The 57,671-nt window shown below is 48.7% G+C and carries 48 protein-coding genes (1 of these 48 only partly in view); 19 read left to right on the forward strand and 29 right to left on the reverse strand.

Annotated elements, in window-relative coordinates:
• The 3 genes from A1OO_RS15765 to A1OO_RS15775 form a co-directional block, all read right to left on the reverse strand.
• The coding region (locus tag A1OO_RS15765; RefSeq protein ID WP_017003607.1) for a S1 family peptidase at window positions 1-1,152 on the reverse strand (1,152 nt) is incomplete at its 3' end.
• 66 nt (window positions 1,153-1,218) lie between these two features.
• Window positions 1,219-1,833, reverse strand: coding sequence for a hypothetical protein (locus tag A1OO_RS15770; protein WP_017003608.1), 615 nt, complete (start codon window positions 1,831-1,833; stop codon window positions 1,219-1,221).
• Window positions 1,834-1,944: 111 nt separating this feature from the next.
• Window positions 1,945-2,637: an opacity family porin gene (locus A1OO_RS15775; RefSeq protein ID WP_017003609.1), complete on the reverse strand. Its 693-nt coding sequence runs from the start codon at window positions 2,635-2,637 to the stop codon at window positions 1,945-1,947.
• 506 nt (window positions 2,638-3,143) lie between these two features.
• Here A1OO_RS15775 and A1OO_RS15780 point away from each other — a divergent pair.
• From A1OO_RS15780 to pyrC, 3 genes are all read left to right on the forward strand, one after another.
• Window positions 3,144-4,175 (forward strand): winged helix-turn-helix domain-containing protein, encoded by a 1,032-nt coding sequence (locus A1OO_RS15780; RefSeq protein WP_017003610.1) that lies wholly within the window; start codon window positions 3,144-3,146, stop codon window positions 4,173-4,175.
• Window positions 4,176-4,177: 2 nt separating this feature from the next.
• Window positions 4,178-4,633 (forward strand): hypothetical protein, encoded by a 456-nt coding sequence (locus A1OO_RS15785; RefSeq protein ID WP_241819145.1) that lies wholly within the window; start codon window positions 4,178-4,180, stop codon window positions 4,631-4,633.
• 305 nt (window positions 4,634-4,938) lie between these two features.
• Window positions 4,939-5,964, forward strand: a complete 1,026-nt coding sequence (pyrC, locus tag A1OO_RS15790; protein ID WP_017003612.1) for a dihydroorotase — start codon at window positions 4,939-4,941, stop codon at window positions 5,962-5,964.
• Between the two features lie 110 nt (window positions 5,965-6,074).
• Here pyrC and A1OO_RS15795 read toward each other — a convergent pair whose 3' ends face one another.
• The 4 genes from A1OO_RS15795 to A1OO_RS15810 all read right to left on the reverse strand — a co-directional run bounded on the left by A1OO_RS15795 (window position 6,075) and on the right by A1OO_RS15810 (window position 10,007).
• A complete protein-coding gene (locus tag A1OO_RS15795; protein WP_017003613.1) occupies window positions 6,075-6,662 on the reverse strand; it encodes a carbohydrate binding domain-containing protein in 588 nt (195 codons plus the stop codon).
• Between the two features lie 281 nt (window positions 6,663-6,943).
• The gene (locus A1OO_RS15800) at window positions 6,944-8,086 is read right to left on the reverse strand and encodes a Shedu anti-phage system protein SduA domain-containing protein (RefSeq protein WP_017003614.1); all 1,143 of its coding nucleotides are present in this window, start codon (window positions 8,084-8,086) and stop codon (window positions 6,944-6,946) included.
• Window positions 8,087-8,237: 151 nt separating this feature from the next.
• Window positions 8,238-9,053 carry a hypothetical protein gene (locus A1OO_RS15805; protein ID WP_017003615.1) on the reverse strand — a complete coding sequence of 272 codons (816 nt, stop codon included), beginning with the start codon at window positions 9,051-9,053 and terminating at the stop codon, window positions 8,238-8,240.
• Between the two features lie 336 nt (window positions 9,054-9,389).
• Window positions 9,390-10,007, reverse strand: coding sequence for a histidine phosphatase family protein (locus tag A1OO_RS15810; RefSeq protein WP_017003616.1), 618 nt, complete (start codon window positions 10,005-10,007; stop codon window positions 9,390-9,392).
• A gap of 412 nt (window positions 10,008-10,419) precedes the next feature.
• Here A1OO_RS15810 and A1OO_RS15815 point away from each other — a divergent pair, with 412 nt between their 5' ends.
• The 12 genes from A1OO_RS15815 to rocF all read left to right on the forward strand — a co-directional run bounded on the left by A1OO_RS15815 (window position 10,420) and on the right by rocF (window position 23,469).
• The gene (locus A1OO_RS15815; protein WP_016961452.1) at window positions 10,420-11,214 is read left to right on the forward strand and encodes a DeoR/GlpR family DNA-binding transcription regulator; all 795 of its coding nucleotides are present in this window, start codon (window positions 10,420-10,422) and stop codon (window positions 11,212-11,214) included.
• The gene (locus A1OO_RS15820) at window positions 11,214-12,230 is read left to right on the forward strand and encodes an ABC transporter ATP-binding protein (protein ID WP_016961454.1); all 1,017 of its coding nucleotides are present in this window, start codon (window positions 11,214-11,216) and stop codon (window positions 12,228-12,230) included. Before A1OO_RS15815 ends, A1OO_RS15820 begins: the two co-directional genes overlap by 1 nt.
• 105 nt (window positions 12,231-12,335) lie before the next feature.
• Window positions 12,336-13,601 (forward strand): ABC transporter substrate-binding protein, encoded by a 1,266-nt coding sequence (locus tag A1OO_RS15825; RefSeq protein ID WP_016961456.1) that lies wholly within the window; start codon window positions 12,336-12,338, stop codon window positions 13,599-13,601.
• 216 nt (window positions 13,602-13,817) lie between these two features.
• On the forward strand, window positions 13,818-14,711 hold the full coding sequence (locus A1OO_RS15830; RefSeq protein ID WP_016961457.1) for a carbohydrate ABC transporter permease: 894 nt from the start codon (window positions 13,818-13,820) through the stop codon (window positions 14,709-14,711).
• Window positions 14,708-15,553 carry a carbohydrate ABC transporter permease gene (locus A1OO_RS15835; protein WP_017006222.1) on the forward strand — a complete coding sequence of 282 codons (846 nt, stop codon included), beginning with the start codon at window positions 14,708-14,710 and terminating at the stop codon, window positions 15,551-15,553. The genes A1OO_RS15830 and A1OO_RS15835 overlap by 4 nt, the downstream gene beginning before the upstream one ends.
• 26 nt (window positions 15,554-15,579) lie before the next feature.
• The gene (locus A1OO_RS15840; protein ID WP_017003617.1) at window positions 15,580-16,377 is read left to right on the forward strand and encodes a phosphodiesterase; all 798 of its coding nucleotides are present in this window, start codon (window positions 15,580-15,582) and stop codon (window positions 16,375-16,377) included.
• Between the two features lie 502 nt (window positions 16,378-16,879).
• Entirely contained in the window at window positions 16,880-17,584 is a 705-nt protein-coding gene (locus A1OO_RS15845) for a helix-turn-helix transcriptional regulator (protein WP_017003618.1), read from the forward strand.
• A gap of 125 nt (window positions 17,585-17,709) precedes the next feature.
• Entirely contained in the window at window positions 17,710-18,231 is a 522-nt protein-coding gene (locus A1OO_RS15850; RefSeq protein WP_017003619.1) for a hypothetical protein, read from the forward strand.
• A 53-nt stretch (window positions 18,232-18,284) separates the two neighbouring features.
• Window positions 18,285-18,983 (forward strand): fimbria/pilus periplasmic chaperone, encoded by a 699-nt coding sequence (locus A1OO_RS15855; protein ID WP_017003620.1) that lies wholly within the window; start codon window positions 18,285-18,287, stop codon window positions 18,981-18,983.
• Window positions 18,980-21,415 (forward strand): fimbria/pilus outer membrane usher protein, encoded by a 2,436-nt coding sequence (locus tag A1OO_RS15860; RefSeq protein WP_017003621.1) that lies wholly within the window; start codon window positions 18,980-18,982, stop codon window positions 21,413-21,415. The genes A1OO_RS15855 and A1OO_RS15860 overlap by 4 nt, the downstream gene beginning before the upstream one ends.
• On the forward strand, window positions 21,402-22,295 hold the full coding sequence (locus tag A1OO_RS15865) for a hypothetical protein (RefSeq protein WP_017003622.1): 894 nt from the start codon (window positions 21,402-21,404) through the stop codon (window positions 22,293-22,295). The genes A1OO_RS15860 and A1OO_RS15865 overlap by 14 nt, the downstream gene beginning before the upstream one ends.
• 244 nt (window positions 22,296-22,539) lie before the next feature.
• Window positions 22,540-23,469 carry an arginase gene (gene rocF / locus A1OO_RS15870; RefSeq protein ID WP_017003623.1) on the forward strand — a complete coding sequence of 310 codons (930 nt, stop codon included), beginning with the start codon at window positions 22,540-22,542 and terminating at the stop codon, window positions 23,467-23,469.
• A gap of 146 nt (window positions 23,470-23,615) precedes the next feature.
• Here the strand turns inward: rocF and A1OO_RS15875 are convergent, their stop codons facing one another.
• From A1OO_RS15875 to A1OO_RS15910, 8 genes are all read right to left on the reverse strand, one after another.
• Window positions 23,616-25,382, reverse strand: a complete 1,767-nt coding sequence (locus tag A1OO_RS15875; RefSeq protein WP_016961462.1) for a calcium-binding protein — start codon at window positions 25,380-25,382, stop codon at window positions 23,616-23,618.
• A gap of 1,087 nt (window positions 25,383-26,469) precedes the next feature.
• Window positions 26,470-27,213, reverse strand: coding sequence for an aspartate/glutamate racemase family protein (locus A1OO_RS15880; RefSeq protein ID WP_016961463.1), 744 nt, complete (start codon window positions 27,211-27,213; stop codon window positions 26,470-26,472).
• Between the two features lie 13 nt (window positions 27,214-27,226).
• Window positions 27,227-28,507: a TRAP transporter large permease gene (locus A1OO_RS15885; protein ID WP_016961465.1), complete on the reverse strand. Its 1,281-nt coding sequence runs from the start codon at window positions 28,505-28,507 to the stop codon at window positions 27,227-27,229.
• A 112-nt stretch (window positions 28,508-28,619) separates the two neighbouring features.
• Window positions 28,620-29,105 (reverse strand): TRAP transporter small permease, encoded by a 486-nt coding sequence (locus tag A1OO_RS15890; protein WP_026023898.1) that lies wholly within the window; start codon window positions 29,103-29,105, stop codon window positions 28,620-28,622.
• 136 nt (window positions 29,106-29,241) lie between these two features.
• Entirely contained in the window at window positions 29,242-30,228 is a 987-nt protein-coding gene (locus A1OO_RS15895; protein WP_017003625.1) for a TRAP transporter substrate-binding protein, read from the reverse strand.
• 109 nt (window positions 30,229-30,337) lie between these two features.
• Window positions 30,338-31,525 carry a DegT/DnrJ/EryC1/StrS family aminotransferase gene (locus A1OO_RS15900; RefSeq protein ID WP_017003626.1) on the reverse strand — a complete coding sequence of 396 codons (1,188 nt, stop codon included), beginning with the start codon at window positions 31,523-31,525 and terminating at the stop codon, window positions 30,338-30,340.
• 52 nt (window positions 31,526-31,577) lie between these two features.
• On the reverse strand, window positions 31,578-32,891 hold the full coding sequence (hisD, locus tag A1OO_RS15905; protein ID WP_016961469.1) for a histidinol dehydrogenase: 1,314 nt from the start codon (window positions 32,889-32,891) through the stop codon (window positions 31,578-31,580).
• Window positions 32,892-32,987: 96 nt separating this feature from the next.
• Window positions 32,988-33,998, reverse strand: a complete 1,011-nt coding sequence (locus tag A1OO_RS15910; protein ID WP_016961470.1) for a D-cysteine desulfhydrase — start codon at window positions 33,996-33,998, stop codon at window positions 32,988-32,990.
• Window positions 33,999-34,162: 164 nt separating this feature from the next.
• On the opposite strand from A1OO_RS15910, the gene A1OO_RS15915 reads away from it, so the two are divergent.
• Window positions 34,163-35,065: a LysR family transcriptional regulator gene (locus A1OO_RS15915; RefSeq protein ID WP_016961471.1), complete on the forward strand. Its 903-nt coding sequence runs from the start codon at window positions 34,163-34,165 to the stop codon at window positions 35,063-35,065.
• 35 nt (window positions 35,066-35,100) lie between these two features.
• Here A1OO_RS15915 and A1OO_RS15920 read toward each other — a convergent pair whose 3' ends face one another.
• Entirely contained in the window at window positions 35,101-35,544 is a 444-nt protein-coding gene (locus tag A1OO_RS15920; RefSeq protein WP_016961472.1) for an Lrp/AsnC family transcriptional regulator, read from the reverse strand.
• A 269-nt stretch (window positions 35,545-35,813) separates the two neighbouring features.
• Between A1OO_RS15920 and yjeH the strand changes: the two genes are divergently transcribed.
• Both yjeH and A1OO_RS15930 read left to right on the forward strand, forming a co-directional pair.
• A complete protein-coding gene (gene yjeH / locus A1OO_RS15925; RefSeq protein WP_017003627.1) occupies window positions 35,814-37,067 on the forward strand; it encodes an L-methionine/branched-chain amino acid transporter in 1,254 nt (417 codons plus the stop codon).
• Between the two features lie 111 nt (window positions 37,068-37,178).
• Window positions 37,179-38,069, forward strand: coding sequence for a homocysteine S-methyltransferase family protein (locus A1OO_RS15930; RefSeq protein WP_016961474.1), 891 nt, complete (start codon window positions 37,179-37,181; stop codon window positions 38,067-38,069).
• Window positions 38,070-38,131: 62 nt separating this feature from the next.
• On the opposite strand, the gene A1OO_RS15935 is transcribed toward A1OO_RS15930, so the two are convergent.
• The 4 genes from A1OO_RS15935 to dctP form a co-directional block, all read right to left on the reverse strand.
• A complete protein-coding gene (locus A1OO_RS15935; RefSeq protein ID WP_016961475.1) occupies window positions 38,132-38,920 on the reverse strand; it encodes an alpha/beta fold hydrolase in 789 nt (262 codons plus the stop codon).
• A gap of 7 nt (window positions 38,921-38,927) precedes the next feature.
• On the reverse strand, window positions 38,928-40,229 hold the full coding sequence (locus A1OO_RS15940) for a TRAP transporter large permease (RefSeq protein WP_017003628.1): 1,302 nt from the start codon (window positions 40,227-40,229) through the stop codon (window positions 38,928-38,930).
• Between the two features lie 100 nt (window positions 40,230-40,329).
• Window positions 40,330-40,863: a TRAP transporter small permease gene (locus A1OO_RS15945; RefSeq protein ID WP_017003629.1), complete on the reverse strand. Its 534-nt coding sequence runs from the start codon at window positions 40,861-40,863 to the stop codon at window positions 40,330-40,332.
• Between the two features lie 17 nt (window positions 40,864-40,880).
• The gene (gene dctP / locus A1OO_RS15950) at window positions 40,881-41,885 is read right to left on the reverse strand and encodes a TRAP transporter substrate-binding protein DctP (protein ID WP_016961478.1); all 1,005 of its coding nucleotides are present in this window, start codon (window positions 41,883-41,885) and stop codon (window positions 40,881-40,883) included.
• 451 nt (window positions 41,886-42,336) lie between these two features.
• Here dctP and A1OO_RS15955 point away from each other — a divergent pair, with 451 nt between their 5' ends.
• Window positions 42,337-43,251 (forward strand): LysR family transcriptional regulator, encoded by a 915-nt coding sequence (locus A1OO_RS15955; RefSeq protein ID WP_017003630.1) that lies wholly within the window; start codon window positions 42,337-42,339, stop codon window positions 43,249-43,251.
• Window positions 43,252-43,296: 45 nt separating this feature from the next.
• On the opposite strand, the gene A1OO_RS15960 is transcribed toward A1OO_RS15955, so the two are convergent.
• The 9 genes in view from A1OO_RS15960 to A1OO_RS16000 are tightly spaced (at most 54 nt apart) and all read right to left on the reverse strand, a layout consistent with a single transcriptional unit that may run on beyond the window.
• The gene (locus tag A1OO_RS15960; protein ID WP_017003631.1) at window positions 43,297-45,606 is read right to left on the reverse strand and encodes an eCIS core domain-containing protein; all 2,310 of its coding nucleotides are present in this window, start codon (window positions 45,604-45,606) and stop codon (window positions 43,297-43,299) included.
• Window positions 45,607-45,634: 28 nt separating this feature from the next.
• The gene (locus A1OO_RS15965) at window positions 45,635-46,096 is read right to left on the reverse strand and encodes a hypothetical protein (RefSeq protein ID WP_017003632.1); all 462 of its coding nucleotides are present in this window, start codon (window positions 46,094-46,096) and stop codon (window positions 45,635-45,637) included.
• 14 nt (window positions 46,097-46,110) lie between these two features.
• The gene (locus A1OO_RS15970) at window positions 46,111-49,464 is read right to left on the reverse strand and encodes a DUF6519 domain-containing protein (protein ID WP_017003633.1); all 3,354 of its coding nucleotides are present in this window, start codon (window positions 49,462-49,464) and stop codon (window positions 46,111-46,113) included.
• 11 nt (window positions 49,465-49,475) lie between these two features.
• Window positions 49,476-51,560: a hypothetical protein gene (locus A1OO_RS15975; RefSeq protein WP_017003634.1), complete on the reverse strand. Its 2,085-nt coding sequence runs from the start codon at window positions 51,558-51,560 to the stop codon at window positions 49,476-49,478.
• Entirely contained in the window at window positions 51,557-54,325 is a 2,769-nt protein-coding gene (locus A1OO_RS15980; protein ID WP_017003635.1) for a hypothetical protein, read from the reverse strand. Before A1OO_RS15980 ends, A1OO_RS15975 begins: the two co-directional genes overlap by 4 nt.
• A 1-nt stretch (window position 54,326) precedes the next feature.
• Window positions 54,327-56,846 (reverse strand): baseplate J/gp47 family protein, encoded by a 2,520-nt coding sequence (locus A1OO_RS15985; protein WP_017003636.1) that lies wholly within the window; start codon window positions 56,844-56,846, stop codon window positions 54,327-54,329.
• Complete coding sequence (locus tag A1OO_RS15990; protein WP_017003637.1) at window positions 56,843-57,208, reverse strand: GPW/gp25 family protein; 366 nt, start codon at window positions 57,206-57,208, stop codon at window positions 56,843-56,845. The genes A1OO_RS15985 and A1OO_RS15990 overlap by 4 nt, the downstream gene beginning before the upstream one ends.
• A 54-nt stretch (window positions 57,209-57,262) precedes the next feature.
• A complete protein-coding gene (locus tag A1OO_RS15995; protein ID WP_017003638.1) occupies window positions 57,263-57,586 on the reverse strand; it encodes a hypothetical protein in 324 nt (107 codons plus the stop codon).
• Window positions 57,587-57,634: 48 nt separating this feature from the next.
• Window positions 57,635-57,671, reverse strand: partial view of a phage baseplate assembly protein V gene (locus tag A1OO_RS16000; protein ID WP_017003639.1) — the end only. It continues 479 nt past the right edge of the window; the window shows 37 of its 516 coding nt (coding positions 480-516); the start codon falls outside the window, past its right edge; its stop codon occupies window positions 57,635-57,637.

Here is a 57,671-nt window from a genome sequence, read left to right on the forward strand (position 1 = left end):
AGAAAGCCAACCAATCGATCCACCAGATCCAGCCTTTTCATTCGTTTTTGGCGGTACAATCGTTTTTGTATCCGTCCCATTATCGGTGTCTGGTGTTGTTGTGTTGCCGGTTCCAGGATCATCAGCCCTTGTGATGACTTTGGCTTCATTGCAAATGCCATCCATGCACGCTTCTATCCACGCGGTATAGTTTGAAACTTGCGTGTAAACTGTTGAGGTATTCCCGCAGCGGTAAATAGACCCAAAGTAGCTTCCTCCCCAACTGGTCACTCCTACTAGGTACTGCTCCAGAGAGTGAGTATCTTTCCACACCATTGGGCCACCTGAGTCACCCTGACACGCGCCAATCTGATCGATGGGATGAACACTCGCGACCGATTCAGCACCTGCACAAATAAATGCATTGTCGTCATCTAACATGGAAGGCAATAGCGCATCATGTTGATTTGAAAATGTGTTGAACTCTTGTCGACACGCTTCATCCGTCATTGCGTAGGTGTTTACCGATTGCAGCTTACGTGGCATATCGAATTGGCTGTGACGGGGATTGATAAAACCATAGCCGCTAATAAGTTGAGATTTCTCAGGCGCATAGCGATTCTGCCATGCAGCGTTGTCATAGGCCGCTTGCACAGAGGGCGACGCGATCTTAATGGCTTTGGCCGGAGACGCTACCGACGAATCTAATTCGATCAATGCAATGTCTGCATTCATTGAGTGACTTTCATGGTCCCAGCCTGCATGGATATACACTTTTCGGGCAGAAACAGCTCTCGCCTTAAATTCTGGCGCTTGTGTGTCGGCTTCACCTGTTGAGACAAATACGTCCGCTGCATCTTGAGGCAGCATCGTAATGACGATCCCGCTTATGTCGTAATCAATATCAAAACAATGTGCCGCGGTTAGAATCCATTTGGCTTCACCCGTTTTATTGTCTTCAATCACGGTGCCGCCACAGCGTCCCACTTTGTCAAACAAATGGGATTCAACATAGGCTTGCCAAGGCGCCTCCGAAATATCCGTGTCTGAGCCGTTCAAAATATACGGAGAGAAAGGCGAGTTCTTCAAAGCCGCCTCTGAAGCAGAAACAGTGGTGCTCACCGAGCATACAGCCGCGATCGCTAAAGAAAGAAACCCAAAGACATTTTTCATATATTTTCCAAAGTAGAGTAAAAGAGGACAAGAGTTCCGGTGCTACTAGCAACGCTAGGGCGAAAGCTAGTGTGCATTGTTCGCGATGACATTGACTTTCTCTATGAAGCGATGGCTGCAATCTTCCACTGTCGTGATCCAGACTCGTCCTAGAAACTCAGTGAAAGAAACCGCAAAAAGACTATCGAAAGGCATCAATAAATGGGAAGTCGTTTCACCACTCGACATTTCACCGGAAAATGAGCAGGTTTCTCTTTGTGTCAGGAGCAGTTGGTTATTGCCATCAAAGAGCTCGTAGACGATTTCTGCTTTCGCATGGCTCTCGCCAAACACCGTACTCGGGATAGACAATTCTTTGTGTTCAATGTGGTAGGCAATGGCATAGTGTGGAAAATCAGATCTGCCAACGGTAAGGGCGTTGCCATCAGCAACGGAATATTTACTGTTCAACAACTCAGTTCTAGTCACGTTGGCGACGGCCTGATAGAAATTGATTTCGTAGCCTTGAAGCGCTGACTGTTCGATTTCTTCTTTTGTGCTCTTGGTCGGGTCAACAAGTACTTCAACGTTTGCGATGCAGTGCTGTCCGCATGTGCTGCTTTTGTTGGTTTCCGGTAGGTTAACGCCGATAGTGCATGCCGAAAGGGATAAAAGAGAGAGTGCTAATAATAGTGTTCGCATAAGTTTCACATTTTTATTTTCATTAAGATCCGCACTTCATCCCTATGTGCGAACCTTTTACGTTAATGGCTCTAGTTTTCAATAAATACCATCGCAATTGATGACTATTCTCTAGAAGGTATAATTAACACCAGCAAAGAAACCAAACTGGTTTTCGTTCTTGTATTCTAGATTTGCGCCGCTATTTTCGAATTTGGTAGAGTTGCCATTAAGGCGCATATAGTTAACACCAGATTCAAACGCCCAGTTTTCATTAAGCGCGTAGCCAATACTGGCATTCAAACCCACAGCCAAACCGCTAGATTTAATGTTTGTTTTATCGGCAAAGGCAAACATCGATTTTGACTCCATCTCAACTTCTGAGGAATAACGACCAAGACTACCACCAACAACCCAATACATTCTGTCATTGATCGGCAGCATGTAGTCCAACCCTAAACCACCAATACTTTCCTGACGTTTAATATCAACCGCACCTAATTGAACTTGATTAGAGGATAACACTCTTGATTGCGCAGAATCTTCACTGGTCACACGCCAAAAAGCATATGCTCGAAAATTATCATTGAACTTGTAACCGAGCTTTAGATCATTATAAATTGAGTCATCAATTGCCCCACCCAATCCGCCAAGCGTAGAGTCCATCTGACTATTACCTAAATCCGATATCAGTTCTGAATCTGTATTAAGGAAACCAATGTCAAAACCAAGGTACAATGCATCATTGTTAAATGGTGTCGCAGAAAATGAAGAGGTGGAAGTAAAAGCCAAGGCGATTGCTGCGAAGTGAACATTTTTTCTCATTACGAATACTACTCTATTGTGTTTGCATTTAGTTTGAGCCCCGTATAACACAGAAGGCTCTATTATCATTTGTAAGCCTGTATAAGCCACCGCATTGAATTTTCGCACCACGTACAGTGCATGCTGCAATGAGCCAGTTTGATACAGGTCATGAATTCGGCGGCCATTCTCTAAAAAATGGGACGAGCGGTCTAAATGCAAATCAAATGGTTTTCAAATCACTTTAACATGCACCTGATTTTCTCATGGTTATTTTTATAGTAAGTGCATGTTTTAATTGATCTTATATTTTACCCCATTCCAGGTCCAAACATTAGCCTTTCATGATATTCAAATACACAAGGCAATATTCATTCAATATCGTTCATTAGGTAATGCCAAATGGGTCAACAATTATCGGTGTTAAGCCAGATGTTTCTGGCCTATGTCCTTGAGACACTTCGCACAGTGGACATTTCCAACTTGCTTTGCTTTAATTAGTTATGATTTTATTTTGGAAAAAATAAATGCACGAAAGTTCTCAACTTTATAGTTTCTCTGATGCTGTCTATGATACTGGGAAAAGAACACTCTCCTTTTCGACGGGACACTCGGAATCACTAAGCCCAATTGCGGGAAAAGTTTTTGTCTACCTTTTAGACAATGTAGACATTAGTGTCAGCAAGGAGGAATTATTTTCAGCTTGCTGGGGCAATGCGGTGGTTTCAGATCAGTCATTAACCAATGTCATTTCCACATTAAGAAAATCACTCAAGAAAAGTAATAACAGTGACATTAAGATAAAAACAATAAGCAAAGTTGGATATATCATTAGTTTTGATGGAAACTTAACCATTGGAAATGTAAACAACGAATCAGCAATAGAAAACAATGCACCAATAATACGGAGAGAGAAATCAAAATCACCTAGTGTGGAACAGGAGACTTCGGAGAGCAATCAATCAAATAAACAAGAAAAATATAGTGAAAATAAGGTAAATAACAATAAATATGTATTTATAAAAACTCAGCACCCATTAAATGAACCGTTAGAAAATTTTAAAAATATAACATCCGATATTGAGAAAGATAGCCTGCGTGAAAACGATTCTGAAAAAAACGCATCGACACGTCGACTATCATCGCCTCTAATGATCGGTTCATGTTTATTAATTCTTATGATGGTAACCATGGCGATTTTTTCTCTCAAGACGAGTGATAAAAAGCCCTACTTCGTCAATAAGTCAGAATACGCATACAGCAATACAGTCGGTAGTATTCACGTATTTTCGAACAAAGAATCAGAAGTCGAAGAAGGAAGCTCATTGCTTAACGGCATTAAAAGTAGCCTGCCCCACACGTGCGAGCTAGACGTTTTTCTCAGGCTTTATCCTTCCATTGATCATCCAAGTCAAAATGCATTGTATGTTTTCATATTGACCCCAAAACACACGGCACTTAACTATGCTGTATCAAAATATCAGAGTGAATCATCATGGATAGCGTTAAAAGCGTTTTTCTCAGAAGCAAATTTACTGTGTCGACCGTCGCTGTCTTGATAATGCTATTAGCCTATATGGCTTATCACAAGATCAAAGAACATCGCAGCGTGAACCTAGTGTCGACCAGTTGGCATTGTGAAACCATCAAAACAGGTTTCGCCTCTCAAGCGTATTCCGAATATCGTTCTGTGCTTGAAAAGATGACGCTCACCTTCACATCTCGTCATCACTTCTCCATCAGAGAGTTTGTTCAGGTCACAGACATCAAAGGGCAAATCGACAAGTTAGAGAATTTCTATTTTGGCTCATATGATCTCGAAGGCGATGAACTTGCAATGAAGTTCGAAACCGTAAAGCAAAATGTCACACACCATGATCCCGTGCTAAACAGTGATTACAAAGAATACGAAGGGATAACGATCAGGTACGCACTCAGCGTAACTGCTCGTAACCTCTTCTTCTATGCCAAGAATCGTTCGGAGATTTTCAACCTCGTCTGCTTTTCACCATCTTAGCATCGTCAACTTGATTAGGGGGTATTGCCCCCCTAATCAAGTTGGCGCATCGAGAAAACATACCACGCAACCCAATCAACAAAGCTAAACGAGCAAGCCTCATATTCACGTTCATTGTTCGTCGAATTTCTTATGGTGACTGAATCGAACTCAGCCACTAATCAGACACTTTAGGCAGAAAGAAGATGAAATACAGCGGCTTTTCTACTATCATCCTGCCGCCTGAGCGCAAGCGTTTGCTTTCTTTTCTCATTCCTTGCTGACAGGCGCCAATCCGAATTTTTTCTATGGAGGGACGCCTAAAAATGACCACACTAACAATCACACGCCCTGACGACTGGCACGTTCACCTACGCGATGGTGAAGTCCTGACCAATACCGTCCACGACATCAGCCGCTACAATGGTCGCGCGCTCATCATGCCGAACACGGTTCCTCCTGTTACCAATACTGAAATGGCCCTTGCCTACCGTGATCGCATCATGGCAGAAAAGCCATCTGCACAGTTTGAGCCCCTGATGGCGCTTTACCTGACAGACAACACCACGCGTGAAGAAATTCAAAAAGCGAAACAAGCGGGCGTTGTGGCTGCAAAACTCTACCCTGCTGGCGCCACCACCAACTCAGATTCTGGTGTGACATCTGCGCGCAATATCTATCCGGTATTGGAAGCGATGCAGGAAGTGGGCATGCTTTTGCTTATCCACGGTGAAGTCACCACCCATGATGTGGATATCTTCGACCGCGAAAAAGCATTCCTCGACACGGTTCTGGCACCGATTGTTAACGATTTTCCAGAACTGAAAATTGTCCTTGAGCACATCACAACCGCAGACGCAGCGACCTTTGTGAAAAACGCCAACGACAACGTAGCGGCAACCATTACTGCGCACCACTTGATGTACAACCGCAACCACATGTTAGTTGGCGGCATTAAGCCACACTTCTACTGCCTGCCAATTTTGAAGCGCAACACGCACCAAAAAGCCTTGGTAGAAGCCGCAACCAGTGGCAGCAAGAAATTCTTCTTAGGCACAGACTCAGCTCCTCACGCCAAAGGCGCGAAAGAAGCCGCATGTGGTTGTGCCGGTTCATACACCGCCCATGCTGCGCTTGAGCTTTATGCAGAAGTGTTCGAGCAGGAAGGTAAATTGGATAACTTAGAAGCCTTCGCAAGTTTCAATGGCCCAGATTTCTACGGCCTACCGCGTAACAGCGATACCGTGACTCTCACAAAAGAAGAGTGGGCAGTGCCAGAAACCATGCCATTTGGTTCAGACATTGTTGTTCCAATCCGTGGTGGCGAAAGCATCAGCTGGAAAGTGAAGTAAACGCGAATAGCGAATAGCGAATAGCGCAAACTTTAAAGGCCTAACCACAATGTGGTTAGGCCTTTTTAATCACCGAACGACCCACTGTATCAGCGTCGTCAAAAGCGAAATTACAACACGCGTAGACTTTTCACGCGCAAGGTGCTCGTTTCGCCGGTTTTAAAATTCAGCTTTGGCGAAAGGTAGATATCTTTCACGTTGGAGAGATTCAGCGCGATTTTTTGTGTGCTTTCAGGCGCCCAGCTTGGTTGTGCAAAATCGCTGGTATCTAGTTTGATGGTTGTCCACTGATCAGACGCTGGGATCACGGTTTGGTAATGCGCGTATGAACCATCGCCGCTTGAACCAAAATCAGACTGGTTGAACTTAACCGAAACGTCCGCGCCAGAACGGTAAGTGATCTCGACAAAAGACACGCCCGTTAGCGCTGTATCCGTCGCGCAAACCAGCTCTACAAATGGCCAGTTCTTACCTTCTTGTTTTTTGAACAAGGTGAACTCGACCTGAATTTCGTCATTTTGAACCAATGGATCTGACGCTTTAAAGCTCGAACCAAAGCTATCGGTTGCCGCCTTCCAATTCGCCGTGTGAAGTAAGTTAACGCCTTTAATGTCGTCTGCCGCCTGAGCGATAGGCATCGCTAAAGTGCTGCAAATAAGCGCACCAAATAGAAAGAGTTTAGAAGAAGTGAGTGTCATGTTAGTCAGAAACCTTATGTGAATAATGGTTTCTTTAGTATGGGTTTACCAAAATAACCTGTCTGTAAACAATAAGTTAATCTACGAGTCAGGTCATTGGTCAGCGTTTTGGGCAGGTGGATTTGCGAGTGGCAGTGACTTTTGTTTGATGGTTTAGGAAAGTACCAAAGCAACTGCACAGGTAGCGGATTTCAAAGCCAGACTGATAGAGACGGACATTTTAGTTCGATTACTAGAAGATGACTAAAGTGTCTGTCCGCTTTATTTTAGTTAGCAGCGCGCTACTTGTTTGCGTTATGCTCATTTAAAACTATAAATGACGCTCTCTCAAGTAACTCGTCGTAAGTTATGATTTCTACATTTCGAGAATCTCTACGGAAAAGCTCGAGAGTTTTGCGTTTCATTTTTTTAATACCTGGGGGTTCAACAGCTTTATCAACTTGCTCCCAGCTACCAACGATTAGAACTGTTTTCGAGTCGTAAGCATTCTGATTAATTTCACGATAATCATCTGCATATAAATCTCGCGTTGTTTCAATTTTTAACGTACCGCTAGCTTTCTGCTCTAAAATTTGTGAGTAAGCCTCCATCAACTCTTTCGATAGCTTCCAACTCTGCGCTCTATTCTGGGCTGTCCCAAACAGTGGGGTTGTCGGCAATTTTAGTTCAACAAATGTCGTGAACTTATTGTCACCCATTAAGAAGTCAGCAATAACGCCCTCACTACCACCGGCATTAGTATCTGACGCATGAAATTCCTTTTGTAAGATACCTTGGAATCGGTAGTCCAAGCCATAACCAAATATCCATTGGTTTACTGCAAAGAAATGCTGCCATGCAGTTTCGTCTTTTGTATTGAACTTTCCAATATCAAATTTGTACTGTGGTAGATAGTTTGAATACAACAATTTTTTGAATATTTCGATCTGGGATTTACGGTAACCTGTATTAACTAAGTCCTGAGTCGTAATCATTCCTTGAGACAATAAATCTCTCACGACTTCACCACCATCAGAGCCTGATAGTAACGTGGTTACTCTCTGTTTAGTCTCAGCGTCGAGTACATCCATTGAGTCATCAGATAATTTAATGCGTCGCTCTGCAATCCCTTTAAGATCTAGTTCTTGAATAAAGTGCAAGAACGTTTTTAGCTGCTGCATATTGAACTTGGAAAATTCAATAACTTGCTTTTCCTGCCCGCTAACTAACTTGCATAGCTTAATTCCCTCGATGTTATCTTTTTCTTTCAGGTAAATAACTTTCATCATTGTTCGTGGAGCAAGCTGAATATGAAATTCATTTTCGTCAGAGAAAATGACTTGGAAAAACCTGCCTTTTTCAAAGGTGTGATTATAGAGAGTCTCTAGCTTTGAATTTCTAATCACTTCATCTTCTGTAGGCTTAAAATCTGAAATATCAAACACCGATAACCTCTTATCTATCGTTTACTTTTAGGCTGCTAACGCCGCCTTAAGGGGTGAAAAACCACACCTCAACTCAAATTAACCACCGAATACACAAATGTGGATTCAAACCTAACAAAACCGACGTTTTGAATCCCGCTTTAAGGCCTTGTTAACACTCATTCAGTGCACTCAATGTTGATAGATGATTTGCTACGAAGTTACTTTGCTCATTTAATAACTTATTGTTAACAAACAAATAGTTGTAGTTAACCGCAGAGTGCCCACCTATGAAGAGTATGAATCCCATATTTTCATACTCCTTACAAAAATCAAATGCTAGAACTTTTCCTATACTTTGGACTGCTTGTCTCATAACAAATCTTCCTCCACTCAATTCCGAGATGGAAGCATTAACCAAAGCAATAAACTGCCCGTGAGAAAGGTTAAAATTGAAGGGAGCACCATCAGGTAGTTCGTTCAGCTTATTAGGTTCGTCCCCCATGCAGAAAATAAGCCCTGTATTAACACTCACAGGACATTCCGCTGAACGTTTAAATGAATATTTTTTCTGAGTTTTTTTGATTTTATTAATGATTTCTTTATCAAAATCAGTATCAGGTTTGTTAAAGATAACTCTACGAACGTTTTCATCCATACCGTTTGATAGAACAGGGGGTTTCATAGCCTCTGCTATTTCTTGCCCTATATCATAATCACGAAGTAAGCCACCTCCAGGCTCATTTACCTCAACTAGCATAAGAGAACCGGCTTCACTCTCCGAACCATCACTTATTGCAAAATCTGGTGTCTTACCAAAAGTAATACCTACTCGTGCATAAGCACTAGCCCTTACTGGTTTGTCTTGTTGTATTAAGAGGAAAAATGACGGATCAATTCCTAATATCTTAGAAGCTTTGGTCAGCGCAATTGATTCTATTTCAGACTCTCGTTGTTGTTTATATTGTTCTTTTTCTTCTTTTGTCATCGTATTCTCTCTGAGTGTTAACGCTTATTAGATCCAAACCGGCGCACTCAATCCCACCATCAAAACCAATAACAACGCGAACAGCCTTCATCTTTACATCAGACGATCTTTCATTTCTCGTCCAATCGACATGCCCATTATTTTGGCACCAAAGATACCACAAAACACAATAAACCATACTAATGATGAGTCACACATCTTGCTCAACTGACTGATTTTTATCCAAATGTGCTTATTGAGTCGCAACAGTTTTCTGATGAGAGCTTTTGGCGTTTGCTTGATGTAAACGAGATGAAAGAAAGGAAATCAAAAAGTGCGCTCTAGGCGCACTCTTTGTTAGTTTTTCGGGGTGTTTAACACTTGCGGGGGAATAGCGTCGCCTTGTTTAACCAGCAACTTGAGTTCGCCGGTTTCATGGTGGGGCAAGGTACGGTGCTTATTTGGCGGTAGGTCATTAAACGCGGTGGCGAGTATTTGCAACGTGTCGCCGTGTGCCACCAGCAATATGACTTCGCCGTGGTATTTGGCATCGAATTCCAATATGGCATTCAATGCGCGGGCCCTGACTTGCGCCGTGCTTTCAACGCCGCTTTCATTGTTGTCCACCGAGAGCGCATCTTTCGCCCAAACTTGTTCATACGCGGCGGAGGTCTTCCCTTCCCATTCCCCAAAATAACGTTCACGCAAACGAATGTCTTCGGTGGGCGCGGGCAAGTTCAGCGTGTTGGCAACAATGGCGGCGGTTTCTCTCGTTCGCGTGAAATCTGAGGTAAATATTTGGGTGATCGCTGCGCCGCTGTATTGCTCTGCGGCGGTTTTGGCTTGTTGTTCACCCAATGGTGAAAGGCCATATTGCACGCAGCCTATGGCGGGGTCACTGACCACTATGTCAGCCACATTGGCTTGGCTTTGGCCATGTCGTATCACCAAATAGGTATTGTTAAACACTGTCATCGCACTTCCTTTTTTATTCTTTCAATTCGGGGCAATTCTGCTTTCTGTCTGTGTTCTGGTGTTCTGAAAAGCACTATTGAGAAAATCGCCGCGCTGCATGGCTAAAGGCTAATGCAGCTGCCCTGACTTTGCTATACCCATCCGCTGATGAGTGGTAGACACGCAAAACCTTCATCTGGCTGAAACCTGATTTTCACATTCGCTTGCTAACAATACGCATCACAAAACACCTAAATGACCAATTGCTCAAAATCACAGCCACATCTTGCAGTAGTGAGCACTTGACCATAAAAGTAATCATAAATGAGCATTTGATCAACAAATGAACAATATTTTCGTTCAAACGCTCAAAGATGTTGGCAAAATGTTAAATAACGGACTAGGTTGATTGGAAAATGGAGAAACAAGCAGTATGACTCTGGATTCCAAGCTCAAATCAAAAACAGAGATTCGCCGCGAGTTGATCATCGAGATGACGCAGGCGAAAGGCAACGTATCGGTAGAGATGCTCACCGAGTTTCTTGGCGTGTCTGCACAAACGGTACGACGTGACATTAACCAGCTCTGCGGTGAAAACCTGTTACGAAGACGACATGGTGGCGTCGAAAGTTTTGAACGCCAACTCAACGCACCCTATCAGCAAAGGGCGTTGACCAAATCGGAAGAAAAACGTGCCATTGCTCGTGCCGTGGCAGACATCATTCCTGATGGTGCAACCATTTTCATTTCTATTGGCTCTACCCCGGCCATTGTTGCCGAAGCACTCACGCAAAAATCCGAACTGACCGTGATGACCAATAACCTGAATGCCGCGATGACGCTGAGTAATGAGCCGTCTAATCGCATCATCATTCCCGGCGGTGAATTAAGAATGCCTGATCGCGACATACTGGGTGATGGGGTGTTGGATTTTTTCAATAGTTACCGCGCTGAATTCGGCATTTTTGGCGTAGCAGGCGTCACGGAAGACGGCGGCATGTTGGATTTTCATGCGTCAGAAGTGCGTGTTCGTGAGGCCATTCGTACCCATTGCAAAACATCCGTGTTGGTGATGGACAGCACGAAACTCACACGTACAGCACCTGCCGTTGGCGGCAGTATTTTCGATGTTGACCAGATCATCATGGATCGGCATCCCGGCGATGATTTCTCTGCGCTCAGTGAGCGTGTTGGAGATCGTCTGAAGTTAGTTGGAGGCGAGGTTTGATGAACGCAGAGTCCTTTGTGGTATTCGACAATATTGGCAAGCGCTGGAACGGTCAGCTTGGTGTCGAAAACATTTCTATACAAATCCCTGAAGGGTCGTTTGTGGCATTACTTGGGCCATCGGGTTGCGGTAAATCCACCACATTGCGTTTACTGGCGGGATTGGAAATTCCCGATGAAGGTGAAATTCATATTGATGGCCTTGACGTGACAGAAATGGCGCCGTCTGCGCGAAACCTGTCGATGGTGTTTCAGTCTTATGCGCTTTTCCCGCACCTCTCTGTGGCGGAAAACGTCATGTTCGGCATGAAGGTGCGAAAAGTCCCGAAGCAAGAACGATTAGAAAAGCTCAACAACGCGCTCGATATTACGGGGCTGCTGGGTTACGAAGACAGAAAGCCCGGTGAGCTATCCGGCGGTCAGCGCCAACGTGTGGCTTTGGCTCGCGCCATTGTTGCGCGTCAGCCGTTGTGTTTGATGGATGAACCCCTTTCAAACCTTGATGCCAAGCTGCGCCATTCGGTGCGAAAAGACATCAAGAAACTGCAACGCGACCTGGGCATGACGGTGGTGTATGTCACCCATGACCAAACCGAAGCCATGAGCATGGCCGACATCATCATATTGATGAAAGACGGTCACATCATGCAAACCGGTTCGCCGAGAGATCTCTATGGCCAACCTCAGAATACTTTTGCTGCTGAATTTATTGGTGCTCCGCCCATGGCGTTGATCAACGGCGGCACGATTTCAGGCAGCGACCATGCCGACAAAGTGGGTGTGAGAACTGAAAACGTCACGGTGGTGGAAGCCGGTAAAGGCCGACTGACCTGCACCGTGGCAGAAAGCGAATATCTTGGTGAAGAAACCCATGTGTTGTTAGAACACCCTGCCGCCAAAGGGCTTGTGGTGAAAATGCCAGGTTATACGTCGTTAGTTGAAGGAAGCATCGTCGATATTACATTTGAAGATTCGACACTGCATTACTTCGATGACAAGGGAAACCGAATGTCTTAGCAAAGCCTGCTGAGCAATTATTCTCTCGCCGCTTATCCATGGGGTTTGCAGGCAATCAGGGAATCGAACTTGAGATAAATGTTCAACTAAACCAATGGTGAAACTATGAAGTTCTCTACGTTATTCAGTTGTGCCTTTGCGGGTACATTTGCTTTAGCCACCACATCTGCGGCAGCCGTCACAGAGCTAAACATGTACTACCCCATTGCCGTGGGCGGCTCGTTGACCAAAGTGGTCGATAAATTGGTGGATGATTTTGAAACCCAAAATCCGGATATCAAGGTCAACGCCATTTACTCAGGCAACTACGACGACACCCGCGTTCGCGCCTTGTCTGCACTCAATTCTGGCGAACCGGCGCAGCTTGCGGTGATGTTCTCTATTGATGTGTATGACTTGATTGATCAAGAACTCATTTCGCCATTTGATGAAGTGATGAACAGCGAAACCGACAAAGCATGGCTGGAAGATTTCTATCCTGCCTTGATGGAAAACGGTCAAGCTGAAGGTCAAACGTGGGGCATTCCGTTCCAGCGTTCAACCATTGTGGCTTACTACAACAAAGACATGTTTAGAGCCGCAGGTCTTGACCCAGAGAAGCCACCGACAACGTGGGCTGAACTGGTGGAAGTGGGCAAAAAGCTCACCAATGATGACACTTACGGCATCATGATCCCCTCTACCGGTTACCCCTACTGGATGTTCCAAGCATTGGCGATTCAGAACGGCAAAAAGCTGATGTCTGATGACGGCTTAACCACTTACTTTGATGATAAAGACGTGGTGGATACGTTGAAATTCTGGCAATCCCTGTCTCAAGAGCACGGCGTCATGCCATCTGGTACGGTTGAATGGGGCACGCTACGTCAGGCATTCCTTGAAGGCAAAACAGCCATGATGTGGCATTCAACGGGTAACCTCACCGCAGTGAAAAATGCCGCTAAATTTGATTTCGGTGTGGCGATGCTACCAGGCAATGTCCGCCTTGGTTCACCAACGGGTGGCGGTAACTTCTACCTTTTCAAAGACACCACTGACGAAGAAAAAGCCGCGTCACTCAAACTCATCAAGTTTATGACTGCACCAGAGCAAGCGGCGCAATGGTCAATCGCAACGGGTTATATGGGCGTATCCAAAGGCGCATATAAAACGGAAGCATTGAAAAATTACGTCGTGGAATTCCCACCTGCGCTGGTTGCGAGTAACCAACTTGAACATGCTGTGGCCGAGTTCTCGACCTATGAAACTGCACGTGTTCGTGAGGGGTTGAACAACGCGATTCAGTCTGCATTAACGGGTAACAAAACACCGGAAGAGGCACTGGGTGAAGCGCAGCAATCTGCAAAACGCCTGCTTCGAAACTATCAATAGGCTTTAAGTGCTATCTATAGGCTCTAAGTACTATCAATAGGCTGCAAGTAAAGGCCAGTCGTTAGAAGTCAGTCAGTACAAATAGGTACAGCCAGTAAGTAAAACGTCAGTTGGCGAACACCTATTCGTCAACCAGTAAGAAAGATATCAATAATCTAACCTGCATACGCCCCACCGCTGTCGTGGCGGGGTTTATGTCTCATACCGAGCAGTATTATGAATCATTACGCGGAAATGGAACGTCGCAGACAACACCTCTACGGGTGGTTTCTCCTCACGCCTGCGGCCATTCTATTGACACTGTTTGCGTTTTATCCGTCGATGGCGACCTTTTGGGAAAGCTTATTTTCCAAAGGGACACGACGCAGACCGTCCGAATTTGTTGCCATGGAGAACTATACGGATCTGTTTAACGATCCCACGTTCTGGATTGTGGTAAAGAACAACCTCTTTTATGCCGCCATGACGATTCCGATCTCGATTGCTATCGCGTTGGCGATGGCGCTATGGGCAAACTCGAAAATATCGGGTAAAGGCTTTGTGCGAACGGCATATTTCACCCCGACCGTGCTGCCGATGATCGCTGCTGCGAATCTCTGGCTGTTTTTCTACACACCTGACCTTGGGGTGTTAGATCAAATCGGGGCATTCTTTGGTTTTGAATCCGTCAACTGGCTAGGTCGACCTGAAACCGCGCTGTGGGCGGTGATCATCGTGACTATCTGGAAAGAAGCGGGCTTCTTCATGATTTTCTATCTTGCCGCGTTGCAGACCATTCCGGCGGACTATAAAGAAGCCGCCGACATTGAAGGCACAGGCCGATGGACTTACACGCGCCGCATTGTGTTACCCCTTTTGATGCCAACCACGTTGTTCATCACGGTGAATGCGATGATCAACTCAGTCAAACTGATTGACCATCTGTTTATTCTGACCAAAGGCGGTCCCTCTGATTCGTCCAAACTGATCCTTTATTACATCTGGGAAATGGCGTTCGCCTTCTTCGATGCGCCACATGCCGCCGCCATGACGGTATTGGTGTTGCTAGTGCTGGGCATTGCTGCCGCTGTACAGTTCTTGTACCTCGATAAAAGGACGCATTACCAATGAGTTCCGTATCCTCAATGAAAAGCGTATCTCCAATGAAAATCGTCGAAAAATACCTCGATTCCTTTGGTGCATTGCTGCTTGCTGTTATCTGGATTTCACCGTTGCTATTTGCATTTTGGGCTGCGTTTCACACCACCTCTGACGCGGTGAACTTCAATCTATTGTCCGCATGGACATTGGATAACTTCAGGGTGGCTTGGGATGGCGCACCGTGGATTAAATACTTCATCAATACCTTCTTTCTGGTCACCATCGTACTGATCGGCCAGTTTGTGATCACCACGTTGGCAGGTTTTGCTTTCGCGCAGGTCAAATTCCCGGGTAAAGATTTCGTATTTATTCTGGTGCTGCTTCAGCTGTTTATTTTGCCTGAAGTGCTGATCGTCGAAAACTACGCGGTCACATCAAAACTGGGGTTGTTCGATACCATTTTGGGTGTGGGTATGCCCTACATGGCGAGTGCTTTCGGGATATTCCTGATGCGCCAGTCGTTCAAATCCGTGCCCTATGAATTGCACGAAGCGGCGAGTGTTGAAGGGTGTTCACTGTTTGGCATCTTAATGAAGGTGTATGTGCCGTTAGCGAAGCCAACCTATTTGGCTTATGCATTGGTGTCGGTTTCAACGCATTGGAATAACTTCCTGTGGCCGTTAATCGTGACCAATTCCGACGATACACGCCCATTAACCGTAGGTTTGTCGATTTTCGGCGCACCAGAGAACGGGGTCGATATTTCGGTGATCTCCGCCGCGACCATGATGTCGGTTGCGCCACTGCTGATCGCGTTTTTGATTTTCCAACGTCAGTTCGTGCAAGCGTTCTTGCGTGCGGGCATTAAATAGTCGAATAGCTAAGTAGAGGCTTTATTGTGACTCGGATTATTCAAATCACAGATATTCACCTGACGGTGCCGCCACACAAGGTGTCCGGCCAGTTGAATACTTACGCACTGTTTGAACAGGCGATAGATAAGATTGAACAAGATCTCCCTTTGTTCGGTGACGTTGACGCCATTATCGCAACAGGAGACATCACGGATTACGGCGATGTGGAAAGCTATGAGCTGTTTAAGACACAGATTGAGCGCCTCAACTTGCCCTATTTGGTGATACCGGGAAATCATGACAGCCGCGAATCCATGAATGCGAGCTTTCCGCAATTGGCAGGGTTCGCCCCTCACGATGAAATCAATTGGGTGCAGGAATTTTCAGATTTCGATGTGATTGGGCTGGATACTGTCATTCCGCAACAAGGTGGTGGCGCGTTGTCGCCATCCACCTTGCAGTTTTTGGAACGTGCACTAGCGGCAAACCAAAACAAACCGGCGTTGATTGCCTTGCACCATCCGCCGTTTGCATCTGGCATTCGGTTTATGGACAGCATTGGTTTAAAAGGCGCTGACGCCATGACCGATTTGTTGAACCAGACCTCACAAGAAGTCCGTGTGATTTGCGGTCATTTGCATAACAGCATTGTGTGCAGCATGGGCAACGCGACCGTGCTGTCCTCCCCCGCTGTCGCCAGTAGTTTCATAACAGACCACCGACCGGACGCCCCAGTGGGTTTCACACAAAAACCCGGCGGTTACATGCTTCATGAATGGCAAAACGGCTTTCGCAGCAGCTACCTTTCTTTGTCGCCAAATGGAGAGCTTTATCCGTTTTAAGGCAGGAAAAGACAATTCGACAACATGAACATGAACCAAAAACGACGCTGTTCGCGTCGTTTCTTCTTCCTGTCAATTTTCGATAACCAAGAAGCAAAAAGCCTCTCAATTCACAAAAAATAATAGGACGTGTTCAGTGATGAGACTCTGTGTGCTCCCCGTGCCTGGGCTTGCCTTGTTGGCGCTAATCACGCCATCGCCATGCGATTCTTCCACCCACTTCACGCACAAGAAACTGGTACCTAACCATTCCAATCCACATTTGGCAGCATATAGCAGACTCGACTGATAGGCATCAACCAACCGTCGCGAATATTTCAGACTTTAGCGGCTTCCTCAAAATAAGATTGCCTTAATATGAACAAAGTTAAAAACAATCGACTCGCCCGCAATTCTATTAACATTACCATCAGGTGTTACCTTACTGTTAATCATGTCAAAAAATGAAACGTAAGCTTATATATAATTCATTGAAAGATATGGATTAAATAAAAAGCGTTGGATGATGATAAATAAACATGTCTACATACTCTCAGGGGATACTAATTGGTCCAGTTTTGTTTTGGCGGGATTAAAATCCATCTTTTCAGATGACACATTTTCCGCTTTGTCAAAGCCTGAACAACTGTGGGCGCTTGAGGAAAATAGCATTGTGATCTTTGATAAATCCACATTGGGACACCCGTCTTCACTGTTAATTTCCCCCGTAGAACGCGGTGGACAGTGGCTAATCGTTAATGGCGAAGATATTGATGAGGAAAGCGTCTCTGGTCTGATTTCGCTGGGCTTCTCTGGATTAATCATCTCGCCGTTCACACTAGAAATGTTGCCTCGTGCGCTCAGAACCTTAGCGTCTGGTCAACTGTGGTTTAGTCGCAACGCTATGTCTAACGCGCTTAAATTTCTCGTCAAAGCGGGCGGAAATTCATACCATTCGGTAAATGTACTGAGCGCCAAACATTCCTTTTCTATCCGTGAGCAGCAGGTATTTCTTCACCTGTTGCAAGGTAAAAGCAATAAAGACATTGCAGTACAACTGCACCTAAGCCCGAGTACCGTCAAATCTCATGTGTCCAGTATTTTACTCAAAACAGGAAAAAGCAGTCGGAATCAATTGAGCACGCTCCTCCTCGAAGAAGACCAAGATATAGGGGAAGATAAGGTACATGCAGGGGCTAAAAAGTTCGCCCTTGAACACACAGCGTGATCTTTAGTCCATTTCTAGTCCCTAATTGAACAACAATATGGACATTTGGCCGATACAAAAGCAAGGGCATGCCATCTAAAGTTCTCCCTATCAAGACAAGGTAGTCTTAACATTTGGAGAATGAGATGAAACGTTTAATTGGTGGTATCGCAATCGCACTACTTTTTTCTGCTGGCGTAAGCGCTGATGGTTGGTCGTCTTCGCCTCGTGATGATGGCCAGACTCAATTTTATGTTGATTTAAGCGGTGAAGTGCCACAGCGCTGCCGTATGCATACACAGCAAGAAAGAAGCATTGAGCTGGATGTGGAAAACACGAATTCACAAACCAGTGATTTCACATTTAAAGCTTGGTGTAACAACGACAATGCAAAAGGCTTGCTGGTCGTTGGTGCTCAACCGTTTAAGAACCAAAATGGTACTGACGTTATCCCATTGAACGTGGCTTTCAAAGACGCTTCTGGCGTTATTGATGGTTCAAATAACGCATCAAATGGCCACGCTATTCATACATCTATGGATGTGAGCAACAGCACTGAAGGTGATTTGGGCGACGCGAACACCATCAACATCACACCAACGATTAATGGTTGGGAAAAAGCGGGTCAATACACAACGGCTATGTACGTTTCTTTGTACCCGAACTAAGTAACACTTTTCATTTAAATATTTGGGGGCGTTAGCCCCCTTTTGAGGATTATATGCGTTTAGTCAGAATATCGCTGATGGCGCTTTTGCTGTTTTCTCCCATTTCAAAAGCCTTTGAACTGTTGCCTATGGTCTCGTTTTTCTCAACGCAGAGCACCAATAGTGAAAAGTTTTTCCAGATTAACAACACCACTGATCAACCCTTGCCGATCGAAATCTTTGTTAAAAGCCGATCGATTGAAGGCGATAAACCCGAATCACTCACGGATTCGGATGATTTCTTTGTCTTCCCGCCTCAGGTGCTTATTCCTGCAGGTAAAACGCAAATGGTAAAGGTGAAGTACATCGGTTCACCCATTGAATCCTCAACGTCTTATCGCGTTATTTTTAGCCAACTTCCCATCCAAGATGATGAAACGGAAAGCAGCATTAAAATGTTGTTTCAAATCGGCGCATTGGTGTTTGTTTCACCCGACTCAGCCACTAGCCTTGTTAGCGCTGCGGTTAATGTCGAGAATAAAGAAGCCCCTTCTTTAGTGTTGGAAAACACAGGAACGGATATCGTTATCATTCCTCAGTTAGAGCTCAACGTAAAAACTAATGTCACTGCGCACACCTGGAAATGGGATGACATCAATGCACTCCTGAATCGCCAATTCCTGGTGCCAGGAGAACGCGTCCATGTTCAGATCGACGCTCTTTTAGCGGCTAATGAAATCCCTAACACGGTGGATGTGAAAGGATTCCAGTGAGTATATTAGGGAAACTGCGTGTATTTTTTTTCCTGTTCCTGCTTTCTGCTTCTGCGAACGCAACAACGTTCAATCTGCCGCTAAACCTCTCGCAGAAAGCACTAGGAATGGTTTCTGTCTCCTTGCAGGGAATGGATATTGACGCAGTTTCGCTCTCTCAACTTAAAAGCCTGTTGGGGCAACGTGTCTCTGACGAAAGTTGGTTGGCACTTTCCCTGAGCGAAAGCCTCAGCAGTGATGGCATGGTTTCACTCAACACACTTGCTGAAGCCGGCATTGATATTAGCTTTGACCCTTCAACACTTTCTCTGACAGCAAAGATCACCGACAAAGCACTCGGCCTAGCCAATGTTGATTTTGGTGAACAATACGAACCCTTTAGCCCATCGGACAACAGTCCATTCAGTTGGCTTAACAGCTTCAATTTTGCACACAACTCACGCTGGGAAGGTGAAGGACAAGAACACGACCGCTACAGTTCTGTTGAATGGCTAACACAAGTGAATATCGGTGGTGCTTCGGGTGTGCATTTTGAGGCAGCTAACTACTTACAAATGTCTGAAACGGATTCTCAGGTGTTAAGGGGGGAATGGACGGCATTTTACGATAACCCTCACGCGCCTTTTCGCGCATCTGTCGGCGATGTTGAATCCGGTATTTCAGGCTTTCAATCTAACGTGAGCCTTGGTGGGCTTTCCATCGAGAGTGACTATTCCGAATTACAACCACAGCGAATTATCGGCCCGAGCAATAGCCAAGAATTGATATTGCAAGAAAGTGCTGAAGTGGAAATCATCGTAAACGGACAAATCATCTTCAGTGGGCGTCAAGATGCAGGTCGCTTCAATTTGATGAATTTACCCATGTCTAACGGTGCAAATGACATCACAGTCAACGTCACGTATCTGTCGGGAAAAACGGAAACATTGGTATTCAGCCAGTTTTACAACAGCAACCTGTTAGATGAAGGGATGTTTAACTACGCATTCAGCGTGGGCGTGCCTTCTACCTTCGGTGATGACGGCATTGAGTACTTAGATACTTGGGCAGCAACCGGTTTTACCGAATATGGTTTGTTTCCTTGGCTCACTATTGGTGTGAATGGCACCTTCGCAAAACATGGCCAAATCTTCGGTGGACTGGCAACGATACGTTCAGATTGGGGCAACATTTCTGCCCGTGTGGGACTGAGCAACCATGCCGAGGCTGACGCTGGAAATGTCACTTCCCTCAGCTTTGAAAGCGCCATTATCGGCGCTCCAGAAAGCCAAACGCCAAACCTAAGATTGAGCGTGGAATTTGCAGACAACTATGCCTCATCACCGTGGGATAACAAGGCGCTGCCTGTCTCTTATGATCGTTATCTCGCTAATTATGTGCTTTCTATTAACGCACGGTGGGATGCAACCTTGTCTGGCTCCTATTATCTGGATAATAACGATGAAGAGCTGACGGGTCTTACGTCGACACTGAACTGGAAAAACGGTGACATCACCCTAGGCGCAGGCGTGACCTACAGCCAAGACAGCAACGTGGCATCCGATGATACCCAGTATTTCTTTACGCTTGATTGGCGATGGAACCATCAACAATACGGCTACAACTTGGGCGCGAGTTATAACACGAGGGAAAACCAATCTCGTATCGATGTAAGCAAAACCAATAATGACCGTGTCGGTAGTGTCGGATTCCGCGCCCTAGGCGAGTACGAAGACACCAGACAACGCCAAAATGCACAACTGAGCTACACCGCAAATCGCGTTCGTTTGGAAGGCGAAGTGGAAAGAAGTGAGTTAAATAACACCTCGTCAGACGCCAGCTATTTGGCTTCGATTCGCGGAAACACGGCGTTCGGTTTTACTGATGGCAAACTGGGTTGGGGTCGTGCACAACTGGGCCCATTCGTGGTTGCTCAACTTCACCCTTCGCTTTCTGACCACGAAGCACAGTTAGGCGTGGCACAAGATGGGAGCTATAAAGCGGCCGCGACCTCTTTGATCGGTGGCTTGTTACCTCTCGATATGCCCTATTCACGTAACACTGTCGACCTCTCTGTCCAGAATGCACCGATAGGCTATGACTGGGGAGAAAGCCGAGTCAATTTCTCCCCTGCCGCGACCACTGGCCACCTCATCATGATCGGTTCTGATGCCTCCTACACGGCGAAAGGTGTGCTCCTTGCCGACAACGGCACTCCCATTTCTTACCTGCAAGGTGAGCTCATCCGAGGCGACAAGCACCTCTCGTTTTTCACCAATAAAACGGGACGCTTTTTTGCCCAAGGTATTGGCCCCGGCACTTACACAATGACTATCGGCAATTCCACGTACCAGCCACTGACCATCGTGGTTGAGGCAAACGACAACCGCTTAATTGACCTTGGAACGCTAACCGCGAAATGTGTCGAGGAGAACTGTGATGAAAATCCTTAAATCGCTCACCAAAACGATCATAGGCTCAACAATTGCGCTGATGGTTTCATTCCATGCATTGGCGCAAGCCGAAAACAATGAATGCAGCGGAAACTGGCACATTAACGTCAACACCACCTCTTCCGTCGAAGAGCAAAAGGGTCAGAAAGGTGTGTGGATCCCGGCTACCATTTCCCTTGACCGCGAACTGGCGAAGTGCGCCGATAAAATATTATTGAAGCAGCCTGAAGGGGGAAAACCAACACTCAATGGCCCAATCTCTTCACATCATTATCAATTCAAAAATACCGCACGTCAGGATTTAAAGATCCGAAAAAAAGGTGTGTATGTGCTGAATTTATCCGGCCAGCCTTCCGTCGATTTTTGGATCTATGCTCCCTCCGCGAGAAGGTTTTCTCCGGGTGACTATAGGGGGATCATCGAAGCTCGTCTCAACGGTACCAAGATAGACAAATCGTTCACTCAGACACATGCTTTTAACTTCCAAGTGAAGCCTTATGTCCGCGCGAAATTAATCAATACCCATGACGATTGGCTAAAGCCAACGGGCACATCGGTAAGAGTCCACTTGGGTGATTTAACGGAGAGGAATCGTCGTGAAATTCCTGTGTACATGGAAAGTAATGGCTTTGTCAGTATTGCTTTCTCTTCGCAAAATAAAGGACAACTGGTCAACACCACAAATCGACGAAACCAAGTGCCCTATCAGCTTCATTTTGCCGATCAATCGGTGAACTTAACTGACGACGTTACCTTTGACGCGGGAAATCGCCCATTCCGTGGCAAAAAAGTCACCATCGCATTTGAAAATACTGCGTCTCCCTATGCGCGTGCGGGTCAATATGAGGATGTCGTGACCATCAATATGTTTGCGCGATAGTTTTACTTCTATCTGTAAGGTGCGTATCACTCTGTGATTCGCGCCTTTGTCACTTTACCCGTATACCCTTCGTCTATTTACCTCTTTACCTCTTTACCTCTTTACAACCTATCAGCCTGTGAGATTTCCTCCCCTTCTTATTTTTGAACCCTACAATGTTAAAGGAGTGTTATCAAAGCACGTTCTTTTAACGGCGGGATATGGAAGACTGCGTGTTACAGGGCTAAATGGAGAGGGCAAACTGATGGAAAAACAAGGCGTAGCGAAATCAATTCAAATTATCGGCGTGCCAGTAGATTTAGGCGCTTCGCGCAGAGGCACTGATGGCGGGGTTTCGGCCGTTCGTATTGCCGGACTCGGAGAAAAACTCAACAAAATGGGATATACCATTTCACAAGAGCTTGATATCGCCGTCCCATCCCAAGAATCTCGACCTGTCGATACTGGCGGCAATATGCGGTTTAGAAGCGAAATTCTGCAGGTGTGCCGCGATTTAGCCGTCGCGACGAGAGCTGCGCTCGAAAAGGGTGACATGCCTTTGGTGGTCGGCGGCGATCATTCCATTGCGATGGGCTCCATCTCGGGCATTTCTGACTTCTATCAAACACAGAGTCAGAATATTGGGCTTGTATGGTTTGATGCCCACGCAGACATGAATATTCCGGGCATTTCGCCTTCTGGCAATGTTCACGGTATGCCGCTGTCTCACCTTCTTGGTTATGGTGACAAAGATTTCACCAGCATCCTGAGTGCAAATCCCAAGATAAAGCCTGAAAACGTTGCATTGGTTGGCGTGAGAGACATTGATGCAAAAGAAAGGGAGCTCATCAAGGAGTCTGGCGTTAAGGTTTATAGCATGCGCGATATCGACGAGTTGGGCATGAGCAAAGTCAGTGACGAAATCATCGAAATTGTCACCAAAGACACGGTGGGTTTCCACGTTAGCTTCGATGTTGATGGCTGCGACCCTGAGTTCATCCCCGGCTCTGGGACGCTTGTCCCGGGTGGTGTCACTTACCGCGAAGCGCATCTGCTGTTGGAGAAATTGGCCGAGACAAATCTCATCACATCGGTTGATCTGGTCGAGTTGAATCCGTTCTTGGATCAGAAAAACGTGTCTGCTGAACGCGCTGTGGCATTGATGCTAAGTGCTTTTGGTCGCAGCGTGCTTTAATTTAAGACCAAACACAACCCACGAAGCATTAACGGCGCTAACAACAAAAAGCCCCAGTCTCTCGACGGGGGCTTTTTTAGCGGTTTGAATTCAGCGTTGTGCTGTTACTTTTTCAACACGAACTTCAAACGAGAGGTTGCTTGATATTAAAGATCGTTACCGTTTGCTTGAACGATTTCAGCGTCTGTCCATACCGTAATTTTTGAGTTTGCGTAAGTAAACACATAAGCACGCAGCTCAGTAACCTGCTGGAAGCTTAGCGACATGAAGGTAATCATATCATTGGTAATGGCTACAGACGCTGAAGCGTTTGCGTCATATTGCCAAATACCGGCTTCGACATTCATTGTATCGTTACCGTCACCAAGGTACGCCACAAAGCCATTCCAAGCGCCAGGGTCAGTATTTGTCACTGTCTGCATATTGTCTGACTGTGAGAAAATCGCATTCGCATTAACAGTGACTGTTTGGTTGCCTGTTTCAGCCACAATCGCTTCAACTTGCGAAATGGCTTTGCTTCCCGGTACGTCACCGCTGGCGTAATAGCTGCTGCCTGTAAGGTCTATATTCGCATCACCATTCACAGTCAGTTTGTCAAAACCACGGTCGCCGACATAAGCAGTGCCATTTTTGGTTAAGAACGCTTCGTTCGAGAAATCTTCCTGATCGAATACCATGGTATCGTTGCCTTCGCTACCGATATACAGGTCCAAGCCAGCGCCGCCATCAAGAATAACGTCGTCGTCATAACCCGCTTGAAGCACATCATTGCCTTCGTCGCCAAACAACGAATCATTACCACCCGCGCCAAACAGTTTGTCGTCACCCGCTCCGCCATGAAGTACGTCGTCTCCATTGCTACCATTGATGATATCGTTACCCGCACCACCATAAAGGGTGTCGTTGCCATTGAAGCCTGTGATGACATCGTTTCCTGAGCAACCATGAAGTACATCGTCACCAGACGTTCCTTTGATTACCTGATCGCTGGCTTTCGTTGCTGCTAAAACACGCATTGAACGAGGAGCAGAAAAATCAAGATTCTGACCGTTGTATGCTTTCACATTTTCTAACGCTAAGTTAGGTGTGTGACAGCTAAATACGGCTATACGGTTGTAAGACAGGTTGTCCCAATCTCCAAGCATCACTGCCGTGCCTTCTGAAGGCTCAACATAGACTTCATGAGATTTAATCCACGATGGCAGCGAATAGCCAGAGCGTTGACCAACTGGTAAACAATATCTATCGCCCGTTTCAAGACTCACGATACAACCTAGCGATTTATCGCTTGCTACAACGCGCATTGAACGAGGAGCGGAAAAATCAAGATTCTGACCATTGAATGCTTTCACATTGGTCATTTTTGCGTTGTCGACAGTGCCTTGGAAAACAGCTAAACGGTTGTAAGATAAGTTATCCCAATCTGACAGCATGACTGCACTGCCTTCTGACGCCTGTACGTAAACTTCGTGGGATTTGATCCAAGATGGAAGAGAATAGCCAGAACGCTCGCCAACAGGCATGCAGTATTTATCACCCGATTCTAGGCTGATAATACAACCCAACGGTTTATCGCTTGATACTACGCGCATTGAACGAGGAGCAGAGAAATCAAGATACTGACCGTTATACGCTTTTACATTCGATAACTTTCTGTTGTCTACCGTGCCTTCGAAAACCGCCAAGCGGTTGTAAGACAAGTTATCCCAATCCGACAGCATGACCGCACTGCCTTCTTCCGCCTGAACATAGACTTCATGCGATTTGATCCATGAAGGCAGTGAATAGCCAGAGCGTTCGCCAACCGGTAAACAGTATTTATCACCCGTTTGGAGGCTAACAATACATCCTTGCGGTTTGTCCTCGCTGATGGCACCGCTTGCCGCTGCAGCGTGGCCACTCATTGTGGTCATTAGGAACAAGCCTACTATTGATGTAAATATACCTACTGCATTCCTCATAACTCTCAGTCCTTCCTTTGTTCAAATAAAATGGGGAAACCTTTTGAAACAAGAGGTAACGCTACAACATGTAGAGGTGCTGAAGTATGGGTTAGATCTTCACACACGGTACATTGACGCGTTTCTGCATAAGATTGATCACCTTGCAGCACGGGTCGAATTCAAGCGTTTGCCTTCTTCACATTAATGCTTTCTGCTTGGCTTTATCACAATTGCATGTGATTCATAATCGAGACATTATGTGTACAAGCCGTTCAAGTGTGTAAAGTTTGGCCAACACCTTTTATCCTTACAAGTCATAGTGCTTTAATTAAGCCATTTATAAGCCGTTAGTTAATTTATTTACTCATCGCCATTTCATACTAAAATACATTTCTTATACAAAACACAGATAAATATATTGCTGTTAATAAGCAATTAGGCATGGAAACCATTTAGCCTAAAATTAGATATCACTAAATTAGACAAGCGCCCTTTAAGGCAATACGTTTAGCCTGAGGTGTTCTATCGAAACCGCTAAGCATTAATAATGAAAACATAAATTAGTCAATACTTAAGAATAATCGACCACTGACTTTCACTTTACTTCTTATATATCTGCATTAGTTTACAGACGTAAACCAACCCCCTTTCCACCCGCAAACCCCATCCGAACATTCACATGCACTTAGTTCTTTTAGCCCTTAAATAACAAGCATTTCCGCAAAAAAAACGTCCCAACCATGCATTTAATGAACATCCGAAGGCATCTATGAAAGTGCATTTTTGTAAAAGTAGTTGCGAATATTAGTCTGGAAAATTGATTTGCAGCGCTATTCTGATGAACAAAATAATCGCCAATAGGATAGGCATATAGAAAAAAGCAGAGAAAGAAGCATGAAAAGAAAAGAGAAATGAAAGATCAGCTGAAAACACCTAAATCATGGTGGGGTGAGTTCAACAATATAACGACATTGAAAATAACACCCAGCACATGGAATCCGTAATAAACCCCCGTAAAATAAATGATTATGCTTTTAGCGATAAAGCAACTTCCCCATCACCATGCCGACTCATCATCAATCATAGGTGAGGCTCTGGCCCCCTTCACGCGCTCAACCACATGCTCTGCCAGTATTTGTGCCGCATCAAATGACGGTAGTGCACTTTTCAGTGACGATGAGATAACCGACAATTCCGTGCAGGCAATCAGCAAACATTCCGCGCCGTGATCTTCCAAATCTTCAGCAGCACAATTAAACGCGTCGATTGATTTGTCATTGTGCGCATTGGCTTTCACTTCGCGGATCAGTGCCATGAGTGCTGTTTGTTCTTTCGCTCCAGGGAACAGGGTCTCAACGCCATAATGCGCAAAAGCCGGTGTATAGAGCTGGGTGATTTGCAACGCGGTTGAACCTAATAGCCCCACCCTTTTGATATTTGGATAACGCCGCAAGATTTGCGCCGCTGACAACGCTAATAAGTTCACCACGGGAACCGTGACGGCATGCGCCACATCGTCGTAATACTTATGGGCTGTATTACACGGGATCACCAGAAAATCCGCGCCGCCTTTGACCAACCCCTGCGCCATGTTTGCCATATAGGGCGCAGGCGATTCGCCCGTTTTTTCGATTAACGCCTTGATGCGAGATGGCACTTTGGGGTCGTTATCCACCAACAGACGAATATGGTCGGCATCGTCCTCTGCGGGGGTTGCCGCAATAATTCGGCGCATAAGATCCACGGTGGCATCTGGCCCCATGCCGCCGAGAATACCGACTGTCATTTCTTTATCGTTCACACCTATTCTCTCTTTAATATCCCATCATACTGGGTAGCCAAAGCACCGTGTCTGGGAAGTAACTCATGATGAACACCACCAGTATTTCGACCAATACAAACGGCAGCGCCTTCACGGATATTTCTTCAATGGTGACCTTGGCAATACTGGAACTGATGAACATGTTCTCCCCAAGCGGCGGTGTGGAAAAACCAATTTCACAGCAACAAACCAACACCACGCCGAAGTGAATCGGGTCAACACCAAACTGCACCATAACGGGCAATAGCACGGGCGTGACAATCATGATGGTGGCAAGGGTTTCCATGAACATGCCAATTAAGATCAAAAACAGGATCACCACCAGCCAGATTAGTGCGAGGCTGTCTGTCATCGACAATAACGCATTGGCGATTTCGGTGGGTGTATCGTTTTCGACCAGAATGCGCCCAAACGCAGTCGCGGCGAACATGATGATCAACACACGCCCCGTCAGCCAGGTGGTGGAACTGAGCGACTCTTTCAAGCCGTCTAGCGTCAGTTCTTTGTGAATGAATTTACCCACGAACAAGGTGTAGAACACAGACACCACGGCAGCTTCGGTTGGGGTAAACATGCCCGAGTAGATACCACCAAGGATCACAAACGGTGCGAGAATCGACCAAATACCCTCTTTGCACGCTTTGCGAAGTGCGCCGGGTTCATCATTTACCGCGCCGACATAACCGCGCTTTTTACTGATCACATAGTTGGTGATCATCAAACCACCCGCCAACATGATGCCGGGAACCACACCCGCAATAAACAGTGCGCCGATTGATTCACTGGCAGTCACACCATAAATCACCATGGGTATACTCGGGGGAATAACCACACCCAAACCACCGGAAGACGCGGTAAGTGCTGCGGCATAGCCTTTGTTGTAGCCTTTATCGGCGAGCGCGGGGATCATCAACATGCCCACAGCGGCTGTGGTTGCTGGGCCTGATCCTGAAATCGCGCCGAAAAACATACTGGCAAGAATGGCCGAAAAACCGAGACCACCCGCCATTGGGCCGGCCATCAATTCGGCAATGTGTACCAAACGGCGAGAAATACCCGAAGCCTGCATTAATGCGCCAGAAAGAATGAATGCCGGTAGCGCCATAATGGGAAATGAGTCCACGGCGTTCCATGCGGTTTGTACGAGAGAAACGTAATCGTCACCCGACAGCAAATACACCAGCATGGCCGAGCCACCCAGTGCAATGACGATGGGAGCGCCAATGAGAAGAAGCCCAAAGAATGAGCCGAAGAGAACGAGCGATGCCTCCATGGAGGACTCCTTTTCTTTTTGATTGCAACAATCCGTATTGCGGCTTTGTCTTTGTTAACAATCGTCACGGGTTATAGGGCTGAACCCTGCTAGAACTTATCGAGACGACCCGTCAATCGACCTGAACATCGTCCACATCTTTGAACTCAACACCTTTCACTAACTTCAAGTAGTTAACCTGAATGATCCGAATGGAGGTCAACGTGAAAGAAATGGGGAAAATCCAATAGAGGTAGGCCATTGACCAATCAAGTGCCGGAGACATGAACTTGTATTCCATCAAGCTTTCAATCACTTCAATGCTTTTGGTTGTCATTAAGGTGTTGAAAGCAATCCAAAGCATATCGGCGATCAGCTCAATACCGGTGCGTACTTTGGTCGGTAGCATTTTCAGGTGAAAGGTCACACGGTTATGTGCAGCAAGACGCGCCGCATACGATGCGCCGAGGAACACAAACCACACAAAGGCGAAACGGGATAACTCTTCACTCCATGGAATGCCGTAATTGAAGGCCACGCGAAGGATCACTTGAATAAACAGTAAGGTGACAAACAGACAAAGCAGCGCCTGACAGGCGTAACTTTCAAATTTGTCCATTCTTTGCCAAAAAGTTTGCCATACACTTTGCGGTACATTTTGCGGTAAATTTTGCATAGACACGTCCTGGTAAGGGGCGTTGCCGCCCCTTCTGTTAGTTGGACAGTTCGTCAACTATTCCTAGTAGAGAGGACGATTACTTCTGCATTTTCTGCAGTACATTGTCGAAGCTTTCTTTGCCGCCAATGTCTTCATAAAACTCAGGCCATACTTTCTCTTTCGCCAACTCAACCCATTTGTCTTCGTCTTCCAGCGTGAACACTTCCACACCGTTATCAATCATGTTTTGCTTGGCGTTTTCCGCTTCTGTCATCTGGAACACCAAGGCGTATTGTTGCGCTTCTAATCCTGCACGGTTCAAAATGGCTTGATGCTCTTCGCTCAGTTTGCCCATGGTACGGTTACCAATCAGCAGCGGTTGCAACGAATACTGGTGGTGTACTTCTGTCAGGTATGGCTGCACTTCGTAGAATTTCATGGTGTTGTTCACGATGTACGGGTTGTCCTGTCCATCCACCACTTTTTGTTGCAGTGCGGTGAAGGTTTCTGTCCACGCCATCGCAATCGGGTTTGCACCGAACACTTCCCATGATTTCAGCATGATGCTGTTTTGCGGAACGCGGATTTTCAGCCCTTTCACGTCTTCCATGTTTTTCACGGGGCGCTTTGAATTGGTCAGGTGGCGGAAGTTGGAATAGGTCCAACCCAGAATGTTTACGCCCGCTTCTTCTTTAGCGAGGGTATTCCAATATTCGCCCAATTCACCGGTGGTAATTAACACCGCATCAGAAGAGTTGGTGATCAAATACGGCATGGTGAGTGCGCCGAGTTTTTTCGAAAACGGGGTTACGTTACCTATGCCCACTAACGCCATATCCAATGAACCCAAGCGGATGTTTTGCACCATTTCGGTTTCACCGCCGAGCGCACCACCGGGGTAGAGTTTGATTTTGATATCGCCGCCAGAATAGAACTCAACCAAGTCTTTAAAACGCAGTGCATACGCGCCCTGATCGGATTCAATTGGGTCGCCCATTCCGACTTTCATCGTTTTAGCGCTGACGATTACGGGAAGTGCCATAATAGTAATGACGGCCAATTTTGCCAATTGCTTTAACTTCATATCCTTTACCTCTTAGTCGATAACATCCGTGAATTTCTAGGCGCTAACACGCCGCTTTCTAGAACCTGTTGTATTGTTTAATGCACTACAGACACCGCATTCGCGATGCTTACAAGGTCTCAAGCACCTCTGCGATCACTTGGGCGATACTGGCCGCGTCTGACTGTTCAAACGTCAGTGGGATACGCATATCCAATAGCGAGCCGAGAACGCGTTCGGTTTGTGGTAAACGGGGTTGATCATGCAAATATTCCCAATGGTCATATTTACTGCTGTATCCCGAAGGCTGACTGTCGCCGACCCATTTCAGGCTGACGCCTCGCGCCGTGCATCCTTTCACCAACTGTGAAAGCTGGTTAGCCGTCAGATCAGGGAATGAGAATTGGATAGAACTGCCAACGAAATGTTCTTTGGGCGAACGTTCAATTAAGCGAATGCCGCGCAACGATGACAGCGCAGACACCATGGCGAGATAGAGCTGATTCCAACGCTCGCACTGCTCATCTAAATGCGCCAATTGAGGGCGCAAGATGGCAGCGCGAAGGTTGTCCATTCGCCCGCTGTAATTAGGTGTACCTTTGGCAATACCTTCAAACGTTTCTAGGGGCGGAAGCGTGGGGTGTTGGCCAAACAACATATATGAGCCGGAATAAATAATGGCTTTGGCCATCACTTCATCGTTGTTGGTGACTAAAAAGCCCCCTTCACCGGAATTAATGTGTTTGTAAGTTTGGGTGCTGAAACACGACACCAAACCGAAGGTGCCGCTTTTCTGTCCATTCCAATCTGCCCCCATGGTGTGGGCACAATCTTCAATCAACACGATGTTATGCTGGCGGCATATCGCCATCACGGCATCCATGTCCGCGAGATGACCGCGCATGTGCGAAAGGACCAGGAATTTCGCCCCTGTGGCTTTCGCTTTGTGTGACAAGTCATCCAGATCCATGGTGAGATCGTCGGTGGTTTCAACCAGCACAGGCACACCGCCAGCGTTGTTGATAGATCCAGGAACGGGCGCGAGAGTGAACGCGTTGCACAATACGCCATCACCCTGTTTTACGCCTGCGCACTGCAGTGCGATAGACAGTGCATAACCGCCAGACGCGCAGCTCAAGCAATATTTCACACCGAGATAATCAGCAAATTGCTTGTCCAACAAATCCGCTTCGCTGCGCTCACCACTCACCGTGTTATAGCGATGAAGCCTGCCAGTACGCATGACTTCTACGGCACTGGCAATGGCGCTTTCCGGTATTGGCATTTGTTGCGTAAACGATTTTTTAAACGTGTGCATCGTCGTGTTCCTTACGCTTTGCGCATTCAAGCCGTATTCGATCGGGTCGTCATCAGTCGTAACGCTTTTGCTGATAGACCTCGAAATCCCAATCCGCATCTGGGAAGTATTTTTTCAATCGCCAATCACATGCGCGTGCGTGACCTTCCATGCCTTCCGTACGGGAAATCCGCGATCCTGCGGTGCTAAACGTCAAGTTGGCTTCTTTGCTCAATTCCTGCGTGGTTAAGATTTTCAGGAACTTCTGCACATTCAGTCCACCGCTGTAACGCGCCGCTTTTTTGGTGGGCAGAATATGGTTAGTTCCGGCACATTTATCGCCGTGCGTGACCGTGCTGCCTTCGCCTAAAAACAACGAGCCATAATTGGTGAGGTTTTCTTTCCACCAAACCAAGTCTGCGGCTTGAACCTGAACATGTTCACACGCCCATTCATCACTCACTTTCGCGGCTTCTTCACGGTCGTCGCACACAATCACCACGCCGTGGTCTCGCCAAGCGGCTTCGCAGACATCTGCATTGGGCATGTCTGCAATCACATGGGGCATTAATTCAATCACTTTCTGACCCAGTGCTTTATCCGTAGTGAATAACCAAACCGGAGAATTCGGGCCATGCTCGGCTTGTGAAACCAGATCAACTGCAATGGTCATCGGGTCAGCGGTTTCATCGGCAATGACGGCGGACTCGGTTGGCCCTGCAAACACATCAATGCCCACTTCGCCAAACAACAAACGCTTAGCTTCTGCCACATAAGCATTTCCTGGGCCAACTAGAATATCGGCGGATTTTCCGGTGTAGAGCCCGAATGCCATGGTTGCAATTGCATGCACACCCCCCATCTCAAGGATGATGTCTGCACCAGCAAGATCCATGGCGTACACCACGGCGGGGTTGATTGAGTCACCGCGAGGCGGAGAACAGGCAATCACGGTTGGCACACCCGCCGCTTTCGCCGTTGCCACACTCATCAATGCAGACGCTGCATGAGCATAACGACCACCGGGCACGTAGCACCCTGCGCAATCGACAGGGATCACCCGTTGGCTCAGTTTCACGCCTTCTTCGGTTTCAATCTCAAACGCTTGTAAACTCGACCGTTGTGCATTTGCAAAACGTTGGATCTGACGATGCGCAAAATCGATGTCGTCTTTTACGCGTTGCGGCACAGAGGCAATCAGTGCTGCTCTTTTTTCGTCGGACAGAACGAAATCACCCTGCCAGTTATCGAACTGCATGGCGTATTCTTCAACCGCCGCCGTCCCTTCACGACGGATTTTAGTCAACATGTCTTTGACCACTTGCTGAATGCGCTCATCATCGGTTTGCACGTCGGCTTCCCGCTCAGCGCGTTTTAGATATTCCATTGTGTTTACTCACTGATATTCGGATTCAAAAAGAAAGAGATACGTGAAGATTCCAAACTAAAAGCCGCTCAAAGAAAGCGGCTTTATCAGGACGGATTAACAGTAATCTTCAAATCCAAACGCGTCGCGGTAGCCTGGTAGCGCTTGTGCACCACCTGTGTGCAAGAACACGATGTTTTCGCCTTTTTTGAAGTGACCCTTACGGATAAGGTCAATCAAGCCCGCGCCGCCTTTGCCTGAGTAAACAGGGTCGAGCAAAATGCCTTCGTGCTTGGCAAACATCGAGATAGCTTCAATCGTACTTTCAGCAGGAATACCGTAGCCTTCGCCCACGTAATCACAGTTAGCCACCACGCTTTCACGCGGTACTGCGCCTGGGATGCCCAATAAGTCACACGTGCGTTCTGCCAGTGCAAACACGTTGGCTTCTTGCTTGTCTTTTGGCACACGCACGCCAATGCCCAGTAGTGGGATTTGGCTGTTCGAGGCGCATAAACCGGTGATCAAGCCCGCTTGTGTGCCCGCTGAACCTGTTGCATGAACAAGGTGGTCAATCAGAAGGCTCTGATCGTTGGCTTGCGTCAACAGCTCCAATGCGCAATTCACATAACCCAGCGCACCAATTGCGTTAGAACCGCCACCCGGAATGATGTAAGGCTTGCGGCCTTCAGCGCGCATCGTCGCTGCCACATCTTCCATCGCCGCATTCATGTCGACGCCTGCTGGGAATTTCTGCAAAGAAGAACCAAACAGTTGATCCAACATGACGTTGCCGTTGAATATATATTCAGGGTCTTCTGAACCGGTGCGATCTTCCAACAGGATGTGACACGCCATGCCGCACTTGGTCGCAATGGCGGCGGTTTGACGCGCATGGTTTGATTGGGTTGCGCCTTGAGTGATGATGATGTCTGCTCCTTGAGCAATGGCATCTGCCATCAAAAATTCCAATTTGCGCGTTTTGTTACCGCCACCGGCCAGACCCGTACAATCGTCACGCTTGATCCACAAATTGGGGCCGCCAAGCGCTTTAGACAGGTTTGGCATAGGTTCTAACGGCGTAGAAAGGTGTGCGAAGTGAAGACGAGGAAAGCGAGATAAATGCATGGTCATGTCCCTTTTAATCAATAACTAAAAAAATCGGCTCAAGTGGCCTTTTACAATAATTACAGCCTGTGAGACGCCGAGGACTTCCGCCAATACCTATATTGAATAGACACCGGTTACTTTTCGGCATATCTGTTTTAGCAGGACGCTAAGGGATTGAATTGATGGAATTGAAATGGCTTAAAGACTTCATTGCGCTCAGTGAGAACGGCAGCTTCTCTAAAGCCGCTGACGCGCGATTTGTGACACAACCAGCGTTTAGTCGGCGGATCCGTTCGCTGGAAAATTGGTTAGGCATTGCCTTGGTTAACCGCGACACCCTGCCCACAACGTTGACAGAGGCTGGGACCGATTTTGTTGACGAGGCGCGGCGATTAATCAATGACATCACGGATGTCAGGCATCGACTGCAACAGCGTAAGAACCCGCATTCGTTGATTTTTCTCGCTCAACACTCCACGGCGGTCTCTTTCTTTCCGGGGTGGATACAAACCCTTAGTCCATTAATTGGTGATGCTTTGGTGAAACTCGTTCCGGGCAATATTCACCATCTGAATGAATCGTTTTTGGCAGGTTCAGGGGATTTTCTGCTCGCGTTTGCATCTCAAGCGTTTGATAGCCCACAAATGAAGCGCAAGAGTCAGTCGATTCAAGTGGGACGTGACCGCCTTATTCCTGTTTCTGCGCCGGATGAATTTGGCGCGCCAATACACACCTTCGCCGAAGGAAAAACCTGCCGCTTGCTGGCATTTCCCGAAGAAATCTATCTTGGCGGATTGGTTAAGAGATCCGCGATAAGTGCGATCCCTTCCCATTTTCGCTATGAGGTGGTGTGTGAAAACGAAATGGCAGAAGGATTGAAGGCGATGGCAACGCAAGGTTTTGGTGCAACCTGGTTGCCATCAAGTTTGATCAAGCAGGAGTTAGAAGAAAAGCGATTGGTCGAGCTCGATGAAGCGTTACCTAGAATTGATTTGCGAATTTTGCTGTACCGAAACCGCCATACTGCCAAACCGGAAGTTGAGCGATTTTGGCAGTACTTGTGCGAGCTTTATGGGCAGCAATAGCGGCCAATCGAACGGGTATTCGCCAGCCAAAACGGCTACTTGGATGTATTGAAAAACTCCGTTAACACCGTATGGGTGATCACTTGCTTCAGCTCAGGATAGGCCTGAATGTGTTCACGAATTTTATTTAAACGCGCCATGTTGGGCACATCAACATACAGCATCATGTCCGTTTCGCCGCTGATCGCATGACACCATTTCACGCCATCTATCGTGTAAATGTCAGCCGCGTAGGCTTCGCAGTGCTGAGAGCATGCAGATGTATCAAACTTCAATGCTAAATACGCTGTCACGCCGATGTCTGATTCTGCTTCGGCAATATCAGCGTGGTAGCCGAGTATGACTTTATCTTGTTCTAGCTTGCGAATTCGGGCGGTGACCGCAGAGCGAGACAGACTCACATCTCGTGCGATTTCACTGACTGTACGGCGGGCATCAACACGCAATATGCTTAAGATCTGTTTATCAAATTTGTCCATCTTTCTTCTCTCAACTTACCTGTTGATTTTGTTATCGCGTCTTCACCATCACTTTAGCCCTCTACTTTATCTTTCCTCTTCGTTTATCGCTCATAAATTTCGTTCAAGAACACGTTACCTTCGCGAAAAAGCGTCACTTTGACGGCGACGCAAGTAAATTCCGTTAATCTGACACTGAACTAAGACAGTTTGACCGATGCTTTTTATCTGACAACTCATTAACCTGTTGTCATTGCTTCACAGGTATTTGCCCCGCTCAAGGAACGCCAATGAACCAACTGAAAAAAGAAATCACCTTGTTATCGGGTATTGGGCAACTGTCCACCACGCTATTAGGCACGGGGCTTTTTATGATCCCTGCCATTGTTGCTGGTATAGCAGGTGAATTTTCATTGTGGGCGTGGTTGGTGCTGTTTGCCGCTATTTGCCCAATAGCATTAACCTTTGCGCAATTGGGGAAACGCTACCCCAACGCGGGTGGCACGGCGTATTTCGTTCGCAAAGCATTTAACCCTCACCTAGAACGCAGTGTCGCTTGGCTGTTTGTCAGTGTGATCCCCGTGGGTGTTCCGGCGGCAATTGCACTGGCGGCGGGGTTCCTACAACAACTTCTTCCCAGTGCGTTGAATGATTTTCTGATAGCACAACTGATCACGGTAGCGCTGCTGATCGGCGTCAATTTGATGGGTGCGAAATCATCAGGCCAATTACAAACCCTTATCGCGATTAGCATCTTTGCTCTTGTCGGCGCATTTCTGTGGCGCGGCGAAGTCGGCATCGCGGATTTAACCATGCCTGCGATGAGTTCAGATTCCCTCTGGCCGATTGGCGCGGCATTGGGTGTGATGTTTTGGTGCTTCGTCGGCATTGAGGCTTTTGCGCATATGGGTGAAGAATTCAAAAACCCGCAACGAGATTTCCCCATCGCCATTATCGTCGGCTGTTTTGTGGCTGGCGCAACGTATTGGGCCATGTCTGTGGTGATCTTAAAATTCCACGCGTATGGCAGTGTTGAGTTTGATACCGCGTCCATTCCCTATCTGAGTGAAAAATTGTTCGGCCCCAATTTTAAACTGCTCGTCAGTGTCGTCGGTTTTTCTGCATGCTTTGCCAGCGTCAATCTCTATACACAAAGCCTATCGCGTATGGTGTGGGCGCAAGCGCGAGAATATAAACCCAAGGGGAAAATGGCGCAGATTTCTGAACGTGGCGTACCTAAAAATGCGACATTGGCGATAGGCGCAGTGCTGGCTATTTCATGTGTGATCGGTGAATTGTCAGGGTTGAATTTGGAGTTTTTCCTTAAACTCGCCAATGGGATTTTCGTGCTCGTGTATCTGATGGCGATGCTCGCCGCGTTCAAATTACTCCAAGGCGCATCCAAGTGGCTTGCTGCTTTATCGCTTGCGCTATGTACTTTTGTGTTTATCTGTTTGGGCTGGTCAATGCTTTATGCCCTCACGATTTTTGGCTTGCTCATGCTGCAAGGAAGAAAAGACAATCGCAAAGCGGTGAATATGTAACTTGACGCCTATAAAATATTGCTACCAAACATTCGCTTCCGAAATTCTATCGACAATACTGTCAACATATGCGATTTTCTCGCTCATAGACGTTACAAGGAAGCGAAACGGATGTTTGTACTACTCGATGGAGGCATGGGAAGAGAACTTCAGCGCATTGGCGCACCCTTCTCACAGCCACTTTGGAGCGCTCAGGCGTTAATTGAAGCACCCGATGCGGTGTACCAAGCGCATCAGAATTTTATTGATGCGGGCTGTGACGTGATCACCGTCAACAGCTATGCCTGTGTGCCTTTTCATCTCGGTGAAGATCGCTATCGGCAACACGGTTTTGACCTTGCAGAATTGGCCGCTCAAATCGCCCAACGCGCAGCGGAAGACAGTGAACGCGAAGTGCGTGTGGCGGGGTGTATTCCGCCCGTGCTTGGCTCTTATCGCCCTGATCTGTTTAACGCTGACATCGCCACGCCCATCATTGAAAATCTGATTAACGCGCAAGCGCATTACGTGGATTTCTGGCTAGCTGAAACCATTGGCTCGATTGAAGAATTCCACACCGTTTGTGACGCGCTAACTCGAACCACGTCCGTTAAGCCCGCTTACTTTGCCTTTTCGTTGATGGATGCAGCCATGGATCAACCTCGCCTGCGTTCTGGTGAATCGGTGGCAAATGCAGTGAAAGCGGCTTGCGAGCGCGATGTGGATGGCATTTTGTTTAATTGCTCACAACCCGAAGTGATGCTGGATGCCATTGGCGTTGCCCGTGTGATTGTCGATAAGCACTCAAACACCATTTCGCTGGGTGCGTATGCCAACGGGTTCTCTGTGATCTCGCAAGATCATGAAGCAAATGATGCCCTAACAACGGTGCGAGAGCTCTCCGCCGATCAATATGCGGCGTATGTGAAAGCATGGCTGGATGCGGGTTCTAACATTGTTGGCGGGTGTTGTGCGATTTTCCCCGAGCACATTGCTTATCTCGATTCACTGAGAAAACAATAACGGCTCCGTTTATTCCCTCGTTGTGCGGAAACACACAACGAGGGAAAACAGTGGTAAGCCTATTAAATACACTCGTTGAGCGCTAACCGCCGCTGTTTCACCTTGTCACTTTGTAGAAAATCAAGCACGAGTAAGTTAAAGATCTGGGTTTTCTCAAGATGAATATTATGGGCGGCCTGCGGCACTACCGCGAGATTTGCCCCCGTAATTCCCCGCCACAGCGACTCGGTTTGTTGCCACATGTAAGAGCGATCACTGTCTGGCCAAAGCACTAGCGTTTTAGCCTCTATTTCATTCAAACGCTCAAGCGAACGCCACCCCGCCATGGCACGCAACCCGTTGATATAGGTTTGTGTCTGAACACGTTCTGCCAACGCCATGCCTCCGGCAAAATCAGGATCGCCTTCTCCATCTGAGAACCAGGTTTTGACCGTATCATGCGCGACTTGCTCAGTCCCCTGAGTTTCGGCGCGCACAATGCTTTCTTCGATAGATTCAAAACGCCCAGGCAAACTCCCCATTGGCCCAGTCGCGTATAGCACCAAACCGATCACTCTTTCAGGGGCTTTGAGCGCCACTTCCTGTGCAATCATGCCACCCATGGAATGCCCCATCAGGTGAAACTGGTCAATGCCCATTTCGTCCAGTCGCTCCAACACATAATCAGCAAAGCCATCAACACTGTCTAAGCCAATCACATCCGCTTTTCCGCCGTATCCCGGTAAATCAAAGGCGACGACATCAAAGCGTGAGGAAAACAGTGAGATCTGTTTTTCCCAATAAGCCAGACCACTTAGAAATCCATGCACTAGCACCAACGTGGGCCCAGTACCGACACGTAAACAATTCATCGTATTTTTATTCCATTAATTCAGGGAGCCAAAGCGCAGTATCAGGCATGCCAATCAGCACGAATAACAAGACCACCAGTGCGGCAATAAATGGGAGACACCCAATAATCACGTCGCCTATGGTCACCTTGTCCCGGGCGAGATTTTGAATAACGAAGAGGTTTAACCCCACGGGGGGCGTTAACACGGCAATCTCCATGGTGATGGTGTACACCACACCAAACCAAATAAGGTCGAATCCAGCGGCATGTATCAAAGGATACAAGGTCGGCAAGGTGATAAATGTCATGGAAACAGGTTCCAAGAACATGCCGAGAATGATATAGAACACAATGATCATCGCGAGCACGGCATAAGGCGATAACTGCATTTCGACAAACAATTCTGTGAATTGCTGCGGGATCTGGTGGTAGGTCATCACAAAGCCGAACAGCACACCTGACGACAGCAACAAACCCAAATATCCCATGGTTTGCATGGTGGATTTCAGTGCCTCCAGCAAGCCTTTCAGTCGCAACCCTCCGAAGAAGTATGCCAGACCCAACATAAACATCGCCGACACGCCCGCTGCCTCGGTGGGCGTTGCGATACCGGCATAAATGGAGATAGTAATCACCAAGCCAACAAGGGTGATTGGAAGCAATGCAGAGAACGCGATGAGCCAGGGAATGGGGGTCGAATTTTCATGACCCGGAATATCATCCGGATTCACTTTTCCCCAAATAAACACGATGATGAAGAACATGGTCACTAACACGAGACCGGGTACGACACCAGCGATGAACAATGCGCCGATCGACTGGTCGGTCACAATGCCGTAGAACAATAAAATTAAGCTTGGTGGCAGCAGAACACTGAGTGTACCCCCTGCTGCGAGCACGCCACTGGACAGGCGTTTGCCATACCCAAGTTTGAGCATTTCAGGCAAAGCAACGCCACCAATGGTCAGCGCACCCACCATGCTGGAACCACATACTGCACCAAAGCCCGCACACGCACCAATACTGCCGTAGGCGGCTGCCCCACGGATCGGGAGTTTGCTGTGCATAAACCAATAGAGATTTGGCCCAATTGACGATCGCCCTATGAGCTCTCCCAGAAACACAAACAGCGGCACAGCCAGTAAAATATAATCAAACCACACACCCCAGAGTTTCAACTCAACCGTGACTAGCGACGATTTGAGGCTCAGAATATCGAGCAAAAACGGGATTGAAGCGGCGGCGAGCGCAAAAGGGATCGGCACGCCAATGAGGATAAACCCCATCAACAAACCCAGCATCCCTAACCCAACTACGTACCATTCCATCACTGATCCTTGTTTTCTTTGTTTAGTCTTCAGTTAATCTTTTGTTGTCACGTGATGACTGTGTTCACGTGATGACTGTGTTCACGTGATGACAATATGTTCACGTCGCATCCTGCGAGTGAATGTCTTCATCAAGAGTGGTTGTGTTTTCTTCCTCTGGCGGGTCACCCCAAATGAGCATGCACAACGCCGTGATACAAAAACTGAGCAAAGCAATAACGACCGGGATCCAGAAGTAAAAGCGCGGCCAAAGTAAAATTTCAGACGCCGCACCTGAGCTGATGGATTTGAACATGGCTTTGGATGACGCAGCCAAGAAGAAACTGCCGACCATCAGCATGACCAGCATGTTGAACTTATCGACCCAAAATTGGATTCCCTTGGGTAGCCTGTCCCTGATCAGGCTGACTTTTGGGTAAGAATGATTGAGCAGCGCGTAAGACACGCCAAGAAATGCCACAGGCACTAGCAAGAGTGCGGTGGCTTCTGTCACCATGCCGTCTGGGCTGTTGAGTATGTAACGAACCCCCACCCCGTAAGTGATCCAAGCAGCTTGGATCACTACGATGGCGGCACCCGCATACAACATCGCCAAAGACATAAGGCGCAGTAGTGGAAACACGTTTGCCTTCATTGCCCGCTCCTCAGCAATTAATCAGAGTGCGCAGCAAACAAGGTTCGAATCTCATCAGCCAATGGGACGCCACAAGCTTTATTCACTTCTGATGTCCATTTTTTCTCAATGCCTTCTAGCAACGCTTCTGTGCGGTCTTCTGACATGGAAACCGCAGAGCCACCGTTAGCCATCACTGCATCACCGACGCGTTCGTTAACCCAATTTTCATAGCGAGGTTTCAACCAAGTTTCTGCTTCTACTGCGGCTTCTTTCAGCGCTTTTTGATTATCAGGGCTGAGGTCATCAAACTTGTCTTTGTTCATCATGTAAATGATGTTGCCATAGAACATATTGGCGTTAACCATGTACGGCATCACTGACCACAACTTCCAAGAGCTGTACGTCGCCACACCCATGTTGATGCCATCAACGACGCCACGCTCTGCCGACTGGAACACTTCTTTGGGTGCGACGAAAACAGGTTTGCCACCCCAAGATTCAATCATCAGGCTCACCAATGGACCAATTGAACGCACTAGCTTTCCATCCAACTTGCCGATGTCTGATACTGGATCTTCAAACCACCATTCCTGATCGTACGAATAGTTTGAGTTAATCAAAGGGATCAGATCAGACTTCGCCGCTTCCGCTTCAATCAAGCTGGCATAAGCGGCATCAAGCTCAATTTGTTTCTCCAAATCAATGGCGACGGGATATAAAGAAGTCACGCGATAACACGGCAGACGTGTATCCGCAGGAACCCAACTGATATCAGATACCCCTCCTTGAACGGCATCGACACCTTCACTCCAACCGTGCAGCGTCGACGATGGGAAGATTTGTACTTTCAAATCACCGTTACTTTTCGCAGCAGCCAATTCAGCAAACTTCTGAAAGCCTTGATACCTAACATCCGATTCATTCACATACGTCGACAGACGAATGGTCTCTGCCGCTTGTGCGGCAATCGGCATCGCGCCAATAAGCGCACAAGTGATTGCGGTGAGGCGGAAGGCGTTGGCAGATTTTGCAATGTTCATGTGACTTCTCCTTGTCTCTTTCGACACAGATTGGAACGTTTAAAACATGAGGCCGCCCATTGGTGATTTGCGGCGAGGTTGACAACTGGTGCTAGTAATAAGCATGACCACGTACCGTTTTTATGCGTTATGCCGATTCGATTGGTCGGCATGCCGATTTTTAAGGGCACAAGATCTATCGCGAATAATCAGAGAGTTGGGGCAATTTCACCCGCTATACCCCTGAGAAAGAAAAGGGTTTTTAAGTAAGAATTTTTCGCTGATTGAGTGTTTTCTTATCTTTAATGCCTGAACAATGAATGCGCTTTGTTAAGTTTAAAGAAGCGATATGCGGAACGCAGTTCACACAAAGGAATGTGATGAAAGGCTCTGGACTCTGCAATGTGGGGTTAAATAGATACAGCCTCATCGCTACGAGCAACTTGGATGCATAACAGTTTGGAGAGGATGTTTGGACTTTAAACTATTGGAAGATTTGGTGTGTCTTGCCCATTCCACCAGCTTTACGTCAGCGGCAAGAGAACGATTCGTCACGCAACCTGCGTTTAGCCGTCGAATTAAAGCGCTCGAGCAATGGGTGGGGGCGGAACTGGTAAACAGGGAATCGCAACAACTTGAGTTAACCGAGCAAGGGCAAGCGTTTGTGGTGGAGGCGGAGGAAATTCTTAATCGCCTTTATTTGGCACGTGATTCTGCCCGAGCACTGAAAAAGAACGCGAACAATGAAATCTCAGTCGCCGCGCAAAATTCGATAGTGCAAACCTTGTTTATGCAATGGATGCAACACGTCGAAAAAGCGGTAGGACCGGTTTATGTCCGCCTTTCTTCAGACAGACTCGCGGATTGCATTGACCTTTTCGTTCAAGGCACCGTGGACTATTTACTGTGCTATACCCACAAAGAACTGGGGCTCGGCATTGACCCATCGCGCTTTCAAAGCGCGGTGATTGGCATGGAAACCTTAGTGCCCGTCTCTTTAGCCGTGAACGCCCAACCTAAATATTGCCTTCCTGGCACTGAGCATGACCCCCTCCCGTTAGTGGCTTATACCCATCAGTCACTGTTTGGCAAAGCGATTAATCAATTGCTGGATAAACAACCTTGCTATCTGACTCGACGCTACGAGAATCCGTTTGCCCATACTTTAAAATCTATGGTGTTGGGCGGTTATGGCGTGGCGTGGCTTCCCCGCTCATTTGTTAAAGACGAATTGATGCGCGGCGAGTTGTGTATTGCAGGTGATGAAAGCTGGCACGTCCCGTTTGAAGTTCGGCTTTATTATCGCGATCCTGACAATGCATTTGCTAAGTCGATTGTGCAAGTTTCAGAAACCATGGCCTCGATCCCGTCTTGTAAAATCGCCTAGCTCATCAGGATCGAAAAACGACTAAACCTGCTAAACCTACCAAACCTAGCCACCTTCAGCCTCCAAACTCCATCCGGCGTCGGTTCGCGTGGCAATAATGCGATACTCTCCCATGCTGCCATTCGCTGCCCTCGCCACAAAAAATGGCATCAGGCTACGCATACTTTCGCCCTGCGCGGTCATTGGCGTACCGCGATCCAATTTTTCAAACCCAGGCGCAATTTCGCTTGCCGTGCGTTGAATGGTCATTATCACGCGTCGATATCCTTGCCTATCCGCATCAGAGAGTACGTCCACAAACACCGCTGCTGTGGTATCAATTTGTGATTGTGGGACAGGCTCAACAGTGATGACTTGGGGCTCGCCGCCTGTCACCGGACTACCCGCACCGGGCGCAGGGCTTGCCGTTCTGCTGCCAGCATCCGAAGCCCCCCCGTCAGGGGTTAACATTACCCGCATCAGCGTGGAGACAATGGTCGGCATAACCGCACCCGCCGCTAACATGGTTTCTTGCACCACGGTGCCACCAATGATCCTTGCCATTCCCCCTTCAACTAGACGTAATCCCGTGCCTGATTGGGCAATATGATCCAAAATCGTGATGGGAACGAGTCGATTTGCCGCCGCACCTGCTGGCATCAATCGCGCGAGTGCTTCGGCAGAAAGCCCTGAAGCCTCGAGCAACGCACCTTGCATGATGCCGCAACTGGTTGGGTTGCCGCCAAGCCAACGAACAATGGCGGGGGCACTATTTTGTACAAGAGACGTCGCGCGTTCTATATCCACCGCTGCTTCTGCGGCTTCGATCACCACGTAGGCATTGACACGCTGCCCCATGCCCGCCACGGCTCTTTCTGTGATTTCTCTTGGCGCAACTTCAAACAACAATTTAAGCGGGCCGCCGTGGAGCTTGATCAACTGGCCTGCGGCATTTCGTGCATACATGACGGCGTGATTAATTCCACCTTCCGTCACCAAAATCATGGCGCCGCGCTGAAGCGCTTGCATCATTTCAGCTGTCGCGGCTGTGCGAGTCGCAAACACTGCGCCTCCTTCACGAACAAACGCTTCACCGGTTTCCCTTAACACGGCTTCCGTCGCAATCTCGCCGCCTTCTCGCACCACGAGTCGTGAGCCTTGCCGTTGCACTGCTGTTCTCACTAACGCCGCAGGCGCTCGTATCAAGGCTCTCGCAGCCACACCCGCCGAACCTAGTGTTGCCATGTCCAACATCAGAAAGCCGACGCCCAATACACGCTGAAAATAGGTTTCGGCTTCGCGTATTTGCTGGATTGAGCCGTAAATCGGCACTAAGGTCCAAAGGCTACGTGATGGGTCAGGTTCACCCGCCGCGTGTCTTGCGCGGTTCTCTTCTGGGCTGTCAGACACCGCCCACGTTACCAGCCCTGCGGCAAGACCAATGCCTGCCAGAATAAGCCAAGGGGCGATTTGGTGAAGGTCCTGATCGACGGCGCGGTTAATCTCATATTTTTTCCCACGCAGCGCCGCACTCGCTGCATATTCCGCTTCATATTCAGAATGCCAAAAAGGTTGGCTAATACGCAGATCGCCATAAGCCGTTCCCGCGCCTAAACGCCCTTGCACCGTATGCGCCAATTCATGACCAAGAACGTGCTGCCCTGCCCGACTGGCTAGGTCAAGACTGCTATCGACAACAATATGATCATTGAGCGTGTAGGCGACCGTGTTTAGGGCTTTCAACGATTGAGTGGCTGCCGCACTTCGATGCAAACGAATGGGCGACAAATCGTAACCGTACGATTGTTCAAACGGCGCTCTTACTGCTGCGGGAATGGGCTGTCCGCTTTCAAGCCCCAATGAGTGAACCTGAGGTGCCAAACGCGGAGACGCGAAACGTGACGTGGATTCTTGCTGGGAGAACGCTGCCGGAGAGGGGCTCTCAGTCGCTGCGCTCAACAACGCATTACCCAATGCCCCCAGCGAAGAGGACACAGAACGAGGAACGGGCGGCAATGCGGGTGCGGGCTTTGTCGGCGTAAACCGCTTGATCACCCGTGCCATGTCCATGGGCCTCGTATCGGAGCCACCTGGAAGCGACCGCTGGCGCGTTTGTGATGATGGCAAAGATTGCAAAGATGACCAAGATGTCGGTGGTGTGCCTGCCATCGGCGTGCCACCGCTTCTCGATAGCAGTTGAGAACCCCTTTCTGACAGTAAAGAGCCCGATTCTGATAATAAAGAACTTGTCTCCATCAAAGCGCCATTCCCCACCGACAACACATCACTGGTGCGCGATTTTTGGACGAGGCCGTTCTTACTGCGTTCGGAATTCGCAGTCTCCGTCTTTTTCTGTGGCGGCGCAAAATCAGGCATGGTTACCGCGACTCCAAACTGCTTCAGGCTATTTTTTCGTCGGTCTGCCTTTCACGGGTTGCCTTAACGTTGCCTTGCGCCTTGCGGCGGCTTTTTCCGTTGGAGCGGTTTTCAATTTTGCGTCCACATTGAGTGTCGTTTTAGGTCGCGGTTTCGGCGCGGGTTTCTCGGGTCTTATTTCGTCTTGCTTGATCGGCGCCTCTTTTAGCTGCTCCTTTTTGGGCTCAGTCGTCTGAGAAACCATGTCTTCAAACTTGCCTATCTCTTTCAACTGCTCACGTTCACGTTGAATAGATTCATCAATTTGCTTATTAAACACTGCGCGTTGCTGCTCCAGATCGGCAATACGACGTTCAACCCGAGACTGCTGTGCCAGCGCATTGGCTTTGGTTCTACCAATCGGATCCGGCTCTTTGTCGGGGTGACTGACTTTCTGCAACGCCTCGACCAGAGAAATGTGTTTTTTCAGTACCTCACTTGCCTTAGCCATCATGTACTCCTTACTCAAATCTGCTGATTAAATGCGTTCTGAGGGGCAGGAAATTCAGCATGATTTATCACTGAACTGGTCGTGATGTTGCCAACGAATGGCCCCTGCATATTGTTGAAATCAAACGACGGTAAAAAACGGGTATTGGCTTTGACCTGATTGCCCATGACCACCGCACGGAAACCACGAAGTACGACGGTGGCATGTTGCCCAATTTCATCAGGAACAAAGCCCACATGCTCAACATAGTTGTTGTTGAAGAACACGCGTTCATAACGAATATGGACGTTATCTATCAAGGAATTGGAGAGAATTTCCACCACCGTGTCAGCCCCTCGACCCAAAAACTTGTTGTTGCTGATCTGCGCGGAATAGCCAATGCGCAGTGCCGTTGCCCCCAAAGGGAAGGCAATTTCGAGCAACCCTTGCATCAGCAACGCCCTGTCTTCCAATGTCCGCTCTCGCGTTAACAAATCGGAATAAGACACCAGATTGCTTTCGATGCGCGCTTCCAGCACGAAAAGTGCGCCAATTCCCACGGTGCGAGCGGGATTGACCTTTTCATCTTTGCTCACGCCCGTGTTCAAAACCTCGTTAGATTCCACATGACATTCGCCAAGCTGGAAGATGCACGCAATGGACGACGCCAGCACGCTCTTACCTTCTGCACCGACATAATTGAGTCGATTGCCAATAATGGCAGCACGCGCCAAACACAGCGCGACGAAAATCCCCCCGTTGCGGCAATTGCTAATTTGATTGTTGGCGATATCCACCCTGACACAACGCTCGCAAAGTACCGCCGCGCCTCCGTCCACAATGTGGTTATTCTGCATTTGAATGTCTTCACATTGGCTGGCAAATACGCCGATGGTACAGCCCGATAGGGTGTTGTCGTCCACATTGACCACGGTGCATTCCGAGAGAGACACGGCAAGTTCGTCACCAGAATCTCCTGCAAAATCATTGTTTTTGATCCGCAGCCCTGTGACCTGCTCTGCCACAATGTTGCCGGTACAACCTTGAATCCAATTCTGCGCAACGGTGATCCCGCCAGTGAACATTTCATCGTCACCACCTAACAAAATGGCAATCTGAGATTCAATCTGTTCTTGGGTTTGTATGCGATTACGTTCAATTAACGCACCCAATCCACGCACCATGATGCCAGTGCTGTCTTCAGCGGCGAGCATGATTTGGTTTTCTGACACGACGCCAAACGCACAGGCACTTTCTATCGCGACGGCTTCTTGATTGCTTTGCAATCGCCCTAACACAATTCGGTTACCCATCACTGTGCTGTAGGACGCTGTAGAGAACGAGCGACCCAGTGGCTGGTTATTGATCACCACGCCGCGCACATAGCCTTGAATATCATTGCCGAGTACCTGTACTCGTCCCGTCAGACGCGCAACGCCTACGCCGACGATACCGCTTTCCTGCCCTCCATTGTCGACATGGGCGTTGATTTGGTTGTTTTCAATCACCAGATCTTCGCCGCCATCGTCCATCCAAACGCCAATTTGTGTGCCTGACAGTGAACATTGCGCCACGCGGACGCGCTCGCAATCAAATAGACCAATGGCAGGGTTATCGGTTGGCACGGCACTCTCTCGAGTCGAGATCACTCGACAATCTTCAATCAAGCTGTCTTGCACGTGACGAAACACCATCACGCCTTGTGGCTTTTCGGTGCTTAAACCCGTTAAAACAGAAATCATGGTCACATGAATGCCCGACAACGTTTCTTCTTGTTCGCCGCTGACAAGCAACGCGGCATCATTGCCAAGGTGACGAATTTGCGCACCATGAGATTCACCGTGCAAGGTGACATTGGGATAACGAATGCGAAGCGGACGACGGATGACATGCACGCCCACTTTTAAGCAGACACAGCCCCCAAATTCTGGCGACAAGCTATCTAATGCGGCTTGAATATCTTCGCCGGGACGCACCACCACGGTACAACAGCCCGTCACACCTATTGGATCACGACAATCTTGAAAAACCGGGACGACAAACTCACCATTTAACGCATCTATTACCGCTAAGCGGCAGCGATGATGATGAAAAGCTTGTGGCGGCGCATTGGTCAGTGTTTCTACTGAACTGTCGGCATAGCGGGTGACAAAACTCCAATTATCACCAATGTGGTATTCCCCTGCCCCTGCATCGCGGGACAGAGCCACTTCGACCCCATCTTCGAGTGCGATAAACACACCTTCAGGGACGGCAATCAAACCGTCACTGGCTGGTGCATCAAGATTGGTCATTTCATTGCCATCGGTATCGAGTACCACACCAAACTGGTCCCAACGACGAAGAATAGGATGAAGGGTTTGGTTAGCCGCTGTCGAGGCGGGAACCAATACAATTTCCCCCGCTGCGAGCGGATTTACCAACACCACGGTATTGGCAGCATCATTGACTGAAAGAATACGCACCATGGTGCCGGGCAGGCCTTCCAACACGCGCACATCGTCGGTAATTTCAGCCCAATCGCCTGCACTGAAGCGCAGGTAATCGTCTTTGGCGACTTGCTCAAGGGTCAGGGTGTTGTTGGCAGGTTGCGCCAATATTCGCCCAGCGAACGCGCCGTTTACCCGCGACCATTTCATTAAGGGCAAACCCGCTTCATTCACATCATGAACCGCCACCATGTAGGTGCGATTTTCTAGCCCTCGATAACCGCCCTCTGGCGGTAGCAAGCAAGGGTCGTTGACCGCAGACGCGGGATTGGCACGGGAGGATAATCGCGCTGAAGATGGCGCAATAAACGCGTCCCAACCTTCAATGTCTTCATCGTCGGTATTACACGTTACGCCTTCACCGACCGGGCCAAACAATCGCACTTGCCAGACGGTTTGCATGCGGGCGCTGGTATCGACGCCAATCGCCGGATCAACTAAATCGGGGGCTTCCAAAAACGTGATCGGACGTTTCCACACATCGAGATAGGCCAGATACCGTCCGTCTTCAGGCTGTATTCCCGGATCGGCGCTAGTCAGCATCGGTCGATAAGGCTGATCATCAAAGGGGATCGGCACCTCACTGTGCAGTTCTTCAAGGGGCAATGAAAAGTGATGCTCATCGTAGCCAAAGTTCTCAGCTAACAAGCCATCGACATAATATCGACCTGGATGAATCAGCAAGCTGCCTGCAACCACATCCAATCGAAAGCTGTCTGGAAGATGCGCGGGATAGCCACAGAAGCCTGCTAAATCGATAGTTTCAGCACGAAAGCGGCGATCTATCATGGCCGCCGCTTCATTCAGCGGCGTGTCGGAGACCACCCTGCCTTGCATCGACACCAATTCGGCGTAATTGTGGCGTGGGTCAAAGGTCTTTCCTGAAATATCTACAGCCATGGAACTCTCCTTCAAGTCACATAGATCAAACCAGCATCGAGCCCGATGGGTAAGAATTCATTGAGACGAAACAGCAGCGCATCATGCCGCTGCGGCTGATAAAGATGGTGATACACACCCATTTCGCTACCACTGTCTGCACCACGTAATATCTCGGTTGGCGCAGAAAGCAGTAACTGCCCGTAAGCGGGGTCGCCATAACGGGTAGAAGTAAACGCAGGCACGACACGCGCCCGAACACCATGAAGAATATGTTCGCGTTCGGCATCAGTGAGCGAGGGGTTGCGCGCTTCGGCTTTTTCGATAGCGTTTGACCCTGCGAACTGCGGCTGACAACGATGCTGACGCGGTACACGAGAAAAGGGAGGGATATAAGAAAAACGGGCGCATCCGGTTTGTCGTTGTAATGCCCAAACCGGTGATGTCCACGCATCCCCTTCGCCCAGTGCGGCGTCGAGAATGGAATTTGATATCAGTGGAAAAGACCGCGCAGCTATTTTGCCAATGACCGTGGTTTCGCACAGCGTCAGCACACCGCCATGACTGATTTCATCAAGGGCTGAAAAGGCGACATGATTATGTGAAGTGGCATCGACAATGCTGTTTTTCACCGACACTGACGCTCCTTCTACCGTGCGAATTGCACCGACGATGCTGTTTTCAATTTCCACGGTAACATTGGGGATTTCAACCACCAGCGACGCTGCATTGGGCAGCATCGGCTGTCGGTTTATCGACAACGCGTGTCCAGGCACTAAGGTGACGTTTCGCAGCACTAAGCGGCGTAATTGATTATCGCCGTTATCAGGCACCACCAGCCTTCCACCAAACACCACCAACCCATCAATGATCACTTCGGATTCCGCACCACCGACCACGGTAAAATCATCACCTTCAAGATCGATAAATACGCGGTGTCCGTCTGCGGCGCGCAGCGACACCGTTTGATCAATATTCACGGCCACGTCAGGCGAAACGGCAAAACGATGCGACACGCCAATTTCAACCACACCACCAAATTCCACATTGCCCAGTGCGGCTTGAATATCGCCGCCCGCGCCGACACTGTGCACGTTAGCGGAATGGCTAATAAAGCCTTCACTGCGAGAATACGCCCCGCCTCCAATATCAGCGCTTGCGCCATAGTGGAATGTCACTTCCACGGTTTCTGGATCAACCATGCTGGCAGGAAACGACAAGCGCCCAAGTTCGGGGTCGACCGAGATTCTGTCTACGGGCGAATGCGCCCAATCTGCGCCGTCATCACTGAGGTTACAGATCTGCAATTGATTGGCGGTTTGCATAATGCCATCAACCACCACGGTGAACGCATGAGGATAAAAACCGTCCAGCCGATTTGCTGCAATGCCTCGGCGCAACAGCGGCACAGGCAGATTTTCTTCGCGAGCCAAATGGTTAATATCAGGCTCAGTCTGAGGCTCATTAAACAGCGGAGCATTGAACCCCATCGGCTGGAACAGATATCGTCGCGCTGCCAAACGAAACGCAGGCGTTAACGATTGACGGTAATGACGCAATCGCCACAAGAATATGCCGACATGTTGAAAATGATGTTTCCCTTCACCTTGGCTGATCCGCCCTGTCGCCATCGTGTAGCTGGCGATATCAAATGGCGTGTTGATAGCTTCACACTTCGCACTGTCTCTGACATTCAAGGTGTAATGATTATCAGGACGCGGCGCGGCAAGATGCTCTGGTCGGGCGAGCAGTTGGAAGAACTCCACCACTTTGGCAGGCCAGCGCGTGGTATCAGATGCTAATTGTTCCAGCGCTAACGCCACACCGCGGCGTCGGGTTAAGCGAATTTGATTGGCGGCTGCTGCGCGTTGGCTCACGCCCGGAATATTGGGCCCGTAGCGATAACCCACCAACTCGCCAATGTAAGGCGCTGCCCACTCATCACAGGTTTCAATAAACTGGTTATCATAAAGACGATCGGCATCGTTTTTCACGATCGCCGCTTGCTCGGCGAGTATTTCCATTAAGGCTTTGAGGGGAAATCCCTGTGCTTCATCGCGTTTACGATAAACCTCTGGCAAGAGTTGATAGAGCGCGTCAGGTGACAAGCTGTTCATACGCTAACCTCCAGATAATCGAGCGGCCCAGGATGCAAGCTCAGCACTGATGCGCCCAGCACTTCGGCATCAACGCCGCTACCCATCACCTCGGCGTTCGCTGCCGCGAGACCATCGTGGCGTGTAGGGATCTCGCCCGTGTATAAACGTTCAATCACCACCGCGTCGATTCCCGCCACATCGTGCAACAGCGCAATAATTTCACTGGCAAAAACAGGCTGACCAAAACGGCGAGCGTCAAACGACAATGCCGCACGTAATACAGCTTCGGCACTCACACTCACTTCATCGGGAAGATAATCAGGATGGACTTGAAGACGCACACCAAGCTTAAAAAAGCGCTGGCGATAACTTCGCAAAATAAAGCGTGCAAACGGGTCGCCAGCTGCGGTCAACGCTTCCGTTAAGCTGCTATGCAACGCACTGCCCTCTGGCACTTGCGCCCCGTCTTCTGCTGCTACAGTGACCACCACTTGTGGCCCACCAGAGAGATGCAACCACTGCGCACTGGCTTTGGCAATGCCGCCATAACCTTGGGAGAAGTCTGCGTAATCCGTTAAAGAAACCACGCGTCCCAAGGTGCGACAGGACAAAGGTGCGCTGAGTTTTATCGCATCACGCCCTTCGGGATCCGCACCGCCGTCAGCATCGAGCAAATTATTAACCGCCTGTACACCAAGCGGCTGCGACATCAATAAATTGAGTTGCCCGGCTTTTACTCGCCCCATCAAACCATGGGTTTTACGATAGCTGGCGCGAATGTTCTGCTGACCTTTACCCGGCATCGCGCCTTTCACGCCATCGCCAAAGGTGACGTGACTGTAACCTTGTTCATCAACACGCATCGAATACACGCGATCAGCGGGTTGTGTGCTCAAAAAGTTCGCCACGGGATGCCACAGGATTTGGTTTACACGAATTTCCAGCGTGGGTTTCACGCCTGTAGGCGTCGCCGCGGGCACAAAGGTTTGTGGCGCTTGGCGGGTAGTAAAAGAAGCATGGGGCAAGGCCGCGCCATCACCCAAGACTTCCACCACCGATTCACCTTGAGTGGCTTGTGCAACATTGGCAGCAATACGCAGGCTTTGCGGGAAGTAAGCCGCGCCTAAGGGTTCAGTCAGAGTGACTGATGTGCCCGTACCCGCCGTGAGTTCATGGTTAACGGACTGCACAATGCGCGTGGCAATGACAGGCATCGCGCCTGATCCTTCAGCCAGTCCGTTGAGAATCACTTTGCGCCCTTCTTCTAGGCCGGGGAACCAGCCATTAAGCTGAACGGAAACCGTGTCAGCATCCAAGGGGGCAGTGATCGGCGGGTCTGCCAAGGTTAACAACTCACTGGCACCAAATATCGTAGTCTGTCTAATAGAGAACTCGCCAAAATCCTCGTTTCGATCCAACGCCAAGCGGCTACTTTTTCCGGTGACGGCAAAAAATGAAGCCGCGACCTCGGCAGTGTCTGTGACCTGATAACGCGCCCATGTGTCTCCATCTCGAATAACAACCTCACTGTCATTGGCGATTTCTGCTATCTGCCGTTCAAGGTAAACATGATTAGCGCCGTCTCTCATCAAAGATAATGTCCCTGCATCGGCCCATGTTGCGGCAGTCTTGTCTGCGTATGGACCCGGTTCAAGGCTTTCTACCACCACATCGCTGCCGTCCACACTGTAAACTGGCACCATGCCCGTCAACGAATGATGAAGGCTGCTCAGGGGCGGTGCGGCGTGACCAAAAATAGCGGCTGACGCACGAAAAACCAGCACGGTTTTGTTGCTCTGGCTTGCCGCTTCCAAAGGGGCGAAAAAGGCTTTTTCTGACAACTCAGCATCCGCCAATACCGTGACCAGCTCTGAGGTGCCAAGGGTGTGATCAAGCTTTTCTGCCAACGCACCAGACACCGTGGCGGAAAAGCTGCTTGACGCAGAAAACCCTGGTTCTGAAGCAGGTTCTGAAGCAGGATCCGAAGCAGGTTCAGAAATCGGCTCCGTGCCGATTGGCGATACCGTCACCCATGTCAGATCTTTCGCGTCGGGGTCTTGGGCGATATTCGCCAACACTGGATTGACCGCATTCACCACAGCAAAAACTGGCGTGCCGTCGTCGGCGATAAAATAGACCCCATCGCCCGCTTTCAGCTTGGTATTGGTGCCCCAAAACGGCAGTTGCGTCGTCGAGGTCGTTAACGGATGGGGAGCAGTCAGTTTTGGACGAATGGCATTCCATTCCGCGCGAGCCAAGAGATCATCAAGGGTTTCATAAATAACGGGCGTTTCATCCTGCCCCGGCGTGCTTTGTATTTTGGTGCCTGCTGGGACAGTAATACGCTCAGGAATGCCTGCGCCCGCGGCAATGTTAAACGACAGATCGGCACTGGCTGCCGCGCCGGGATGGGGAATGTAATCAATCAATATCGCCATTTCATGCAGCGATTGGGGCAGTTGCGCGGTGCGTACATAGGCTTCGTTCAGCCACATTTCATTGTAGAAAGTCAGCACGTCACAACTGGCTGCCCAAGCCTCTAACAACGCCAGAGTGAAATCTTCCCCTTCTCGCGTGGTTAATGTACCGAGTGCGCCGTATTGCGATGAAGAAAGCCTCGCCACCATGCTTTGATAGAAATCTTGGTGGCTACCTGCGCGAAAACCAATCCGAGGTAAGCCCGCTGTGTTATCAGGCGCTTGAGGCGTCAGTACGCGAGTGCCATTACACGCGCCGCAATGTGACTGTTCTTGTGAGCGAGCATTTAACAGAGAATCGACCATGTCAGCGCCCTCCTTCTAAGTCGAGCAAAAACACACCGTTGCCAGGATGGCTGGCGTCGTTGTCTACTCGCGCAATTTCGGTGCGACCGAACAGGAGTTTTCGCCCTGTCAGCCCACTGGTTCGCGGGTCGCCAAAACGACGAAAACGGGTCGCTTTGGCGGCGATCACCCCTTCTACGTTTTGTGCTGCCGCTAACATGGGCGACAGGTGCAAGATTTGTCCGGCGCGGAACTGATCGGGATGAAGTAGCCCCAGTGCACCATTGGCTTGTCGCTGCGGAGAAAAAATCGTCAATAAGCGCTGGCGAACATGAGATTTAGACGCATTGGGCGCGACACAAACATGCAGCGTAATTTCCAGCGGCACATAAACGGGCGTAGACACGTCGACATCATGGGCGGCAAGTCGGAATGTTTCGTAATGACCGCGTAACTGCGTGCGCTGATCTTCGGTGACACCAATGCGCCCTTTGGGATCGGGCAATGCAAACGTGGTGATCCAACTGCCCGTGTGCACATAGGCACAACTCACGTCTTGCACCCATTCCACGCGGCGTCCAAGGGTTTGATAATCTTCTCGAGTGACGGCTCGCTCTTGCGTTTTGAACAAGAACGGTGCGCGCTTACGAATGGCGGCATTGGTTTCTCGGTTTCGCCCTCCTGCGCCCGCCGTGATGTTTCTCACTTCAATCACTTCAGGCAGGTTTATCGCTAAGTGATGCAGCTTATCTGGCCCAATATGTCCCGACATGCCCAAGCCCACACGATAACGGGCGCTGAATGCGGTGCCTGAAAGTGGACGACGGCCAAACTGGTTATCGCCAAACCGCAGTGAAGCACTGTTGTCGCGTTCAATTTCAGCGGTGAACACACGCGCGCTGGCATCACTGGCTAACAAATCTGCGACTGGCTGATAAGGCAGCACTTCAACACCATCATCACCATCGAGTTCAATACAAGGATACGTCGCGTTCGGCTCAGGGGTGCGCAACGCATCTGAGGCCGGTACGCCTGACGCATAATTTGGTGCGAAGGTCAGTGGTGATTGAGCGAGTTTGGGTCGAAATGCAGGCATGATCATTTCTGCCTGTTCTTGATCGCATTGACTATCGGCGCAAGTCACGCCGTGATTCTGCCCTGATTCAAAGCCTTTGCCCGCCGCCCAACTGAGCCATGGCGACGGCACTTGGCCGAGATTTTCGTCATCCTGTGTGTGCCCGTGATCGACGAGTACCACATTGCCACGAACGACACTGACAGGCTCAATGTATCGCCTTCCTTCTTCCATCGAGGTTTCTGACGATATGCAAACGGGGAAACGCAAGGCATCACGATCATGCCACACGATTTCGGTGATCAAATCGCCCGTAATGGGGTCAGTCAGCGGCGCGTTGGCTACGTCAAATGCGCGTACCTCTATCAACAGCACGACTTGGCGACGGTCTAAAAATCGGTCGGCTTGATTGCCTGTTTTCGCGCCAGTGATTTCCTCCATTGCGACATACAGGCCTTGGCTGAGATTAGGCAGATGCCCAGCCAACGTCGCGCGCGTTGACCCTTTAGCGAGATGGCACCGGGCGTTACTCCAAGTATGAAATTCCATTTCATTGTGCGCGATAAACAAGGCTGGCACGTCGTGACAGGTTTCGTACACCGCGGCGCTTTGAGTCAATATCGCATTGTTTCTGGCAAAGGTGATGGGCTGTTCGCTCAGCCTTGTACACACTGCTGCACCTTGTGGGATCACCGCCGTGCTTGGCGCAATCGGCAGCACATCAGCAGACACGGCAAAGTGACAAAAGCATCGCGCGTTGCAGCCTTCATCCACGGAGTAATCCAACAATCGTGTTAACCGCTTCAGTGAAATACGCGAACGCGCTCGGTTGAGATACGCTTCGGTTTGGGCGGCATCTTGTTGGTAAGCCAACTGATCGGCGGTGTACGCGAGAATATCGACAATGGCGGTAGAAAGATCGGCAGGGTGCCCAGTGGCAAAAGCGGGAGCAGCAATGGCCATGCGATCGAGCATCATGCGGCGAAACGAAAGATAATCACGCGCGGTGTAATCAATTTCTGTTTCTGGTTCAGGCGGCGTTTCGCACTCGCAATCACTCAAACAATCAAACGCTGTCGGACACTCTACTTTGAACGAAAAAGTAATGGATGCCAGAACGGGGTCTATCTCGGGCGGCGGCGCTGGGTTTAACGTGCTGGTGACAATATTAAGCATATAGGGGCCGAAATCACCCGGCTGTGCGAGTTCAATCACGACCACGTTTTGCTGTCCGCCCAGCCCCATGGTGACAGCGACTATCTCAACGGCGGCGTCGCCTTCAATGCGAATATTGTCTTCTGTATACACCACCGCGCCGGGGTCGTTAACAAGGTGAAGATGCAAAAAACGCTGACGATCAGCGGAATTCACCGCCTCCAAGTCCAATACTTCTACGAAGTCGATACCGTTGAATGCACTGTTGCGTACTGCTTCTCTGCGTCGTTGGTCACAGCAAAAATAAATCATGCGGCAGACTCCCTCACAAATTGGGCTTGCTGGGGATCACCCGATGGCAGCACCAAATAGGAGACGTCGATAAACATAGCACCTTGATCAAACAGCACAGAGACATCCGTCACTTCGATGTCATCTTGCATCCAGCTTTGCAAGGCTGTCGCAATCAAGGTGCGGGTATCTTCTATCAAAGCATCACTGACTCCCGCAAACAGTAGACGGTTTAAACCACAACCAAAAATTGGCATCATCACCCGCTCTCCTGGCTCAGTGAATAACACCTGCTCCATGCGATCGCGAATGAGGTCAAAGCGGTGCGTTGTCGCTGTCCGCCCTTGAGTATCAATGCGATAGGGGAAATCTGGATAATTCATCTTTCCTCCGCGAAATTAAGACGTTAATAAGTTAAGCCGTTAATAAGTCGGAAATTAACTCGCAATCACACGTACTTGCGCCACAGTTGGCAGCAAGGGTGTCCCTGTTGGCGCGCAGACAGATTGGCCAGTTAGCAGCACAAAAGGCTGCCCCATCGACACCACACGCACCGAGCCCGATAAAAATTGCCCTGTTATACAAGGTCCATTGCCCGCTGTCGGGGGTGGCATTGCGCACCCTGCCACGACATAAGGAGACGTCAGCAATACGGTGGGCGCGCCCGAAACCACGACTCGCGGATTCGGCACTGTCGGTGTTGCTTGGCCGCCATGGGAGCACATGACTGTCGCACCAACATGTAACAAGGGCCCGGGCATTGCTGTCTCCTTCGTTTCGCGCTTACGGTGTGGTTGAGCGTTTAAGCACTAAGTAATGGTGAGCGCACCGGTATTAATATCTACC

The sequence above is a fragment of the Enterovibrio norvegicus FF-33 genome, from assembly GCF_000286835.2.
Lineage (GTDB): Bacteria > Pseudomonadota > Gammaproteobacteria > Enterobacterales > Vibrionaceae > Enterovibrio > Enterovibrio norvegicus_A.

Bases quoted from the DNA above. Each gene is read 5' to 3' on its own strand.
- A1OO_RS15850 (WP_017003619.1), top strand. From the start codon at position 17,710: ATGAAACGTTTAATTGGTGGTATCGCAATCGCACTACTTTTTTCTGCT.
- A1OO_RS15910 (WP_016961470.1), bottom strand. From the start codon at position 33,998: ATGCATTTATCTCGCTTTCCTCGTCTTCACTTCGCACACCTTTCTACG.
- A1OO_RS15900 (WP_017003626.1), bottom strand. From the start codon at position 31,525: ATGCACACGTTTAAAAAATCGTTTACGCAACAAATGCCAATACCGGAA.
- A1OO_RS15785 (WP_241819145.1), top strand. From the start codon at position 4,178: ATGCTATTAGCCTATATGGCTTATCACAAGATCAAAGAACATCGCAGC.
- hisD (WP_016961469.1), bottom strand. From the start codon at position 32,891: ATGGAATATCTAAAACGCGCTGAGCGGGAAGCCGACGTGCAAACCGAT.
- A1OO_RS15995 (WP_017003638.1), bottom strand. From the start codon at position 57,586: ATGCCCGGGCCCTTGTTACATGTTGGTGCGACAGTCATGTGCTCCCAT.
- A1OO_RS15980 (WP_017003635.1), bottom strand. From the start codon at position 54,325: ATGGTCGATTCTCTGTTAAATGCTCGCTCACAAGAACAGTCACATTGC.
- A1OO_RS15975 (WP_017003634.1), bottom strand. From the start codon at position 51,560: ATGAACAGCTTGTCACCTGACGCGCTCTATCAACTCTTGCCAGAGGTT.
- A1OO_RS15885 (WP_016961465.1), bottom strand. From the start codon at position 28,507: ATGGAGGCATCGCTCGTTCTCTTCGGCTCATTCTTTGGGCTTCTTCTC.
- rocF (WP_017003623.1), top strand. From the start codon at position 22,540: ATGGAAAAACAAGGCGTAGCGAAATCAATTCAAATTATCGGCGTGCCA.
- A1OO_RS15965 (WP_017003632.1), bottom strand. From the start codon at position 46,096: ATGGCTAAGGCAAGTGAGGTACTGAAAAAACACATTTCTCTGGTCGAG.
- pyrC (WP_017003612.1), top strand. From the start codon at position 4,939: ATGACCACACTAACAATCACACGCCCTGACGACTGGCACGTTCACCTA.
- A1OO_RS15820 (WP_016961454.1), top strand. From the start codon at position 11,214: ATGAACGCAGAGTCCTTTGTGGTATTCGACAATATTGGCAAGCGCTGG.
- A1OO_RS15985 (WP_017003636.1), bottom strand. From the start codon at position 56,846: ATGATTTATTTTTGCTGTGACCAACGACGCAGAGAAGCAGTACGCAAC.
- dctP (WP_016961478.1), bottom strand. From the start codon at position 41,885: ATGAACATTGCAAAATCTGCCAACGCCTTCCGCCTCACCGCAATCACT.
- A1OO_RS15935 (WP_016961475.1), bottom strand. From the start codon at position 38,920: ATGAATTGTTTACGTGTCGGTACTGGGCCCACGTTGGTGCTAGTGCAT.
- A1OO_RS15845 (WP_017003618.1), top strand. From the start codon at position 16,880: ATGATGATAAATAAACATGTCTACATACTCTCAGGGGATACTAATTGG.
- A1OO_RS15945 (WP_017003629.1), bottom strand. From the start codon at position 40,863: ATGAAGGCAAACGTGTTTCCACTACTGCGCCTTATGTCTTTGGCGATG.
- A1OO_RS15865 (WP_017003622.1), top strand. From the start codon at position 21,402: ATGAAAATCCTTAAATCGCTCACCAAAACGATCATAGGCTCAACAATT.
- A1OO_RS15775 (WP_017003609.1), bottom strand. From the start codon at position 2,637: ATGAGAAAAAATGTTCACTTCGCAGCAATCGCCTTGGCTTTTACTTCC.
- A1OO_RS15825 (WP_016961456.1), top strand. From the start codon at position 12,336: ATGAAGTTCTCTACGTTATTCAGTTGTGCCTTTGCGGGTACATTTGCT.
- A1OO_RS15830 (WP_016961457.1), top strand. From the start codon at position 13,818: ATGAATCATTACGCGGAAATGGAACGTCGCAGACAACACCTCTACGGG.
- A1OO_RS15890 (WP_026023898.1), bottom strand. From the start codon at position 29,105: ATGGACAAATTTGAAAGTTACGCCTGTCAGGCGCTGCTTTGTCTGTTT.
- A1OO_RS15920 (WP_016961472.1), bottom strand. From the start codon at position 35,544: ATGGACAAATTTGATAAACAGATCTTAAGCATATTGCGTGTTGATGCC.
- A1OO_RS15930 (WP_016961474.1), top strand. From the start codon at position 37,179: ATGTTTGTACTACTCGATGGAGGCATGGGAAGAGAACTTCAGCGCATT.
- A1OO_RS15770 (WP_017003608.1), bottom strand. From the start codon at position 1,833: ATGCGAACACTATTATTAGCACTCTCTCTTTTATCCCTTTCGGCATGC.
- A1OO_RS15875 (WP_016961462.1), bottom strand. From the start codon at position 25,382: ATGACCACAATGAGTGGCCACGCTGCAGCGGCAAGCGGTGCCATCAGC.
- A1OO_RS15990 (WP_017003637.1), bottom strand. From the start codon at position 57,208: ATGAATTATCCAGATTTCCCCTATCGCATTGATACTCAAGGGCGGACA.
- A1OO_RS15855 (WP_017003620.1), top strand. From the start codon at position 18,285: ATGCGTTTAGTCAGAATATCGCTGATGGCGCTTTTGCTGTTTTCTCCC.
- A1OO_RS15805 (WP_017003615.1), bottom strand. From the start codon at position 9,053: ATGACAAAAGAAGAAAAAGAACAATATAAACAACAACGAGAGTCTGAA.
- A1OO_RS15795 (WP_017003613.1), bottom strand. From the start codon at position 6,662: ATGACACTCACTTCTTCTAAACTCTTTCTATTTGGTGCGCTTATTTGC.
- A1OO_RS15810 (WP_017003616.1), bottom strand. From the start codon at position 10,007: ATGACAGTGTTTAACAATACCTATTTGGTGATACGACATGGCCAAAGC.
- A1OO_RS15970 (WP_017003633.1), bottom strand. From the start codon at position 49,464: ATGGCTGTAGATATTTCAGGAAAGACCTTTGACCCACGCCACAATTAC.
- A1OO_RS15780 (WP_017003610.1), top strand. From the start codon at position 3,144: ATGCACGAAAGTTCTCAACTTTATAGTTTCTCTGATGCTGTCTATGAT.
- A1OO_RS15895 (WP_017003625.1), bottom strand. From the start codon at position 30,228: ATGAAGTTAAAGCAATTGGCAAAATTGGCCGTCATTACTATTATGGCA.
- yjeH (WP_017003627.1), top strand. From the start codon at position 35,814: ATGAACCAACTGAAAAAAGAAATCACCTTGTTATCGGGTATTGGGCAA.
- A1OO_RS15835 (WP_017006222.1), top strand. From the start codon at position 14,708: ATGAGTTCCGTATCCTCAATGAAAAGCGTATCTCCAATGAAAATCGTC.
- A1OO_RS15815 (WP_016961452.1), top strand. From the start codon at position 10,420: ATGACTCTGGATTCCAAGCTCAAATCAAAAACAGAGATTCGCCGCGAG.
- A1OO_RS15940 (WP_017003628.1), bottom strand. From the start codon at position 40,229: ATGGAATGGTACGTAGTTGGGTTAGGGATGCTGGGTTTGTTGATGGGG.
- A1OO_RS15915 (WP_016961471.1), top strand. From the start codon at position 34,163: ATGGAATTGAAATGGCTTAAAGACTTCATTGCGCTCAGTGAGAACGGC.
- A1OO_RS15960 (WP_017003631.1), bottom strand. From the start codon at position 45,606: ATGCCTGATTTTGCGCCGCCACAGAAAAAGACGGAGACTGCGAATTCC.